This window comes from Crocinitomix catalasitica ATCC 23190 (assembly GCF_000621625.1).
Classification (GTDB): domain Bacteria; phylum Bacteroidota; class Bacteroidia; order Flavobacteriales_D; family Crocinitomicaceae; genus Crocinitomix; species Crocinitomix catalasitica.
Genome location: NZ_KK211318.1, coordinates 273578 through 331248, shown reverse-complemented (window position 1 = coordinate 331248; position 57671 = coordinate 273578). Strand labels below are relative to the sequence as shown.

Genomic DNA, 57671 nt, shown 5'->3' with positions numbered 1-57671 from the left:
GATCAGTAAATTCTGTGCGTTTAAGCTGCTATTAAGAAAAAAAGCCATTAAGCAAAAGGATAATATATATTTCATAATTAGATTGTTTTTGACAAATATATAAAACATATAGTACTTTGCTATACATAGTACTATATATTTTACAATCCAACTTACTATTTGCCTTCAAAAATTAAAAAATAAATGCTTCCCTACTAAATAAATATCATTCCCACACCTTACCCAACAACCTATCATACAATACATTGATAACCAAATTTGACAGAATAATTTGTATCCAGGCTTGGCCAAAACAAAAACGATGTCATCTAAAAATGGCTATATTTACTCAAACGTCGTCATCAATCTAAAACCATGAAAACAATTTTATTATTTCTTACTTTATTACATAGCTCTATTCTTTTATGCCAAAAAAACACACAAAACCTCACAATTGATAGTAAAATCCTTAGCGAGAAACGAGAACTTGTAATCTCGCTTCCTCATGACTACTCAAATCAAAAAAAATATCCTGTTTCTTATGTACTTGATGGAGAGACTTTATTTGAAGGTCATAAAGATGTGATAAATTATCTTTCAGGTAAGAATGTTATTCCCCAAATTATTATTGTTGGGATTAAGAACAACAATCGCAGTTTAGATTTGACGCATGTCGCTGATTCATCAAGTAATTTTAAGCCGAACGGAGGAGGACAAAAATTCGAAGACTTCATTATTGAAGAATTAATCCCACTTATTGATTCAAGTTATTCAACAGCTCCTTACAGAATTCTATGTGGCCACTCTATAAGTGGATTATTTGCAACAAAACTATTGTATACAACGAATGAATTTAACGCTTTCCTAATAATGGATCCCGCATTATGGTGGGCTGAAATGGAAGCTATCTCAAATACTGAGACTTTCTTGAAAAATCCAATACTAAAAGAAAAAAAAATATTCCTATCAATAGCAAATAGTTTACCTACATCAATTCAGTCCTTAGAGCATGCTCTAAAAGATACAACCAATGCCACACTTGGAATTCGATCTGCTTTCGAATTTGAAGAATTATTAAGTAAAAACACTTCAGAAAAAATAATTTGGAAAAGTCAATATTATGAAGTAGAGAGTCATGGCACAGTCCCGTTTATTAGTTCCTATGATGGTTTAAAGTTCATTTTTGATTTCTACAAAAAACCTTCGTTTCAAACTTTGACTGATAGTTCCCATATTGTTTTAGATGAGCATTATAAAATGTTATCAAAAAAATTAGGTTATACCATAATACCTTCTGCTTATGATTTAAGCGGGCTTGCTTGGAGGTGCCAAGAATTAGAAAATAATTCTGATCGTTCATACTCTTTTCTTGAATTATATATCAATTATTACCCAACAGATCCTATGTCATATATGCAAATGGGAAAATATTTTGATTTGAAAGGCAAGAAGAAGAAAGCTCAAGAGTATTATCAAAAAGGAGTAGAGCATGGTTTTGACCCCAATGGAAATTAAAACTGATGACAATAAAAAATAAAAATTACAGCGAAGCTGTTCAGCTGCAACCTACCACAAGTTTAAGGTTCACAAAGTAAATCCTTAATTTTACTCAAACGATACCAGTAAGCTAAAAAATACACGCAAACGAATTGAAAAATGAAAAAGAAAAATATAATTGGAATTTGTGGAAGTGCCAGTCGGAATTCTACAAATCTTTCAATTCTCAAATGGATATCGGAAACGGTTAAATTTGATTTTAATTTGGAAATTATAGATGATTTAAGCAAATTACCACATTTTAAAACGGAACTAACCGACAAAAATGTACCAGAGCAAGTTGATGCTTTTCGTGATAAAATTGAAAATTCAGATGGAATTATAATTTGTACACCTGAATATGTTTTCAGTATTCCGAGTGGTTTAAAAAATATGATTGAATGGTGTGTATCTACAACTGTTTTCTCGGACAAACCAATTGGATTGATAACTGCTTCGGCAAGTGGTGAAAAGGCACACGAGGAGCTGAAATTGATTATGGAAACTATCCAAGCGAAATTTTCGGAAGAAACAACTCTTTTAATACAAGGAGTAAAAGGAAAATTCGAAAAAAATGGTAAAATATCGGATAAGAACACAGAAATTGAATTGCAAAAATTCGTTGTATCATTTGATAAGTGGACAGAACAGACTGCAGGTAACAAAGATAAAAATAATGCGTAAGTTAGAATTGAATCAAAAGTTAGAGCAGTTTTACTAGCTTCTAATTTTCCTTCGGAAAATCCTCGTAAGCAAAACAGCACTATTCTTACACTCAAACGTTAGCAATTATACCCGATCGAAATGAACATAGCCTCTGGTCTAGCAGTTATAATAATATTTAGTTTAATCGCCAAATTGTTCCCCTACAAAGGGGAATCAAAATCTTCAAAAAGCTTTAAAGCACTAAAAATCGAATACAAAACGTGGGAATTGAAATTTGGATTGCTTCTTTTAATAATCACAGTGTTCTCAACTTTTTTAATAAAACCCATTTTGGAATTTATTTGTTTGCAATCGGGATCTCAAGATGACACTATATACTACATTGTACCTGAAGCGAATATTTGGTATGCTCCTGCTGGTATACTAGGGTTTGCAATAAGTATTTATCTAACAGCGTATTTTGGTCGATTAATTCTTAAGTCGAGGCTTCTTGAATATCATCATTACACGAATTTGAAGCATGGTTTTGACGGGAAAAAGATTGTAAAACCGCTGACTTGGGGTTTGCTTTTAATTGCCACTGCGGTGACTTGGGGCTACTCAAATAACTTTATTGCAATCCGAGAAAACGGGATAGTTTACCATCAATTGAGGACTTTAAATGAAAAAAGCTATTCATACAATGATATTGAACTTATTTATTTGATAGAAAATAAAAAATATGACAATAGTCTAGTTCCTAAACCTCATTATTATCTGAAATTTTCAGATGGTGCAGCTTGGAATACTTTGAGCGGGTTATCTAAAAAAGAACAAAATGAAGAGATCTTTAATTATATCAGTTTGAAGTCAGGACTTGAACTAAAAACAATCTCATACTTGAATAAATAAAAACCTAATGCCCTGCTATATTCAGTTCGACATTTTTTGCTAATCCTGTCCCGGTATAATATTCGTAAACCAATAAAATGTCTATTTTTACTTAATCAATAGCATTCATTCATATAAATGAAGAACTTAAATCATTCCAATACGCAAACAATAGTTAAAGGAGAGCTTCTGTCAAGTCCAGGTAAAATAGCTAAGAATGGTTATTTTGTAAAAACAGGATGCTTAAAGAGTTATATCATAGATAGCGAAGGCAAAGAACATATTATACAATTTGCACCTGAGCACTGGATGATTGGTGATTTAAATAGCTTTACTTTCGATGTCCCGTCAGAAATATACGTTGAAGCAATTGAAGATTCTGAAATTACATTAATATCAAAATCTGAATATCAAAACTTAGATCTGCTTGAAAAAGAAGAAGTGATTGAAATGTCGAATAAGTATAGGAATAATTTAATAGCATCAAATAAACGGGTAATAAGTTTACTCAGCTCAACCGCAGAGCAACGATACATTGACTTCACAGAAACATACCCTACCCTCGTTCAAAGACTCAGACTAAAACTTATTGCTTCATACATTGGCGTTACACCTGAATATCTAAGTGAAATTAGACGAAAACTAGTAAAAAAATAAGTAATCTCTCATTTCTTAAACTACCTTAATTTTTTTCTTCCCTCCTATCCCGAACTTTGTTAAAAGTTTTAGGGTTTTAAGTTTTCAATAATTTTTGAATCCAAAAAGACCCCATTCTAAATTAACTAAAAACAAGGTGCCATGAAACGAAAAAAATTTCTATTCAATATGATAGGCGCAGGAACATTATTAACAATGAATGGATTTTCTTCAATCGCTTCCGAACGCTCGGAAAACAACAAATTACAGCCCAAAACATCTGTAGAGATGGCAACTTTTGGAGCTATTCATTTAAACAACACTAACCTTATTAAATCAGTAGCATTCTGGACCACAATTGTTGGTATGAGGTTAAGGAAATTAACTTCAAATTTTGCCGAATTTGGCACCGAAAAGGTGACATTAGTTGTTGTGCATGAAGCGGCGACCAAGTCATATCAAAAAGGGTTTAGTGGTTTGTATCATTTTGCAATCCACCCACCTAATGAAGCGGAATTTGCCAGTATGCTTCACCGCCTTAATGTCAATAAGTATCCTTATTCTCCTGTTGATCATACCATGTCTAAATCAATCTATTTAGAAGACCCTGATGGAATCAATGTTGAATTTACACTTGAAACACCTGAACGGTTCAAAAGAGTTGTAACCGAAAAAGGAATTGCAATGGAAGGTACTGATGGGGTCATAAGACCTGCATCCGCTCGTCTTGATTTAGAAGAATCATTGCGTCACTTAAAGGACACTAATATTTTTAAAATGATTTCGGAAGAAACCAAAATTGGTCACTTCCATTTATACGCAAATAATGTGGAAGCCTCGAACACATTTTATAAAAATATAGGTTTTTCAAAATTTAATTACATGCCTGAATATCTGTATGCAGATGTTGGTGCAGGAGGTGACTATAAGCATAGAATTGCAATGAACGCTTGGCATGGAATTAATCGTCCGCTTGCACCTAAAGAGAACGCAGGCATGCGTCATTTTCAAATCATTTTTGAATCTGAACAGACTTTACAGAAAGGCATCCTTAATATTAAAAACACCACTCAGAAAGATGGAGGATATTGGATAAGCGATCCTTCTGGCAATAACATTTTACTAACAAGCAAATAAGACTTAAATGGACGAAAAGAATATAAAATGTGATGAGACAAGCGGTAAATTAAAACCAGTCATTAACCCGAACAGTTGCGGCGGAAAAGAAGACTGTATTCCCGTATGTCCATATGATGTTCTTGAGATGCGAACAATAACTGACGAGGATAAAAAGGATCTAAATCTTAAAGGAAAAATCAAAACCTTTTTTAATAACCAAAAAGCATATTTAAAAAACGAAGACCAGTGTCATGCTTGTGGCTTATGCGTCCAAGTTTGTCCAGAAAAAGCAATTAAACTAGTACGCAGATAACAAACAAATTTAAATACAAATCGATGACAGAAAGTCTCATCAAAATAAATTAATTCAAATGGAAATTAAAACATCAAATTCAACAGTAAATTTTACAATCAAAAAATTATTTTTTCTTACAGTAGAAGGAAAGCTACCAGGAGTTATAGGAACCGTCAATTGGAATGAAAATGACCTTTCAACTTCAAATGTAGAACTCCAAATTCCATTGGCTAATTTGGATACAAAAAATGCTAAACGAAATGAACACCTAAAGCAAAAAGACTTTTTTAATGTAGCCGAATATCCCAAAATAGTATTTTCAAGTAATGAAATAACAAAGGAAAACAATCAGTTTTGGGTTAATGGATTGCTAATGATTGCAGGGACTACAAATAATATTAAATTTCCCTTTCAACTAAAGGATGGCAATATTACTGGAAAATTGAGTCTTGATCGTAATGATTTTAAAGTTGGTAAAATCCCTTCATTTATAGCTTCAAACATTGTTAATATCACTTTCAATTGTTTAATCTCTTAGATTGGTTAAAAAAGTAGATCTCTTAGTCATTTCTTAAGGTACCTTAATTTTTATTCCCCTCATTACCCATAAATTTGTTCAAACATATAAATTAAAAAAATCATGAAAACAATTAATTATTTATTACTTACCGGAATAGTACTTACACTTTCCGCTTTTACAATCAACCAATCAATTAACTGGAATATTTCTGACAATCATTCCATAAAATTTTCAGGAACAGATGTTGAAGGAATCTTTAAGGAATTGGACGGAGATGTACAATTTGATGAAAACAATCTAGCTGGTTCAAAAGTCGTTTTTACCATTCCTGTAAATTCAATAAACACGGGAAACGGCACTAAAAATAAGCATGCAGTGAGCGATAAATGGTTCGATGCAGAAACTTATCCAAACATTAAGTATACTGCGCATAAGTTTATCAAAACCTCTAGTGGTTATGAAGCAGTTGGTAATATGGAAATTCACGGAGTTAAGAGTGAAATGACCATTCCGTTTACATTCAAAAACAATACTTTTAAATCTAACTTTTCAGTGAATAGATTAGCTTATAACGTTGGAACCATGAAAGGAATGTCGAAAAAGGTATCTGATGCTATCAAACTAGAAGTGATTATTCCAGTAACAAAATAATTTATACAATGAGATTAAATTTCCTTCACGGCATAATCGCCGGAACATTATCCGCAATTGCCGGTATTGTTTATCTTGAACTTTATCAAAACCTAAACTTCGTTGATTTCAGTTTAGTAATTAACATGGGAGCTATTGCAGGCTCATCAATAATTGGATGTATGCTAATGGCTTTAGGTTATGTATTTCTTGATCAAATAAAAAAATCAAACCTTAAAGGTATCTTGAATTTAGTAATCATGTTATTGTCTTTTTTAAGTATTCTTGGCCCAATTATGATGTCTCTTCCTTTGGACTTGGACTTTCCAGAATTGTTCCCTGGCCTTGTAATACCTATGCACTTTTTTCCAGCAATGATTTTCTTTGGTTTGGCACCATTCTTCAAACCTAAATTAGCGCTCAAAAAAAATTATTAATCTTGAAATAGCGATGGAACGAATAAAGCGGTTTGGGTATCTACTTAAACCGCTTTTTTTTTATAGAAATAATGTTGCAAGCTATAATCGCGTATCCGTTGCGTGTGCCTTTCTTAATTGCTTTGACAAACGGACTTGTTATTTTGTTATTTTTATTGTCATTTGTGGGCCGTAAAGCCAACTCATTCAAATAGTACCTAAAGTTTAAACAATAAACTTACTGTGCTAAAACTTTTTAAACCACTGAATAATACCAATATTGCAAAACAAGTTAATCGTATAATAAATGGATTTAGACCAAATTATAGATCATATATATCCCCTTCCAACGGCATCTAAAAACGCCATTAAGGAATCGATAATTGAAACTAAATATCCAAAAGGACATATTTTATTTAAGGTTAACAAAGTTGAAACAAGCATTTATTTCATTAAAAAAGGAATTGCAAGAGCCTATGCCTATTCGGATGATAACCAAATAACATTTTGGTTTGGGCAAGAGGGCGATCCTGTAGTTTCAATGAAGAGTTATGTTAACAATCAAAAAGGGTATGAAGATGTTGAGTTATTGGAAGATTGTGAACTTTATGAATTGAAAACTAACAAACTTCAAGCACTCTTTTTAGAAGATGTTCATATTGCCAATTGGGGCCGAAAATTTGTCGAATTCGAGCTCATAAAATCAGAAGAAAGACTTATTGCCTTGCAATTTAATACAGCAACAGAACGATATGCAACACTTCTTAAAAATTATCCGAGTATCATTCAACGGGTGCAATTAGCGCATATCGCGTCCTTTTTGGGTATCACTCAGGTTAGTTTAAGCAGAATAAGAGCGAAAATAAAATAAGGCTACTTTTTATCATTTGTTAAATGGTTTCTCTGAAAAGTTGATGAATTTTGTACCATAGAATTTTTTATCTCATGGATGTTGTATGGTTATTTCATCATTTGAAAAAAATCGAAACTATTAATTAAAAATAAAAAAAATAAAATGTCAAGTTCAACAAAAATCACAGCACTACTCTTCCTCTTCTCTTTTACTCTTCTTCTTTCAAGTTGCAATAGTAAAACCGAGGATGCAAAACCAACGACAAGTGCAGAAACAATAGAGAATAAAAATTTAAAAAAGATCTTATTCGTTGTTACCAGTCACAATGAAAAAGGAAATACTGGAGAAAAAACAGGTTATTACCTAGGAGAGGTTTCTCATCCTTGGAATGTTCTACACGCTGCTGGTTATGAAATAGATTTCGTAAGTCCCCAAGGGGGAAAGGCGCCAGTAGATGCTTTTGACATGAATGATTCGATCAATAAGAAATTTTGGGATAATGATATTTATCGCAATAAAATTGAGCATACTAAAAAACCGAATGAAGTCAATCCAGCTGAATATGTAGCGATTCATTATGCAGGTGGTCATGGTGCGATGTGGGACTTTGCTGAAAACACTGAAATTGCATCGATTGCAGCTAAGATTTATGAAAACAATGGAATAGTAAGTGCAGTTTGTCATGGTCCTGCTGGTCTTGTGAATATAAAATTAAGTGATGGATCATACCTTGTAGACGGTAAAAAAGTAAATGCTTTTACCAATGAAGAAGAGGTTAAAGTAAATTTAGAGGATGTGGTTCCTTTTTTATTAGAAGACAAATTAGCTGAGCGCGGTGCTATTTTTGAGAAGTCTGCCCCATTTACGCAACACGTTGTTACAGATCAAAGATTAATCACAGGTCAAAATCCACAATCAGCGCACAGTGTTGGAGAAGCGACTTTAAAAGAATTAGAAAGATTAGATAAATGAGTGGAGAAAAAAATTTAGCAGTCCTACTTCAATCAATGAAACCTAAGCAGCAAATAGGCGAATATGTATTTTGCAAAACAGAAAATTTGCAGTCAATCGACTTGAATCAAATCGTTATGTTTTTTAAAGAGGAAGAAAGTATTACGATTATTACTAAAAAGGAAGTCGCTGATCAACTCAATTTGAATTATTCATTTGTTGCATCATGGATCACACTTACCGTTCATTCTTCTCTAGAAGCTGTTGGTTTAACAGCTGCATTTTCTAAGGCATTATCCGATAATGGAATTAGTTGTAATGTCGTTGCAGCTTATCATCACGACCATATTTTTGTCGCAAAAAAAGATACGATAAAAGCAATGGAAATTTTGAATGCGTTTTCGAACTAAAATTCTTACCGAACAATATAAAATTAAATGAACTGGATATTATTAATACTCGCAGGACTTTTTGAAGTGGCTTTTGCAACTTGCCTCGGAAAAGCAAAAGAAGCAAATGGAATTGAATCAACCTATTGGTATATCGGATTCTTCGTCTGTTTAACTGTAAGCATGCTATTACTGATAAAAGTAACGCAACAATTACCAATTGGAACGGCTTATGCCATTTGGACAGGTATCGGTGCTGTTGGAACAGTATTAATGGGTTTTTTTTTATTTAACGAACCTGCGACCATGTGGAGATTATTCTTTTTAACAACTTTAATCACGTCAATTGTTGGCTTGAAGTTCGTTTCGAATTAAAAGGAATTAATAATTGACAAAAAGGTTATTCATATCGAAGAAAATTATAATTTTACTATAGCCATGAAATTTCAAGTGGCAAGTAAAAACCCAAATTAAAAAACGTCACAGATGAACAATTTCTTCAAATTAAACAACGGCATAAACATTCCTTCAATTGGATTTGGCACTTGGCAAACGCCAGATGGTGAAACTGCAATCAATGCAATAAAAGCAGCGATTGAAAGTGGTTATAGACATATCGATGCCGCCGCGGTTTACAAGAACGAAGTCGGCGTTGGTGAAGGAATTAAAGGTTGTGGAATTCCACGAGAAGAATTATTCGTGACGAGTAAACTGTGGAATACTGAACGTGGTTATGAATCGACTTTAAAGGCCTTTGAGCAAACTTTAAACGATTTGCAATTGGATTATCTAGATTTATATCTCATTCATTGGCCAGCCAATGCGCAACAATTCAGCAATTGGAAAGATCTCAATTCAGAAACATGGCGCGCAATGGAAAAACTACAAAGTGAAGGCAAGATTCGTTCGATAGGAACAAGTAATTTCTTACCACATCATTTGGAGGCTTTATTAGAAAAAGCGACGATCACGCCAGCGGTTAATCAAATAGAATATCACCCTGGTTTTACACAGGATGAATGTGTCGCTTTTTGCAAGAAAAATAATATTGTCGTTCAGGGATGGAGTCCACTTGGAAGAGGTGAAGTATTGGACAATGCAACGCTTATAACAATTGCAAATAAATACAATAAATCGGTCGCACAAATTTGCATTCGATGGGCCTTACAAAACGAGATTCTACCTTTGCCTAAATCGATCACGCCACATCGTATCAAAGAAAATTTTGAGGTCTTTGATTTCGAAATTTCTTCAGATGACATGACGACAATCAACCAATTAAAAAACATTGGAGAATCTGGATTAAACCCAGATACTGTGACATTCTGATAAAAACGATTGATGAAAATTTGCCTCGTTCAATCGAAGTCTAAAAGCGGAAATATTCAGGAGAATATAAAAAATCACTTGAACTTAATTAAGCGTGCGATCGAATTTAAGGCAGATTTAATCATCTTCCCTGAATTGTCTGTCACTGGATACGAACCTCCCCTAGCGAACGAATTAGCGAGCAATATGGACGATCGTATTTTTGTTCCATTCCAAACTTTAGCCAATGAAAATGGTATCAGTATTGGTGTTGGTATGCCTTTGAGAGATCCTAAAGGAATAAAAATAAGCGTGTTGATTTTTCAACCGAATCAGAAAATTCTTGTTTATTCAAAACAACAGCTTCATTCGGACGAAACGCCTTATTTTGTTAACGGTAATCATCAAACCATCTTAAATATTAAAGGGCTAAAAATTGGAATTGGTATCTGCTTTGAAACTTTACAGCGCAATCATTTTATAAATGCCCAGCAGCAAGGAATGGATATATATATTGCAAGTGTTGCCAAATCTCAAAAAGGAATAGATAAAGCCTATTCACACTTCCCTAATATTGCCAAGGAATTCAGTATCCCTATTTTAATGTCGAATTGTTATGGTTTTTGCGACAATTTTGAAACCGTTGGACAAAGTGCAGTATGGAATGAAAAGGGAATATTGATTGGTCAGCTTGATGACAAGCATACCGGACTAATCATTTATGATTCAGAATTGGCTAAAATCACAACTTATCAGCCAATTATTGAAAAGGGAAAAACGAATGATTTAGAAGCATTGTTGCAAATTTATTTAAATGCCAAATCCAAGTTAATAGAAAATGGAATTCATCAGTGGACAGATAATTATCCGACCAAAACGATTATTGAAAATGACTTAAAAGCTGGAGTTCTTTTTCAACTAAAAATTGACAATGAAATTATAGGCGCAATTAACCTGAGTGAAGAGCAAGAAACCGAATATCAAACTATTCCTTGGGAATTTGACGATGCCAAAGTTTTGGTGATTCATAGACTTGTGATTGACCCTAAATATCAAGGTAAAGGACATGCGCACTATCTAATGGATTTTGCTGAAAATTATGCCATATCATATGGTTATAAGGCTATACGACTAGATACTTATAGTCAGAACAAGCAGAATATCAAATTCTACCAAAAACGCAATTACATCGTTCGAGGAGATGTGTATTTTCCAGGAAGAGAATTTGCTTTTCATTGTTTGGAAAAAGAGATCTAAGCATCCACTTATAATCTTTACGAATGTAGCGTTTTACTAATGTTCAATATCGAATGAATACATGATAATTAATCTTATTATTGCAAAAAAAAATCAAATGACAAAATACTTCATCGCTTTCTTATTTATCACGTCAATTTTGCACATTAACGCGCAAGGCAATGAAAATGATTCTATAATTGTAGCTGATAATTTATCATCTGATGAATTTTATAGCATTCAAACAGCTGGATGGATAATTGTAGATTTCAATTCCGAAAAAAGTATCTGTAATTTTTCAAACGAAGACTATGTTCTCTACTTCAATATTAACTGTACAGACGCTAAGCTTAAACCTACCTATTTAATAGAGTACAGTAATAATTATAGAGACGGTAATTATGGAGGTCTTGATTTTACAAGCTCAAAAAAAGACACTGATTCAACAACAGTATACTTGATTGATGACATAGCATTCGACAACCCTTTTACTCCTTATGATGCTTATAAATTAGATGTTTTTTTGACAGCCTTAAAAACAGGAAAAGTACTCACGATGAGTTTTTATTATTACGAATATGATATCGTTTCAGATGCCGATGAATTAACCCTCAATCGAACGATTAGTTTTCAATTAAAAAACAATCATTTATTGAATACTGCGACAAATTGTAAATAGGATCTTAATAGAAAAGATCCTATTCTTTCGATTAAAACACTAATAGGCTGAGCAATTAACCGATATAAGATGAAGCGCTATTCATTCACGCTTTATTTCAAGTGAAATCATTAACTTTAGTGACACAGAGAACTAATTATAACGATTGAATTAAAACCATTGCGTCTGTATACAAATTTAAAACAAACACTTTCATTTTGCAGTGTTGAGAATGACAAGCCATATTTCCTTTCGTTGGCATCTACAGCAGCTGACTTAAATGAAAAGGCATTTCATATGGATTTCTATTCATTTGGTATCTGTACCGAAGGTAAAATGACAATGGAGGTTGATAATAATGATTATAAAATTGAAGCAAATAGCTTTCTAATTGCTGCACCATCAACCACTGTTCGATTCAAAGATGTCAGTCAAGACATTCAATTCAAATACCTTCTTTTTGAGAAAAATTTCTTACTCAAAAACCTGTCGAATCCTTTTATCATTGAGAAAACAGTTTTGTTTCAAAAGGGCACCTACGCTATTTCCAAAACAGATGATGGAACGAGTAAAAATTTACAAAACATTCTTAATTATTTGGAACTGAAGTCGAACCAAGCTGGTAAATTCACAGATGAAATCGTTCGAACCATTATAATTAATCTGATCCTTGAGGTTGCTGAAATCACCCATCAAATTATTCCGAAAATAAAAAATGAAGACAAAACAATATCAGACGTTTATTTAGCCTTTAGAAAACTGATCTTAGAAAACATACTCATCAATAAATCAGTACAGTATTACGCCGACAAATTGAATATTTCCAATAAATACCTCATTGAAATTGTAAAAAAGGCCAGTGATAGAACGCCACATGAAATCATTGACGAACTCTTATTAAAAGAGGCTTATGTTCTGCTTGGAGACACAACACTTACCATATCAGAAATAGCCTTTAAACTCCAATTTAATTCAATTTCAGCCTTTGGCCGATTCTTCAAAAAGAAAGCTTCTCTTTCCCCTTCTCAATATCGATTGAAAGAAAATCTACAACATTAAAAAATTAAGGATAGTATAACTGAATTTAAGGATATACTACACCTATATTATAGTCGTATCTTTGGTTTATAACATTAAAAATCAATAAAATGAACTATAAAAATATAACAATAGCAGGCAGTGGCGTTCTAGGATATCAAATCGCATTTCAAACTGCATTTCATGGATTTCAAGTAACTGTTTACGATATCAATGACGAAGTTTTAGAAAAAGCTAAAGCAAAATTCCTTCCGATGAGTGAGGCATTTAAAAAAGACTTAAACGCTACACAAGTTCAGTTAGACAAAACATTTGTGAATTTAAAGTACACATCCGATCTGAAAGAAGCTGTAAAAGATGCTGATTTAGTGATTGAATCTGTACCAGAAAACCCAACAATAAAAATTGGTTTCTACGAAAATTTGGCAAAGGTAGCGCCAGAAAAAACAATCTTCGCAACCAATTCATCGACAATGATACCAAGTCAATTTGCTGAGTCGACAGGCAGACCTTCTCACTTTTTAGCATTGCATTTTGCCAATAGTATCTGGAAACACAATACTGCTGAGATTATGGGACATGCTGGAACAGATCCTAAAGTTTTTGAGGACGTTGTTGCATTTGCAAAAGCAATAGGCATGTTGGCTTTACCGCTTAAAAAAGAGCAACCGGGCTATATCATCAATTCAATGTTGGTTCCGTTCTTTAATTCGGCTACAGATTTATTAATTAAAGAAATAGCTGATCCAGAAACAATTGATAAAACTTGGATGAAAGCAACAGGTTCTCCTACCGGTCCTTTCGCAATGCTTGATGTTGTTGGAATTACAACCTTGTATAATGTTGTTAAAATGGCTGCAGACAAGACAAATGATCCTGTTAAGATTAAAACAGTAGCATACCTTAAAGAAAACTTTATTGATAAAAATAAATTAGGATTATCAACTGGAGAAGGATTCTATAAATACCCGAATCCAGCATATAAGGAAGCAGACTTTTTAAAATAATCAACCTGAATACTTTTTAGAATACAATTAAACAAAAAGCGGCTTTGATGGAGTATCAAGGTCGCTTTTTTTGCGTAAGACGAGTAGCTATTTTTTAAGCGCTGCCCATAAAACCTCAACAGGGTGAATGGCTTTTCTTTCAGTTGCGTCTTTAATTTGATGTCTACAACTCGTTCCAGCTGCGACAACTTGCACATTCTTACTCGAATTATTAATAGCAGGAAAAAGTACCATCTCCCCTACTTGTTGACTCAATTCAAAATGTTCTTTTTCATAACCAAACGATCCTGCCATACCACAACATCCTGAAGGAATTAAAGTCACTAAATAGTTAGCAGGCAATGATAAAACACCAATACAATCGTTTATATCACCCAATGATTTTTGATGACAATGACCATGCAATAAAAGTTGTTTTTTATCCGCTGTAAAATCGGCTGCTGTGATCTTCCCTTTTTTCATTTCCATTGCCAAAAACTCGTCAATCATAAAAGTCGATTTACCAATTCTTTTAGCGGTATCTACCAAATTGGCATCTACCAGTCTTGGATATTCGTCTCGAAAACTTAGTATAGCAGAAGGTTCAACACCCAATAATGGCGTTTGCTCATCTATTAAATGTTTAAAAATCTCCACATTTTGATTCGCCATTTCTTTTGCTCTATTCAGTAATCCTTTTGAGATCGCCGCACGTCCACTTTCAGGATGTTCTACCAATTGAACATGGTATTTTAAAGCTTGTAACAATTGAATCGTTTTAATCCCAATCTCTGTATCATTCCAATTGGTGAATTCATCACAGAAAAGAATAACCGTTCCATTTTTCGCAGTTGATTGTTTATAGTTTTTTTGATACCATTTACGCAAACTAATTTTATGAATGGTTGGCAATGATCTTTCCGTTGCGACACCTAAAAATTTCTTTGCCGTTTTTGATAAAAGCGGATTCGTTAAGAAAAAATTATAAACCCGCGGAGCAATTCCCCCCAGATTATTAAATACATTAATATAAGCAAATGCTTTTGCCCTTAATGGCACACCATTCGTTTGATAATACTTATGTAAAAATTCAGCTTTTAAGGTTGACATATCCACATTTGAAGGACATTCAGATGTACATCCCTTACAAGACAAACACAGGTCCATTACTTCTTTAATTTCTTTGTGGTCGAATGGATTTTCTTTGTCACTTTGCGTTAAAAATTCACGCAATGTATTAGCCCTTGCTCGCGTCGTATCCTTTTCATTTCTTGTTGCTTGATAACTCGGACACATCGTTCCACCAGACAATGGTAATTTCCGGCAATCTCCAGAACCGTTACATTTTTCAGCCGATCGCAAGATGCCGCCATTCTCTTTAAAGTTAAAAACAGTTTTAATCTCTTTTGCCTTTACATCTGCTTCATACCTCAACGAAGTATTCATAGGTGGTGTATCCACAATTTTATTCGGATTGAATATGTTATTCGGATCCCATGTTGCTTTTATCCTTTTGAAGAGCTGATAATTCTCTTCCCCTACCATTATTGGAATAAATGCTCCTCTCAATCGACCGTCGCCATGTTCTCCACTCAAAGAGCCTTCGTATTTTTTTACCAATTTTGCTGAAGCTTCACCTATTTGGTAGAACTGTTCAACATCTTTCCCGTCTTTTAAATTCAAGATTGGTCGAATGTGTAACTCCCCTGCTCCAGCATGCGCATAAACAACTTGTTTTTGACCAAATCCATCTAACATATCGCCAACCTCACCAATATAATCTGCTAAATCTTCTAAAGCAACAGCAGTATCTTCTATACATGCCACAGCTTTCTTTTCACCAGGGATATTTGCCAATAAGCCCAAACCTGCTTTACGCAAGTCTCTAATTTTCTCTGTATGCGCTGGCGGAATGATAGGAAAAGCATAACCCATTTCATGCGCTTTTAGATCTGCGACCAATGTTTCCGCCTTAAACATTGCCTCTGCTATCGTATCTTCTCTAAATTCAATCATTAACAAAGCCTCAGGATCGCCTTCAATAAACCAACGGTTCTTATTCTGGTTGATATTCTCTTTTGTACAATCTAGAATGATTTTATCAATTAATTCACATTGTGTTGGCGTATGTTTCATCGCCAATTGAGTTGCGCGCAGACTTTCTGCCACTTGCGAAAAGTGAATACAAACCATGACATCTTGCGGCTTTTGAACAGCATCTAGGTGTAATTTAATTTCTGTAGTAAAGGCCAAAGTACCTTCACTACCGGTAAGTAATTTACAGAAATCGAAAGGTGTATTGGTTGCTGAAAAAACAGCCGTCTCTAAAAGGTAATCCAAAGCATAACCTGTATTTCTTCTATGGATACTCTTCTTTGGAAAATGCGTTCTTATATTCTCTTGATTTTTAGTTTGATCAAGTTCTAATTTTATTTGTTGGTAGATCGTTCCTTCAAGCGAATCTAGTTTTGTTTTTTTGTCGAATTCATCAGCATTGAGTGCTTTAAAAGTCACTTCTTCTCCATTCGACAAAAGCGTATTTAATGATAAGACATGATCTCTTGTTGAACCGTAAATGATAGATGTGGCGCCAGAAGAATTGTTTCCAACCATTCCCCCCATCATTGCACGATTAGCGGTGGAAGTTATTGGACTAAAGAATAAGTTGTAAGGCGCTAGAAAATCATTCAATTCATCTCTTACAACACCAGGTTGAACTTTTACCCATTTTTCAGCGGCATTAAATTCTAGAATTTGGTTAAAATGTTTAGAAATATCTACAACAATTCCATTCCCTACTATCTGCCCTGCCAATGATGTTCCTGCTGCACGTGGAATTAATGAAGTATGATATTCGTTCGCAAAACTGATGAGTTTTTTAAGGTCATCAATATTCATTGGAAGTGCTACAGCCAAAGGCATCTCTCTATAAACAGAGGCATCCGTTGCATAAATCACCCGCATCATATCACTATAGTGAAATTCCCCTTCTAAGTCTTGCGCCAACTTCTCTAAAACCAAATTGCTGATCCCTGAATCTATCATGTTTATTATAATGCCATTGTAAAGAAACACCAATTTAGTGTTTCAAATATTTATTTAATCAAAAAAGGAGAGAAATGTCGAACATTCTCTCCTGATAACAAATTCAAATTATTAGTTATTCGTAACCTTTTCCTTCTAAAACCAATTCATCTTTTCCATTCACAACATTAATAAATTCTTTGCTGCTCATTGGTTGACTGAACATTGGAAAATCTTTTTCGATTGCATTGTTATGCTCTTCGATACTTAAACCTGCACAACAATCATTTAACGTCACAACATTAAATCCATTTTCATAGGCAGTTCGCATAGTAGACTCCACACAACAGTTCGTTAAAAACCCACCAATTGCAACATTTTTGATTCCTTTACTTCTCAAAATGAAATCTAAATTCGTACTGTGAAATCCACATAATCCACGTTTCCCTTCAATCACAATATCATCTTTTTCTGGAGATAATACATCAACGATTTCAACGCCCCAAGTCGATTTTTTAAATGCATTATTATCAACAATACCTTTTAAAATACCATAAGGTTTATTGGTCAATTCTTTATAATTATCAGCAAATGAAATTGGAATATGAATGATTTGTAAACCTTGTTCTCTTGCTTCTTTAACAAGTGCGACGGTATTTGCTAACATATTGGTTTCATCCATTACCGTTTTAACGCCTCCATGAAAGATTCCACCTTCCGTTGTAAAATCATTCTGAAATTCGATTAAAATAATTGCCGTTTCATTCTTGTTCATATTTTTTAGTTTAAGTGAAAATAAATTAAGAAAATAGTAAACTCCACTATTTAATATTTGCTCTAAATTACCCTACCTTTAGTGAGAATCATGTCACAATTGTGGCAATCAATAGCACATTCTTCCCGAAGCAGTCAGATTTGAATTTCAAAAACATCAGTATAAGCAAGAATTCGAGCGACAATCTTTAGGCAAATAAAAAGGAGCAAAAATGTTAACCACTTTTGCTCCTTTTTAATTATAATTAAATAATATGCGAATCAATTATCCTTCACAACTCGCACATTCTTTCTTTTGTTTGAATTTCTGTGCAGCATTCATACTGTGCTGATAATAAAGTGATTTCAATCCCATTTGCCAAGCCGTGATATGAATCTTATTGATTTCTTTCACAGGCATTTCTGGGTGAATAATCAAGTTCAATGATTGACCTTGATCAATATGATTTTGTCTATTTGCTGCTTGATATACGATATCCATTTGATCGATTTCAGGATATGTTTTAAAAACAGCCTTTTCATGATCCGTTAAAAAATCTAAATGCTGAACAGATCCATCTCTATCTCTAATATCTCTCCAAACATCTGGCGTATCCATTCCTTTTTCTTTTAACAATTCAGTTAAAAAAGGATTCTTAATCGTTGTTTTAATCTTAGCAATATCCTTCACATAAACATTAGACCAAATTGGCTCAATTCCTTGAGAAACTTGTCCTAAAATAAACGCTGAAGATGTTGTTGGTGCAACCGCATTCAAGGTAGCATTTCTTCTTCCATATCCTTTTAAAACTTCTGGCTCTCCAAATAATCCCGCTAATTGTTCAGAAGCTGAATAAGAACGCTCTTTAATTGTTTTAAAAATTTCACTGTTCAAGTTGAACGCTTCTTGACTATCAAAAGGTAATTTTTTAGATTGCAATAATGAATGCCATCCTAAAACACCAAGACCTAAAGCTCTATTTGATTTAGCAAAGTTATATGCACGCTCCATAAATAAAAACGTCTGTCTATCTTCTCTTTTATCAGAATCTCTATAAGCTTCTAGTTTTTCAAGGAATTCAGTAATAACGGCATCCAAAAAGTAAACCATTGTTTCTACAGCATCTGTATCTTTCCATTTGTCATAATGCAAAAGGTTAACGCTAGAAAGTACACAAACAAATGACCATTCATCATTTGAAGGCAGCATTATTTCCGTACATAAATTACTTGCGTATATAGGATGATCTTTCTCTTTATAAACATCAGCCGCGCCATTATTTGCATTGTCTGTGAAAAAGATATAAGGATATCCCATTTCACCTCTACGCTGCAATACTTTAGCCCAGATTACTCTGTTCTCCTCATTACCGTCAATCATATCCTGCATCCATTTATTGGTTACAGTTACACCATGCGTTAATTCTTGGATTGGGTTACCTTCAGTTCCGATATCTAAAAATTCAGAAATATCTTTGTGCTCTACAGGCAGGTATGGAGAGAATCTTCCTCTTCTCATCGACCCTTGACTGACAACATCAACCATTGATTCGAATAATTGCATCACATGCACAGAACCAGAAGCTTGACCGTTATTCTTCACTTTCGCCCCACGTGGTCTTATTTTACCGAAATAACCTGAAGTTCCACCGCCTAATTTGGACATCATTCCAACTTCTGACTGTGTATATAGGATATTCCCCATATCATCATCCACATGTGATCCAAAACAACTAATCGGTAAACCTCTATCTTTACCAAAGTTAGACCATACTGGTGAAGAAAGCGAATAAAAACCTTGAGACATATACTTAAAGAACTTATCACTAAATCCTTTAATATTCAAAATTTTCTCTGCTCTATCAGCAATTTCTTTAATTCTATTTTCAGGTGTTATTCCTTCTCCTAAATAACCTGATTCTAAAAATTTACGGCTATGTTCTGTAATCCAGCTAAAAGGTTGATCTTCTACTTTTGAAAATCTATCTCTAGATTCTTTTCTTGCATTTAATAAAACTTCGGCAGTATTTGTTACTTGGTCTAATGTAAGGGTATCGTTTGTATTATTTTTCATATATATTATTAGAAGAGGTCTTTGCTTGTTATACTTTGGGTTCTTTTACTATAATTAATTGATCTTTTGACGAAAAAATCACCGTGTTTTGTTCCTATAATTTCGTCATCAAACCATTCTGTTTTGGCCAATAATTTATCATCAGTCTCAAATATTTTGTCGATGCCAATACTTACTAATGATTTATTGAAACGGTCTTTGATGAATTCGTTAACCACATCTTTTGGTAAAAATTCAAGTTCACCTTCTTCAAAAATCCAATCAACTACAGCACTTTCAGCTTCGAATGATTTTAAACACATGGTTTTTATTTGCTGCTGAAATTCTGCATCAAACCAAGTTGGATTTTCATTTTTGACGATTTTGATAATATCAATACCAAAGTCACCGTGAATTTGTTCTTCTTTTGAAGTTGCTTCAACCACATTAGAAATTCCCTTCAACATATTTTTATGTTTATTGAAGGCCATGATAATCAAGAATTGAGAAAATAAAGACACGTGCTCTATAAACAACGAAAAGAGTAGAATTGACTCCGTGTAAGCTTTATTATCACTACTCTTAGCATTAACCAACGACTGTTCAAGATACTGAACACGTTGCATGATTACAGGTTTCTTTTTAAGCTTATTAAATTCTCCATTTAAACCAAGAATCTCTAATAGATGAGAATAAGCATCCGTATGACGCACTTCACTTTCTGCGAAAGTCGCACCTACCGAACCTATTTCAGGTTTTGGCATTCTGTGATAAATATCTCCCCAAAAACTTTTTACTGAGACCTCAATTTGAGAGATAGCAAGCATCGTATTTTTGATGGCATTTTGCTCAACACTTGTTAAATTGGTCTTAAAATCTTGAATATCACTCGTGAAATTAAACTCTGAATGTATCCAATATGAATGTCTGATTGCAGGCACATATTCGTACAATTCAGGATATTCGTAAGGTTTTAAATTGATTCGTTTCTCAAATATATTTGATTTACGTTTGTTCGCTTGCTCGTTTCTGTATAGGATATATGCTTTCGCGACATTGAACAAGTTCGCTTCCATTAGCTTTTGTTCAACTAAATCCTGAATCTCTTCCACAGTAGGAATGTAGTTCTCAATTCCTTTTGCTCTTTCAAGTAGAACAACGTATATATTTTCAGAAATAGAAGCTGCAAGTTCAAGATCTCCTTGTTTTGCTGCCTCCATCGATTTATATACCGCATTCGTAACTTTTTCAAGTTGAAATGGCTTGGTAGTAGAGTTCCTTTTTATCAGTTTTGTAATGGACATATTCTTTTTAAAATAATTCTAGGTTACAAAGGTAAACGCAAACCTCTTTTACACGACTTTCAATATTATGAGCTTATTAACAATTTGTGTTAACAAAAAAATGTTAACACCTATATCTCTTGCTATCACTACGAAAAGGATCGGTATTTATTTTTTAATAATCTTAATAGTTTGGTAATTCACCTTTTTTGTGGTATTAAAATATTAATTCTTCTATTTCAAATTTTCATGTGTTTATTATTCCTATTTTTAGTTAATATTCACACATTATTTACTCTGAATTTGGAACAAGATTATTATTTCACTAATTTTCCATTATGCATAAATTAACAGCTCTTCCTTTAATACCTGATCTACTCGTAAATGAATTAGTAGAACAACGGAGAGGCTTTAATCTCAATATGTGTGAATTAAATATTTATGAAACGCGAAAAGAGGTAATGGATTTCCCGCTTAGTTTTGATGGTTTTACAATTACATCAATGCTTAGAGGAACAAAACAGGTGCGTTTTCAAGATTTGGTATCCCGAAAATATATACCTGGGAATACGATTATTGCACCTTCCTCAGCTATGTTAAATATTGACTTCCCGAAGGCCTCCTTCGAGAATCCTACTCAATGTTCCGCCCTAACACTTGATAATAGTTTTGTAAATAATCAAATTGATGAGTTTAATGAAATTCTTGATGATGGTGCTTTTATTAAAAACTGGAAAGTGTTGGATGGCTCTATATTGCTTTATAACAATGAAGAATTAGTCAATATTCATAAGAAGATAACACGAATCGCAGCTTCCTCAGATCCATTTAAAGAATTACATGTAAAGTTATTATTGAAAGAACTTGTTTTGTGTGTTTTAAAGATGCAAAATGTAAACATCTTAAAAGAGGATGCGCAGTATAACTCGAATAATACACCATTCGCTGCAATAATTAATTTCATTCGCCAAAACATTAATAATGAAATCAATATTGATGATTTATTAAAGATTTCGTCAATGAGTAAATCATCATTCTATCGCGCATTTGTAGATGAATTGGGTATATCTCCCTACCAATTGATTATCGATGAAAGACTGAAAATTTCTAAAAAATTATTGCTCGAAGAAAATCTATCAATAAAAGAAACAGCTTATGCATCTGGATTTTCAAGCGCTAATTATTTTATTCGTCTATTTAAAAAACATGAAGGAATGACTCCGAAGCAATTTGTATCTGACAAATTAAATCAGTCGCCCCACTAATTGTCCATTAATTTGTATCATTTCATCCCTCATTTTACTAAAAATTGTTGGTTTATTTTTAAACCTCATCAAAGTCTATCCACAAAACCAATCAATTGCGTTAATTATTTAACACTAATTTGGTTTTTTGTTTATTTTCAACCTAATAATTCTCGATCCTAAAAACTTCAATAAACCCATCTTTTAAACTCATTAACAGATCTTTAAGACTGAAAAGTTGAACCTTTACTCTAGTATAGTTATTTCTACTTAGAAAATCTCAAATCACTTGTAAATCAAATCACTAAAAACAATTCGATTTAGGTTGCACATTCAAAATTTAAAAAAATCAATTTTTTAGGGGCTTGGCGCACTAAAAATTGAATACTTTTTTTCCTTTTATATTCCAAAAAATCAGCCTTCCTAATTCTACGCATAAAAACGTAAAAAATAAATGATCATGACGTATACTATTGAATACTAATCTGTTCTAAAAAATAAATTTGGAATCAGGAATTATTTAAATTAACATTGCTTCAGAATTTTTTATTAATCCAATTAAATTTTTAATTATGAAAAAGAGTTATTTATTAGTGGCAGCTGCTGCTATGTTAATCTTTGCGGCATGTCAAAAAGAGAACGTGCTTGACAGTGAAAAAAGTACGAATACCTCGTATGAACTGGACGATTATTACAAAGACAATCGAGCAAAGAGTCTTCAAACTTTTACTGTAGATGCAAGTTCAGCAATTGAATTGACAGGAGAACAAGGAACTACGATTTCCATACCTGCCAATAACTTCCGAGATGTGAACGGGAGGTTGATCACTGGAAACGTTGAAGTAAAACTGATGGAAGTTTACACCAAATTGGAGATGTTTAAAACAGATGTGACCACAATTACAGCTGATGGTAGAATGTTAATTTCAGGTGGAGAATTCTTCATTGACGTAACTTTACCTGGAAGTGACAAAGGATTAGATTTTGTGGATGGTATTCGAGTAGTTGTACCGGCAGAATCTGAAGATCCTAATATGAAATTTTGGATTGACCGAGGTGATGGTTGGGAGTTAGCTCCAGATAAAAATGCGGGTGATAGAGATGGCGTTGTTGCTGCACCAGGCGATGAAGATGGTGGTGACGGACATATGGATCCTTGGGATGAAGGATATGTTGCTGACATAGTATCAGGTGGTTGGTTTAATTTTGATTGGACACCTGAAGGAGAATTTTGTGAATTCTGTATTCGAGTACCAAGAGGTTCTGATGTAGCAACTACTGATGTATTTATTTCTGTTGATGGTCAATTAACGATGGTACATGTACCTGACGCTGCATTCAACGGTGGAGATTTATATTGTACAAGTGGTCCTGTAGGAACGGTTGTTTCAATTATCGTAATTCAAATGGATCCTGCAACTGGCGCAAACATGTATAATATTGTACAATCAGTTCCAATTGAATGTGATATGGTTATTGAAGCAGCAGATTTACATTATGGTTCTATAGATGATATGAATGATGAAATCATGCATTTACCATAAATAATTAAACAATTTAAAGGAAGAACCTACTCAGATAATCTTTGAGTGGGTTCTTTTTATTTGAAATAGATGATAACTTGAGTTCGATTGAAATAAATGCACGCAGGTTTATAATAATACCCCACCTTTTTCACCACTCCCAGGTCCAAGTCTTATCTCAGCATTTGCAGCATCAACCAATGTACTATTGTGTTCAATAAATATGACTGTATCCCCGCGATCAACTATAGCTTGAAAAACATCAATGAGCTTTAAAACATCAAAATAATGCAGACCTGTACTTGGTTCATCAAAAAGATACAACGTTTCTCCTTTTCTTTTTGCAAGCAGCGCTGTTGCTAATTTTAATCGTTGTGCTTCTCCACCAGACAAAGTATTACCCGCTTGTCCTAAAAGTAGATGACCGACTCCTACACCTTGCAGTACCTTTAAATTATCAACAATAATACCGGTTTGAAAGAATGTTATTCCTTCATTTACAGTCATTGCTAGAACATCACCAATCGATCGTCCATTCAACATACAAGCCAAAATGGTATCATTATAACGCATTCCTTTGCAAGCATCACACTTCAACCAAATATCACTCATGAAGTCCATACTTGTTTTAATTTTTCCATGACCGTTACAGGTAGCGCACTTTCCGTTTTTACTTTGATAAGAAAAATCAGCTCTCTTCAACCCTATCTCTTGTGCTTGAACTGTTTTTGAAAATAAAGTTTTTAATTGTTCGATAATCCCCGTGTAGGTTACTGGCGAACTTAATCTAGTTTCGGCTAGCGCTTCTTGATCAATGAGTAAAACAGCTTCAAATTGATCCAAACCATTGATTGAAACACAACCAACGGGACGTTTCTTTTGCCATGATCGGTATAAAACATCTTTCATTAAAGTCGACTTACCGCTACCCGACACACCTGTAATGGCAGTAATTTGATGGGTATAAAAAACTACATCAATATCTTTTAGATTATTCGCATCAGCGCCCATTACATTGAAGGCTGTCCCTTGTTTATTTTGAGTTTTTTCTAATTTTTCATCTTGCTCGTTTAACAGCTTATAGGTGACGGATGTCTTCATTTTATCAACCTCTTCAACCTGCCCTTGGTAAATAACTTCTCCCCCTTCGTTACCAGCTCCTGGTCCCATCTCTATTAAATAATCTGCCATTCGAATAAAAGTAGGATCATGTTCAACAACAACTACCGTATTTCCATTGGCTACAATACCTTTTAATGCAGCTGATAAAACCTTAACTTGACCTATATCTAGCCCGATTGTTGGTTCATCTAATACATAAGTGACGCCGAAAAGATGTGTTGACAATTGACCAGCCAATGTAACTCTTTGTCTTTCTCCGCCTGATAATGTTCGCACCGCTCTATCTAAATTTAAATAACCTAAACCGAGATCACGCATTGTCTTTAACGATTTTATTATACCTGGTAAAACAACTTTACTCAAGGCAGCGATAACCTCATCTCCATTATTATTTACATCTTCAAGCAATTCTAAACAAGTGCTAATATCTAATTGAGACAATTCGTGAATATGCTTACCCAAGAACTTTATTTTTAATAATGCTGGTTTTAGTCGACTTCCATGGCAAGTCGGACAGGCTACTTCGTGTAATAATTCAGCTATTGCTTTGGTGTTTTTATTGTGTAATGTTCTTTGGTATTCGTCATCGATATAATTACAAAAGCCGAGCCATTTCACTTTCAACGCCTGGGTTCCTATTCTAGTTTTTGTTGTATATTCCCAAGTAACATCGTAAATATTTTCACCAGTACCATACAAGATAACTTGCTGCATTTCTGGATCTAAGTCCTTCCATGGGCGTTCAATATTCCAGCCTTTCTGTTTTGCCACCTCTTTTAATGTTGCCATGAATTGTCCATTCATATCTGCATAATAACCAATTATTTTATTCTTAGAAATAGCACCTTCAAAGACTGACTTCTCTGGTGAGACGATTAGTTCTTCAGGATCGCATTTAAGCTGAAAACCGAGACCTTCACAAACAGGACAAGCCCCCAAATGGTGATTAAACGAAAAATGTTGGGCTGTAAATACCTCTCCTTCGTGTTGTGCTATTCTCGAATACAATAATCTAAAAGCTTCGAAAGTCCCCGACAATGTTCCCACTGTTGAACGTTTTGATGTTGCTCCTCCTTTTCTATTGATCCCTATTGCTGGTCCTAATCCAGAAAATGATGCGATTTTGGCTTCGCTATTTTCTTGTAAAAAGCTTCTATTATAAGTCGACAAGGATTCTGTAAATCTTGCATTTGTTTCGGCAAATAAGGTATCATACACCAATGAAGATTTTCCACTGCCTGAGATTCCTGTGACTACAGTCAATTGATTTTTAGGAATTCGAACATCAATATTCTTCAATCCATGTGTGGTAACACCATTCAATATAATTTCATTGTGGATATGCGAATTGGCATCTTTCTCTACTTTTTTAATGGTTTTACTTGTTTGATTTTCTAATGGTATCCCTTGATAAAGAATCGTTCCTCCATTTTTACCACTTTCTGGACCCAATTCGATATGCCAATCACTACAACCTAGAATCACCTCGTCTTGTTCGATACAAACAATGGTATTCCCTTTTTGTTTAATCCTATCAAACAGTTGAAGTAAAGAGGAGATATCATCGTGGTGGAGACCTATACTCGGCTCAATAACTACGTACAAGGTATCACCTGTATCCTTTTTCTGTAATTGATTCGCAATTTTAATTCGTTGAGCTTCCCCTCCAGATAATGTTGTTGAGGATTGGCCGAGTGTTAAATATCCAAGTCCAATTTCTTGTAATATTTTAAGTCCTGCTAAAATTTTCTTCTGATCTGCAAAAAAAGTAACCGCTTCATTCACTGATAATTTATAGCATGCTGCAATGGACAGGCCATTGTATTTTACCTTAAGGGTGTCTTTATTAAAACGATCTCCATTACAGGTTCCGCATACCAAATCTATATTCCCCAAAAAGTGCATTCCAATTTGCGTTTTACCTGCACCTTGACAGTTTTCGCATCGTCCTCCTTTATTATTGAATGAAAAGCGAGACTTGGTAAATCCTTTTGATTTTGAATCAGGTAGACCGGCAAACAAGTCACGGATATAGTCTGAAATACCTAAATAAGTCGCAGGATTGCTTCGTGGTGTTTTTCCAATAGGCGAATGATCAATAAAAATGAGTTTATTGATTGCATCAATATTTTCTGCGCTACTTAGCTTTGCTGGCATCTCATTACTTATTCCCAAATGGTTTTCTATAACTTTCAATAAGGTTCCTTTAACCAGACTCGATTTGCCAACACCGGATTTGCCACTTACGATATTAAGTTTTCCAAGCTGGAAGTCTACATCAATATTTTTTAGATTTCTTTCGTGGCATCCATTCAAACGAATCGCTTTATTTGGGTAATGCTCGATTTCTTTCGATTTAACCTCTTTTTGATGTAATGCCCGATAGGTTGGACTGATCTCTCTTAATTCTTCAGCTTTTGAAAACGCAAGCAGCGAACCATTAAAAATAAGTTCCCCACCATTTACTCCTGCTTTTGGACCAATTTCAATGATATGATCAGCTGTATTTATGGTATCAAGATCATGTTCAACAACAATCACTGTATTCCCTTTTTTTACCAATTCTTTAAAATGATAAATCAATCGTTTATTTTCTTCTGGATGCAAACCAATTGAAGGTTCGTCAAAAACATACAAGACATCACTTAAAGGAACTAAGATTTGATTGGCTACACGAATTCTTTGAATTTCACTTGCGCGTAGTGATTTTGCTCCTCTATTTAAAGTCAAATGCCCCAATCCTAAATCCTCCAACAATTCGACTTGCGCTAATATTTTATTTACAATTTCTTGTGCAACTGTACTCCATTCATTCGACTGAATCCATGTTCTTAATTCATTTAACTCCATGGTTGTAACCGCGGCGATTGATTGACCATGAACAATGACACTTAAAGCGTCTGTATTCAACCTAGTTCCTTCGCATGACTTACATGTAATCGCATGCACATATTTTAGAATGTTTGGATTTCTATCCCTGAGAAGAATGTCAGACATGATCGGAATCATTCCTTTATAAAAACCTTCCTCACGGGGTTTAGCTTTTATCCCTGTCCACTTCAATCTCGATTCGAGACTATGTTTGCCAAAGGGAACTTTTATTTTCTCACTGCCATATAAAACTATCGCTTGTTGTTCGGCAGTTAAATCATTCCATGGAATGTCTACGTTAAAACCTTCAGCTTCACAAACTTCATTTAACACATCAATTGTTACTTGCGAGTACATGATATATCCATTCGGTAAAGTTGGCGCCAATGCACCGTCACGAATCGATTTTTCAGGTGCATGAACAAGTCTATTAATATCTATTTGTTCGGCCTTACCTATCCCATTACATTGTTTACATTTCCCGACTTCAGAATTGAATGAAAATAATGCACGTGATAGTGCAATATCATTCGTCGTTGTTCCTGTTCTTGCAAATAATAATCGCAAAAAATCATAGATATCGGTCATCGTTCCAACGGTAGATCGCGCATGTGCTCCGGAAGTTTGTTGACCGATAGCAATAACGGGAGAAAGTCCTTCAATTTCATCAACATCCGGTCGGTTTAACTTCCCCATAAACTGTCGTGCAAAAGAAGGAAGTGTTTCAAAATATCTCCGTTGCCCCTCTTTAGCGATAATTTCAAAAACTAGACTCGATTTACCAGAACCTGAGATCCCTGTAACCACAATCATTTTATTGTGCGGAATACGTAATGAAATATTCTTCAGATTATTAGTTCTGGCTCCTTTTATAACGATTTCTGGAGGTGTTTTTGAGGTCATGTCGTGAAATTAGTGAAATATGTTTTGACGGACTAAGTGTTCGTTTAAATTTTATTACGTGAAGCCTTTCACACCTCTAATATTAATCCCAATATGAGCATCTTATCCAAGATAATTATTATTTTTATATTCATAATCCAACTTATGTCTATTCAATTTCAATCGAGCTCCCCATGAAAGTTTTTCTATTTTTCGCGTGCTTTTGCACATGCGTTTTCACTTATAGTCAAAATCAAAACTTATCGCGCGGGTTCGTATTTGATGGGGAACCTTATTTATCGATTAATCCGAACAATACACAGCATTTAATTGTGGGTTGGATGAGTTGGATTGATTTTACGGATCAATTTAAAATTAAGTTAAAAGCCAGCTTTGATGGTGGTTTAACGTGGAGTGAAGCCTCTACTGTTGTGCATGTTGAAGAAGGTTATACTTCAGCCGATCCTTCCATTAGTTTTAATGCAGCTGGAGATGTTTTTGTTTGTTTTATTGACTTTACAGGAACAGAACCACCGGTTACTGGAGGAGTTTATGTGAGTAAATCGACTGATGGAGGTTTGAGTTGGGGATTGCCATCCGAAGTAATAACCACGAGTTATGACGGTTCTAAATGGCCAATAGATCGTCCTTGGATTGAAATAGATAAATCAGGCGGAATATATGATGGAACGATATATATATCTTCTATGAATTTGAACAGGGACAATCCTCCTTTTCGTCCTTATTTATCGGTCTCTAATGATGGAGGCAGTACTTTTACAACAACCTATCTTGACACTGAAGATTGGTATGCCGGTAGTATCAACCCTTTACCACTTTGTTCGCCTACATTAAATAGCAATGGTGATTTTTATGGTTCTTACCCTTCATATGTCATTACGCAAAGTCCTTATGCGCAAGTATTTTTAGCTAAATCAACCACTGCTGGAGCAGATTTCAGTCATCAGAAAATTATTACACATACGGATCCTACAAATCTTTCAGATTATCCTTCCGCTAAAAAGGCGAGTCTTTTACGCTCTGATCCTTCAGACCCCATGCACCTTGCTTTCCTTTACCTTAGTGCCACTAGTGGTGACTTAGATATATACTTAACAGAGAGCTATGATGAAGGAGAAAACTGGACAGCTGCAGTAAGGATAAATGACGACCCTTTAGGGAATGATAAAATGCAAGACTTATTATGGGCTGATTTTGATGAGGATGGTGATTTAATCGTTAGTTGGAGAGATAGACGTAATGGTAGAAGTGGGACTTATGAAACATCTTCAGAAATATGGGCTGCTTTTAGAGATAAAGACGCTTTAGCATTTTCTCCTAATTTTCAAATCACGAATACCTCTGTGGTATATGACACGATTCTAGCAAGTGCTGGAAATGACTTTATGTGCATCAAAATTCAAAATGACACCATTAATGCAACCTGGGGAGATACAAGAGATGGAAGATTAAATATTTGGTTCCAAAGTATGCGGACAGATGGCACTGTTTTATCCGTTCAAAAAATTGCTTCGGATCAAATTCCAAAAATTGTAGTTTATCCCAATCCTACCAACAGCATCATAAATATAGGTTGTGAACAACTCAATAAAATCCATATTTTCGATACCAAAGGCACTTTGATTTTAGTAAAAGAGAATACCAAAGGCACAAAGATCATGCAAGTCGACCTCTCCTCCTATCCGGCAGGAAATTATATCATTGAAGCAGAAACATCGAACGAAATATTTACAGAAAAGATCGTCAAGTATTAATAGACATGGCCTTCCAGCACATTTTTGGATTACCTTCTCTTCTCCTGCACTTTTGCCAAGAATTCTGGCGTGACAATATCTACACCTTCCTCTATTGCAGCCTCGTTAATTTTGGTAAGAATCATTTTTAAAAAAACACGTGGCACTTTCGCCAACTGTTTATAAGAATCAGGATGCCATTTTATATTGGTTTCCATCCGCTCGACTTGGTATTTTACAGCATCTGTATCTACGCCTTTAGCTTTAGGAATGGGTTCTGAATAAGGATGAGAATGTTTACTGAACCAAAATTGTTTGCTGTCTCTGAAACCAAAATCAACTGGCAACGTTGGAAAACCTTCTCCTTTTTTCAGGTAATCCGCATATCTTTCTTGCATTATTATTTTATCAATTCGCAATAAAAAGTGCGATTCGATCTCAGGTCCATCATATTTAAAAACATCAGATTCCTCAAGTGTACATTCAAAAATTTGTACAGATTCTTTGATTATTTCAGGATATTCTAATTCATCTAACTCCCCTTCCTTTTCTCTTGTTGAAGGAATTAAAGTAAAGATGCTTTCTGCTAATTTATCTTCGGTTGATTCGCCTGGATAACCTAATTCTACCGCATTTTTTAAATACGTTTTATCATAAGGAATAAAATTTAGCGCTATTTTTTTCCGTTCTCTGATGTTTTCTGCAGTATTAGAAGTACTTCTGCTGATTAACATCATATAATGGTTTTTAGAAATTCCGAATGGAAAACATAAGGAATAGGAACCAATATTTGTCAATCCATTCTCAGATTTTGTCGTACACAGCACAACTGGCATTGGGTAAAAGGAAGATGTCTGGTAGAAGTTATCCAATACTTTAACATTCACAAAATCTGTTTTATCATTCTCAAACCACCACATATTATTTATTTTTCAACGTTAGCACTTCGTTTAGCCATAATTTTATTGTTGTGACATCCTCATCAACCTTATTTAGTTCGGATGCTCCAGTAATTCCATCTACCCCTTCAATAGCATTTCCACCTGAAGCAGATGTAGAAACAACAAACATCTTATTCGCGTCATAATTTTCAGCAATGAACTTTTCGGCTTGCTCTTGAGGTTCAAATATTTCCCAAGTATGCAATAGCACAAAAGCATCCCATTCATCCGGATTAATCCCTTCCACAGTCGTTACATCAATAACTTTAAAATATACGGCTTCAAATAATTCATCTGCTAGCAAACCAGAAACCACCTTGCCTTTATATTCACTCCCTTGACTGACAATCAAAACTTTTGTATTGTTCTCAATATTCCCTTGCTCAAACGTTTCAATGATTTCCATTGAATAAGTCGCTTTGAACCAGACCAAGAAAAGGAAGAACAAAACTAGTACTGAAATAATACCTACAATTATTTTTTTTTTCATTTCCTTATTTTGAATTAAAGGTAATCAGGAGCAAGACTAAATAAGCTGATTAAAGTCAGCTTTGATAGCTACATCAATCAACTTCAAAAAATTAGCACCGATAAAATAATGAATTATGCCTTCAACGAAATAACAGAATAAGCTCTTTTTAGAAATAAAAGCACGACTCCTTTCAAGATTATAAACGATAATCACAATTAAGGTATTAAATTGCAACAATATTGCTAATCCATAATAAATTCGAACCTTCATGTCTTTAAAAAAACAAGTCAATCCTTCAGCATCGCAACAAAAAAAAACTTTTGATAAACCAGTAAAAAAACAAAGCGATTCACCGAAGGAAAAAACAAGACTTCATCCTCGAAATAAAAACCGAGAACAATATAATTTGGGGGCATTAACTAAATCGAACCCTGAATTGAAAAAATTCATCAAGCCGAACAAATATGGAGCAGAATCAATTGATTTTTCAGATCCTCGAGCAGTCAAATTATTAAATACAGCCATTTTAAATCATTATTACGGCATTAAATATTGGGAATTCCCTGATGAGAATTTATGTCCTCCTATTCCGGGTAGAGCAGACTATATCCATCATGTAGCCGATTTACTAGGAGAAAACAATGCGAAGCGAATTCCTATTGGCGATAAAATCACTTGCCTGGATATTGGCATTGGTGCAAGTAGTATCTATCCAATCATTGGTATTTCAGCATATGACTGGAATTTTACAGGAACAGATATTGATCCAAAATCAATTTCATCAGCACAACAAATTGTCAATAAAAACCCTTCATTAAAAGGCAAAGTAAACTGTCGACTTCAAAAAAATCCGAAAGCTATTTTTCAAGGTTTGATTGCTAAAGCAGATAAATTCGAATTGGTAATTTGCAATCCTCCCTTTCATAGTTCACTGGAGGAGGCGCAAAAAGGAACAAGGCGAAAAGTAAAGAATTTATCAGGTAAAAATGTTAAAACACCAGCATTGAATTTCGGTGGAAATAACAATGAACTTGTTTGTGAAGGAGGAGAATATAAATTCATTCACAATATGATCAGTGAGAGTAAACAATATGCTAAAAACTGCTATTGGTTTTCTACATTAGTATCAAAAGAATCTAACCTTAAAGGGCTTTATAAATTATTAGAAAAAGTTGCACCCAAACAAATTAAAACCATTCCATTGGGTACAGGTAATAAAACAAGCAGAATTCTAGCTTGGACATTCCTCACAAAAGAAGAGCAAAAAGAATGGAGCAAAACCAATTGGAAAACATTTTTGTAGTATTATAAATGGAAAATCTCAAGCAATATATCGCGTCACGCATCAGTTTAACCCAGGCAGAAACGGACATCATTGAACGCTTTTTTAAACCAGAGTTAATTAAAGCGAAAACCAGTTTTTTGGAGGCAGGAAAAACCGCAAAGTATATTTATTTTTTAAGCAGCGGGATCGTTAAGGGATATCAAATTATCAATGGAAAAATAATTGTCGAACATTTGGTAGACGAACAGAACTTCTTTGCTTCTATAGAGAGTTTTATGAATGAAATTCCTGCTCAGGATTATTTTGAAACGATTACAGATTGTGAATTATTAAAAATCACCAAGTCCGATTTAGATGCTTTAAGGAATTACTCAGGTAAATGGAATGCCGTAATTGAAGGAATATTAAACGAACATTTAAATTGTAAAATGGAAAGAGTTCGTGATTTTCAGACACTAACAGCTAAAGAACGATATTTAAAATTCACCAATGAAACACCCAATTTGGCTTTGAATGTTTCAATAGAGAATATTGCTTCTTATTTGGGAATGGAACCACAATCACTCAGTCGCATTCGGAAAGAAATCATTTTCTAACAAATGTTATTTTTCGTCGGATAGAAAAACTTGAAATTTGCCCAAACAAAATTCAAGTATGCAAGAAGAAATATCATTGGTGACTGGAGCGAATGGCCACCTCGGGAATAATTTAGTTAGGTTATTACTTTCTAAAAATCATAAAGTAAGAGCATCTGTCAGAAACATTAAAAATCAAGCACCTTTTGAAGGCCTCGATTGTGAAGTAGTACACGCAGATATTACATCATTAGCGTCACTCAGAAAAGCTTTTAAAAACGTAACACATTTATACGCTGTTGGAGCGAATTTCAATATGTGGGCAAAAAACCCAAAAGAAGAAATTTATGACAATAATGTACAAGGAACTCAAAATGTATTTGATATTGCCTGTGAATGCGGAATCAAAAACATTGTTTTTGTCAGTTCAGTTGCCTCATTAGACTTTACGAAACTACCTGCCCGAGTTGAGAATGGATATAATCAAGACAGAAGGAATTGGTACTATAACTCGAAGAACGATTCAGACAAACTCGCATTAAAATTAGGTGAGAAATATGGCATTAGAACAGTAATCGTTTTACCTTCAGCAATGATCGGCAGTGAGGCGTTTAAATTAAGTTATTCAAACAAGTTAGTAAAGCAAATAATTGACGGAGAAATTCCAGTGGATACCAATATTACACTCAATTGGATAGATGTAAAAGATGTTGCTTTGGGTGCATACAATGCCATGCTAAAAGGGAAAGATGCAGAACGATATATTCTTGCCAATCCAGAACATACCTCAATGCAAGAAAGTGTTAAAATCGCCGCAGCAGAATTTCCAGCGTTAAAATTGAAAACACCAAGTAAAGTCCCTAAATTTGTACTCTATATTGCAGCAGGACTAATGGAATTCGTTAGTAAAATCACAGGAAAAGAACCGCTATTACAAAGACAATATGTTGATATGTTTTATGGATTAAAACAAGATTATGACATTTCGAAATCAAGAATTGATCTTGATTTTAATCCAACTTCGTCAAAACTAGCGCTAATTGCTGCGATGCATTATTTGAAAACTGACTGGAAACAAAACTAAAACACAAAAAATGAAACAATTATTATTATTCGCCATATTCATTTTAAGTCTTACTGCAAATGCTCAAAGTATAATTGGAAAATGGGTCACTTATGACGATGAAACCAATGAGAAAAAGGGGCTGGTTGAGATCTACCAAAAGAATCAGAAATATTACGCCAAAATAATTAAAACCTATCAAGGAGAAAAAGGTGCTGTATGTGAAGCTTGTGAAGGAGATAAAAAAAACCAACCAATTATTGGACTAGTTGTGATTGAAGGACTGGTCAAAGATGGAGCTGAATACAACGACGGAACAGTCCTTGATCCAGAGTCTGGTGACGTTTATAGTTGTTATTTGGAGCTTGTAAATAAAAATAAATTGAAGGTAAGAGGCTATCTCGGATTTTCACTTTTTGGTAGAACACAATATTGGCGAAGAGCTGCTTAGGCTATTTTGTCGAAAAACAGGTGTTTAAACACTTCACTTTAGTTAATTTAATACAAAAACGTACGCAATGGTTGTTATTAGAATACTATTTGTAATGCTGGGCTCTTTTTTTAATGTTCAAGCTGGATTAATTGTGGCAGATAAAACAACTGTTATAATTAATCCTTCTCAGCAAACCGTTGAGATCATCCAAGAAAATTTATTCGGTTTTGTTCAAACAAAAGAAGAAAAAATATTGATTCAAGAGCGTTGGGATAAATTGTATTATTGGAAAGAAAAAGGTACGACCTGGGTTGAACTATTAGACAATTTTCCGAATAAAGACCTGTATTTTCAGGAATCAGATCATTCTATTCAAGCAACCATAAAATTAAAATACAAAGACGAGAAAGATCTGGAAGTATTAGGGATCTGGTACAATGATGAACTTAAAAAATTCTCCATCAATAATAAGACGGATGATAATATCGTTGCACCTAAGGGGACGATTAAAGACCAGTACATTTATTTTGAAGCCGACAGCACATTTAGTTTCTCACTTACTCCTTTTATCAATCTACCAAAAGATTATCAAAAACATAAAATTCCATTAGAAGAAATTCTTGAGAATTAAGTTTTCAGACTTAGATTTAATTCAACCAAACACTTCCTCACTTTCATCAATAATTTAGCTGTTGTTAGTTTGAATAAAGCGCGATATTGCGAAAGAAAACCGTTAACTTTAGTCTTATTTAATAAGCTAAAATGACACATATATATCATATACATGGAATGACCTGTAACGGTTGTGCAAATCATGTAAAAAATACACTTTTAACGGTTGAAGGCGTTTCAACAGTTACCATCGATTTAGAAAAAGCAGCAGCGACAATTGAAATGGAATCACATATTCCAATAGAAAAATTGCAAGCAGCCCTAAAAAATGATGGAGGAAGATACAGCATCCATACTTCTGCTGATCATCAGCCTGCTGAACTTCAAAAAAAAGAAATACCAAAAGGTAAAGGAACAGGTAGTTTTTATTGTCCGATGCATTGTGAGGGAGAAAAAACCTATGACAAAATGGGTGATTGTCCTGTTTGCGGAATGGATTTGGTTGAAGAACAAAATCTATTAAGTACAACTGCTGAACAATGGACCTGTCCTATGCACCCAGAAGTTGTGAAGGACGCAGCTGGTGCTTGCCCAATTTGCGGAATGGACTTAGTCCCCTTACAACCGGATATTTCTGCTGAAGAAAAAACTTATAATAAACTCTTAAGCAAATTCAAATTGGCGGTACTTTTCACTTTGCCCATTTTCTTGATTGCAATGAGTGAAATGATACCCAATAATCCATTGTATGATATAATGGAACAAAAATATTGGAATTGGATTCAATTTGGGCTCTCTATTCCTGTTGTATTTTACGCAACTTGGATGTTTTTCGTCCGTGCTTATAAGAGTATTAAAACATGGAATCTCAATATGTTTACCCTTATTGGTATAGGATCGGGAGTGGCTTGGTTATTCAGTGTTTTCGGGATGTTCTTTCCTGATTTTTTTCCAGCCCAATTTAAAACAGCCTCCGGTGCAGTTCATGTTTATTTTGAAGCGGCAACAGTAATTCTAACACTCGTTTTATTAGGGCAACTGTTAGAAGCACGCGCACATAGCAAAACCAATTCGGCAGTTAAAGAACTATTGAAATTAGCTCCAAATAAAGCTGTTAAAATAGTAGATGGAGAAGAAATTGAAGTCAGTATTGATAAGATTGAATTGAATGATATTCTAAAAGTCAAACCAGGAGAAAAAATTCCAGTAGACGGAGAAATAACTGAAGGCGACACCAGTATTGATGAATCAATGATTACGGGAGAACCAATTCCAGTGAGTAAATCAGTTGGAGATTCAGTGAGTAGTGGAACGATCAATGGGAATCAGGCCTTTTTATTTCAAGCTAAAAAAGTTGGCAGTGACACCTTATTATCTCAAATCATTCAAATGGTGAATGATGCCAGTCGCAGTCGTGCTCCAATTCAGAATTTAGCAGATAAAATATCGGGTTACTTTGTTCCTGTTGTTGTCATTATTTCGGCCATCACATTTGCTGTTTGGGCAATATGGGGTCCCGATCCAGTATATGTTTTTGCTTTTGTCAATGCAATTGCAGTATTGATTATCGCTTGCCCATGTGCTTTAGGGTTGGCAACACCAATGTCTGTTATGGTAGGCGTTGGAAAAGGTGCTCAGAATGGTATTCTAATTAAAAATGCGGAAGCACTTGAGAAAATGGACAAAGTCGACACGCTGATAGTTGATAAAACGGGAACAATAACTGAAGGTAAACCAACTGTAGAAAAAATCGGCTCATTTATTACTCATTTTAGGGAAAGTAAAGTACTTGCTTATATCGTTGCTTTAAATAACAATAGCGAACATCCTTTAGCGGCTGCAACTGTGAAATATGGTAAAGAACAAAATATAAATTCGGCTGTAAAAGAACTAAAAGTTTCAGATTTTATTGCTGTCAATGGCAAAGGAGTTGAAGCAATAATTAATGGAGAAAAAGTCGCTTTAGGGAATCCTAAAATGATGGCAGAGGCAAATGCTACCATTACCGATCAGATAAAGAATGAAGCCCTAGTATTTCAAAAACAAGGCAAAACAGTTTCTTATTTATCAGTTGGAACAGCTGTTGTGGGTTATGTGGTACTTAGCGACAAAATAAAAGCGACCAGTGCTAAAGCGATTAAAGAATTACAAACGATTGGAATTGCAGTCATCATGTTAACAGGCGACAACCATGACACAGCACAAGCTGTAGCTGCAGCATTGAACCTAGCAGATTTTAAAGCGAATATGTTACCGGCGGACAAACTTAAAGAAGTTGAAAAACTACAAGCCAATGGTAAAGTAGTTGCGATGGCTGGAGATGGTATTAATGATGCGCCTGCATTAGCCAAAAGTGATGTTGGAATTGCGATGGGAACAGGAACTGATGTTGCCATTGAAAGTGCTACAATTACATTGGTGAAGGGGGATTTACACGGCATAGTAAAAGCTAAAAAATTAAGTAATGAAGTGATGAAAAACATCAAACAGAACCTATTTTTCGCACTATTCTACAATACCTTAGGTGTTCCTATTGCAGCGGGTGTTTTGTTCCCGCTATTTGGAATTCTCCTCTCCCCTATGATTGCAGCATTGGCGATGAGTTTTAGTTCGGTATCCGTTATTGTGAGTGCCTTAAGATTGAGAAAACTCTCACTTTAAAGCTAAACCGATGACGTTTTTCTTTTCCAAAAAAATGTATATTTGATGTCTTAATAGTATCTAAAAGCGCTTAAAAATGCTAAAAAAAATCATTAGTTATGTTTACCCTTTAACTAAAAAAGTACAGTCGCAATTCAGTGGGAAGTTAGAATTAACAGTGATGAATGGCCGAAAAGTATTGGATACTTTAAACACCAATTATTCTTATGGTTCGTTACAACGAGTTTTAAAATATTCAATCGACCAATTGGATTTAAAGGAAACTAAAAATGTATTGATACTTGGCTTGGGTGGAGGATCAGTTGTTGAAACATTGCGAAAGGACAATCATTTTAATGGAAAAATAACAGCTGTTGAAATTGATCAGGTTATAATTGACATTGCTGATAAAGAATTCAATATTAAATCTAATAATAATACCGATATTATTTGTGCGGATGCTATGGATTTTGTGAATAACGACAAAGAAAAGTATGACCTCATTATTGTCGATTTATTCATTGACAATAAGGTTCCTAATAAGTTTCTTAAAGTCGAATTCTGGAAAAGTGTTTTAGATTTATTAGACGATGACGGTGACGTTATCTTTAATACCTTATGTCATCCGAAAACAGATTTAACCTTATTAAAAGAAAAGTTAAACCGCAGAGAGATCAATTTTGAAATTCACCGTTATGTTGAAAAAACGAATAAAGTTTTGATCGCGCACTATCATCACGTGGCCTAATTCTATATTTTAATTCGACTTAAGAAATGATTCCTATTCACATAATTGTAAATTTGCCTGTGCATACATGAAGGCACACTGCTTTTAAAAAGCCAAATTATCAGTTTATCGACATATTCTGAACAATTTGAAATACTGAATTTAAGTTTTAGCCTATGTTTAGACATCAAGGTAAAAGCAGAACATTAAAACACAATTTACGCATCGCTATTGTACTTTCATTTGTAGCGGGTATTGTAAATGTGACTGGATTTTTGGCTTTTAAACAATTGACCACTAATGTAACCGGTCATTTCGCGCTATTCATAAACGATTTTGCTGACTTAAAATTTTGGCGGGGCACAATTTATTTCCTTTATATTTTTTCATTTCTTTTTGGATCTTTCTTGTCTAGTTTTCTCATTGAAAAATACCGGGAGAATAAACAACTCAATATTTTTGTTTTACCAACTATTATGGTCTGTTTGGTATTAACATCGATTGGTGTGGTGAGCAATTTTACAGCATTCAATTTTCCAGACATCATTATATGTTTACTTCTTTTTGCGATGGGATTACAAAACTCATTCGTTACAAAAATTTCTAATGCTGTTGTTCGAACAACTCATTTAACAGGATTATTTACAGATTTAGGGATTGATATTTCCCAATTATTTTTTAAAAAATCATATCCTCATCAGGAAAAGATAAAAGCAAATATCAAGTTAAGACTATATATTATTTCATTCTTCTTTGCTGGTGGCCTTATCGGTGGATTTTTATATTCGAAACTCAATTTGAAATTAAATACCTTAATTATTGGCGCTGCCATTCTAATTGCAAGTTTATTCTATGATGATTTAAGATATAAATTAATCAAAACAAGACGAAAACTACACCAACGGAAAGTTTCCAAATAAAACTATCGTCACGTATAATCTGAATCAAAACATTAATTATTTGAAACATATTCTTTATATTTCTAAAAAAATAAAAACATGAAAAGAATTCTACTTTGTTGCTTTGCAATTGTTTTAACCTCAAATATTGGACGCAGTCAAACTGAGGTAACTTTTTACACCTCTATGGGTGATTTTGTGGTTGAAACCTACGATACATTACAACCTATAACTGCTGGTAATTTTATTGATTTAGTCAATACTAAATATTATGATGAAATTATTTTTCACCGCGTAGTTGAAGATTTTGTAGTACAAGGTGGTGATCCATTAGGAACTGGATTTGGAGGACCGGGCTATTCAATTCCGGATGAATTTGATCCCGAGACAAGTAATACGCAAAGAACTGTTGCTATGGCAAATTCAGGACCCGATACTGGTGGTAGTCAATTTTTCTTTAACCTTGTAAACAATTCGTTTTTAGATGATGATCATCCAGTTTTTGGTGAAGTTATTTCTGGTTGGGAGATTGTACAAGACATCGGAATGGTGCCAACGGTTGATAATAAGCCCGTAACAGATGTGGTAATGGATAGTGTAAGAGTTACTTTTACGGGACCCTACGTTGGCATTGCTGACAATGGCATGTCTGAGCTTAGTTTAAGCATTTTCCCGAATCCTACGAAAGAAAAAATAACAATTGATTTGGGTGAAGATTTTACAATTGATGGTAATTATTCAGTCAAAATTACAAATGTTCTGGGTGAAACTATTTATAATGGACTAATGACTCAAAACCAATCAATCATTGATGTTTCAAGTATATGTCCAGCTGGAATTTACTTTGTGAATGTTACGACTGATGAATTGAGTTCGTCAGCGACAAGAGCAATTGTAGTTGAGTAGTAAATTGAATCATTAAAAAAATAATATCAACAGAATGAAATACTTGACTTCTCTTTTTCTAATGTTTTTCGTTATCACTGGATTTTCGCAAGAAGAAACCTGGGTTAAAACAGAAGCAGAGATCACAGAAATAACGCAAAGCAGAGGTAAAAGAATTCGAGAAAGAGCTGTTGTTAAATTCGAACTTGAAGATGGAACTGAACAGTTCGGTAGTGCCGAACTGTTCAGAATTCCTTTTATTGGCAGTATGTATGATATTGGTGATAACATCACAATCAATTATAATGCGAACAATCCAGCGATTGTAGAAACAGTACTTGGAAAGTTTATATCTAGTTATGGTATGTACATTCTAATTCTCTTAGGAATTATCTTCTCGATAAAACCATTGTTAAAATTGAGGAAAGGCAAATCAAAAACATAGTTTTTTATGTCCTTCCCTGTAAAACAACTTTAAAACACGAATCATTCATTGTTAATAGTTATTTTCGTCCCAATTCTAACCTTACCTATGAAAAATTTTATTCTTTTATCAATCTTTTTGTTTAGCACTCCCCTTTTTTCACAAGACACATTAATTTCTTATTTAGATTGGTATAAAGAAGTTTGTGATCAAGATACTGCTGATTTTAAACGGAAATGTTATAAAGCAGACACAATTTGGTTATGCCAAGTGTATTTTAAGTCTGGAGAATTAAATGCAACAGGTGCATTTCTTAATGATTCACTTACCATTAAAACAGGCGAATGGATTTCCTATCATAAATCTGGAAATCTAGAAGATAAATCGATCTATATAGACGGTAAACTGGAGGGTCTTTCAAGATCATGGTATGATAATAAAGTCTTAAAATTTGAAGGTTCATTTGTAGCTGATTCTGCACATGGCGATTGGCATTGGTATTTAGAAAACGGAAAAAAATGTGCTTATGAAAATTATAATAATGGAGACGAATTAGGTATTGTTTTCTGGGATAAAAAAGGTCGAATCCAAGATAATCCACAAATTGAACTAGAACCAGAGTACCCGGGAGGTGAACAGGAGTTCTACCGATTTTTAAGTAAAAAATTGAAATATCCTTACGATGCCTATGAAGAAAAAATTGAAGGTATCGTTAGGGTTTCATTTGTCGTTAATTCCGACGGTAATATTGAACTCATAAAAATCGTCGAATCAGTCGATCCAAGATTGGATGCCGCAGCAATGAAAGCCGTTAAAAAAATGCCAAACTGGCAACCTGGCAAACAACACAATATTCCAGTGAGAGTGCGGTACACAATTCCTATTAATTTTAAATTAAAATAATTCCATCAACAAACTTAAATAGTATAACATTCCGCTGTTAGGGATACCATAATAAGGTGGCAGTTTTTAATTCTTCTGTCATTCGGTCAATTCCTTTTAAGGTGCTGTGAATTGATTAAGTTTGTATACGTGAAATACAGCTGATTTTAATTGATTAAAGAATAAGAAAAAATGGAACACTTCAAAAAAATATTAAACGTTTCACAGATTAGATCAGCAGATCAATATTCGATTCAAAACAAATGGCAAACATCCATTGCATTAATGGAAAATGCGGCAATTGCACTTGTAAAAGCATTAGAAAAACGTGATATAGCAGCAAAAAACATCGTTATTATTTGTGGTACTGGAAATAACGGAGGTGATGGTTTTGCTGTTTGCCGATTACTTAGAAATAGAGGGATTGCCGCCAAAGCAATTCTTGTACAATTCAGCGACAAGCTTTCAAAAGATTGCGAAATAAATAAAAACAAACTAAAGGATGTAATCGTGATTGATTCAACTTCACAGCTTCCTGATTTATCCCATTACGACGTAATTATTGACGCTATTTTCGGATCTGGCCTGAATAAGCCAATTCGAGGTTTAGCAGCAACAATCATTGAAACCATCAATAATTCGGGTAAGACAATATATTCAATCGACGTACCATCAGGAGTTTTATGTGATGAGATATCGACAGGTGAACACATCATAAAATCTAGTCATGTTACCAGTTTTCAACGACCAAAAAGATCATTTTTCTTCCCTGAAAACGCGCCATATATTAAGACTTGGGAAGTCGTTGATATCGGATTAATTGAATCATTTATTCAATCACAAAATTCCACAGCATACATACTAGACCAACACATTCTCACTTATGTACAATCACGACCACGACAATCCCATAAAGGAACCTATGGTCACGCATTATTGATGGCTGGAGCCTATGGTAAAATGGGAGCTGCTGTTTTATCAGCCAAAGCATGCTTGCGAAGTGGTGTTGGATTGTTGACCACATTCAATCCAAAATGTGGGTATAATATTATGCAAATTTCTGTTCCAGAATCCATGTGTATAACTGATGAAAACGAAGCGTATTTATCTAGTTTACCGGAAATTGAAAATTATAGTGCTGTCGGAATTGGCCCAGGCATTGGTCAAGAAGAATCGACACAAAAACTGTTTAAAAAACTTCTTAAAAAAAGTAAACAGCCCATAGTCATTGATGCGGATGCGATCAATATTATGGCTACCAATAACGACCTTATTCCACTTCTACCCCATAATACAATTCTAACACCCCACATCAAAGAGTTTGATCGTCTTGTTGGGAATTCAATTGATAGCATTGAGCGCCATAAAAAACAGCAAGAATTTTCTATTAAAAATAAGTGTATCGTCGTCCTAAAAGATGCGAATACTTGTATTTCTTCTCCAACAGGCGACCTTTATTATAATACTTCAGGAAATCAAGGAATGGCGACTGGTGGCAGCGGAGATGTTTTAACGGGAATCATTACGGGACTTTTGGCACAACATTACGCACCGCTCCATGCGGCTTTAATTGGTGTGTACTTCCATGGAAAGGCGGGGGATTCAGCCGTAAAAACAAAAGGATACAATGCACTGATTGCCTCTGATATTATTGCTCATCTTAAGATTGAAAATCTAGAAGATAGGATTTGATATTAAAGATTCAGAAAATAAATTTCTTTCGTGGTGTTGATTTTATTCAAGTTTCCCCACCAACCTATTCCTCGTCAGACACGTGATTATAAGCAGTAGTTTGAACGATACTAAACCCTTGTATTAATTTAAAATTGTTGATTTAAACATCAAAGCAATAAATATGGGAAAAGTCATACTAGCCATTCTTTTTGTGCTCATCATCATCGCATCAGCTTACGTATTTTACGCCATTCTAACAAAGTTCATCGCTCCAGGTGATGAGGATTAATGTTATCGCAAAATATATAAAATTCGATTGACACAATAAAAACAGATTTAGTCAATAAAGATTAAGCGACCGAATCTTTTTAAAATTATTGATTAATTTTAAAAAAACCTAACTTGATTAAATCGGCAAAATGAATGAATTTTCACTTTTTAAAACGTTCAGCGATATAGATGCTGCTAATGACTTGATCCAACTCTTAGAAGAAAGAAAAATCAAGTTTAGCATCATAAATGATGCATTTGAAGTCGATATAACTTTTACTGGAAATAAACAGTCAAATATTCAGATTCTAATACAACAAGATGATTTCAACAAAGTTCAAGGATATTTAGAAGCTGAGGCTGAAAACGAAATCATAGAAGTAGATCAATCCCATTATCTCTATAAATTTACAAACTCAGAACTTTTTGAGATCTTAGAAAAGAAGGATGAATGGAGCATGTATGATTATGTTTTAGCAAAAAAACTGTTAATAGATCGTGGTGTCAATGTAGATTCTGCAGTTCTAGAAAAATTAAATATTAAACGTGACAGTGAACTTTCGGCACCTGAAAAAGGTCCTAGTTTTACTGTTCTTGCTGGGTATTTTTTCGGAATTGCTGGAGGTCTACTTGGTATTTTAATCGGATGGAGCTTATGGAAATCAAAAAAAACACTGTCAAATGGTGAAAAGGTTTATGTCTATGTGGAAGAGCAAAGGGCGAATGGAAAAATTATTTTTTACATGAGCTTTTTCGTTTTGATTACTTTCCTAACCTTCCGTTTCGGTCATTAAATAGAACTAACACGATGGATATTCTGGAAAAATTCACCCAAAAAAACATATATATATTAAGGCGGATAGGTATTGTTCTTGCACCAGCTTATCTTGATCTTTTCACCGTCGGTAAAAAAACGAATAAAGTAAATTCCATTGCCTACAATGAAATCCAAGAAATTGAAATACGTAAAGGCCATAGTAAAGATTACGGAAGTGTAAAGTGGTATGAATTTAAATTTAGCATTTTTTATTTTGGCCCGCAACCAAATGCTTCTCAATGTTATAATTTGGTTATACATCTAAAAATTGGTAAAAAAGTAGTCGCCGAGATTATTGATTTCGATTTGATTATAACAACCAAACTCATTGCAAAACTAAATGAGTCGATTAAATTGTATGCCGATAAAACAAAATAGTCGTTCAAATAAGTGTTCTCATTCATGCATGAGCATTGGATAATAAATCTTCTTCAGCGACCATTTCTCTTAAGTTATAGACGAATTAAGCGTGATTGAACAGTGTAGAATCGTACAGTTATGGTTTTCGGCTTAATTATAAGCCCGATACATTTGTTTCGAATAACAAAGATTCATTTATGCAAGTTAAAATTATCGGAACAGGCAGTTTTATTCCAACTGTCGTTAAAAAAAATGAAAGTTTTGAAGAACATCTATTCCTTAATGATGACGGCACTCCTATTCCTTCTTCCAATATTGAAATTATTGAAAAATTTAAAGCAATAACTGGAATTTCTGAACGCCGTTATGCTGAATCGAATCGAACAGCTTCCGATTTAGGCGTATTAACAGCTGAATTAGCGATTAAAGATGCGGGTATTGATCAAGAAACCATTGATTATATCATTGTAGCACATAATTTTGGAGATGTCAAAATCAATACCTTACAATCGGATATCTTGCCATGTTTGGCAGCTCGAATTAAACAAAAAATAGGAATAAAAAACCCAAAAACAGTTGCATACGATCTATTGTTTGGTTGTCCCGGCTGGATCGAAGGAATGATTCAAGGGAATGCATTTATCAAAGCTGGAATAGCTAAAACTTGTTTGGTTATTGGTGCTGAAACTTTATCGAGAGTCGTGGACAAACACGATAGAGATTCGATGATATTCTCAGATGGCGCTGGAGCAGCAATCATCCAATCAACCAACAATTCAGGTGGAATTTTAGCACACGAATCAGCCAGTTATACTTTTGATGAAGCCTTTTATCTTTATTATGGAAGCTCAAGTAATCAATCCATTTCATCGGATACAAAGTTCATTAAAATGGATGGTCGTAAAATTTACGAATTTGCATTGAAACATGTGCCTAGTGCAATGAAGGCCTGTTTGGATAAAAGTGGATATGGAATAGAAGACGTAAATAAAATCTTAATTCATCAAGCCAATGAAAAAATGGATGAAGCAATCGTTAAACGATTTTATAAATTATATGGAGTTGCAATGCCATTAGGAATTATGCCGATGAGTATTGCAAAACTTGGCAATAGTTCTGTTGCGACTGTTCCTACCCTCCTCGATTTAATTCGAGCTGGCAAAATAAAAGATCATGAGATTAATGAAGGTGATATTGTCCTTTTTGCAAGTGTGGGTGCCGGCATGCATATCAATGCCATTGTATATCAGTTTTAATTCGTAAATTTAAAATTCATCAACCTAAACGATCATAATTTGAATGCATAAACGCTTCCTCTTTTTATTTATTTTAAATGCTTTTATGGGTTTATCCCAGACGGATGACAAAATATTCTACGAAGAGCGTGTTGAATGTTATTTTGACAATACAACGACAGATTCCTTAATTATTTATAATGGAATTGACGGTGACTTCATTACAAAATTAAAAATCAAACCAGGGCATGAAAGACTGCGATGGTATAAAATTGCAATTGCTGAGGTAAAGGATGGCTGGGTTAAAATAGAAAATATCAGAAGAGTCCCAGGACCTGATGACACAATCAATATTTCACTAAATGCAATCAAGGATAAATGGATTAAAATAGACCATCTCAAAATCAATATCGCTGATATGTCCCTTCCAGACTCCTTAGGTGTTCCCTTTTATTCGGAACCCAACGTAAATTCCAAATTGATTTGTAAATCTGGAAAATTTTTAAGTTTAAACTTATTAGCCACTTCCGGACTTTGGGCCAAGGTTTCATTCATGCATAATGGCACCAACTATATTGCCTGGATTCAAAGAAAATACCAATGTGCCTATCCTTGGACCACGTGTCCCTATAATCCATAGAAATAAAAGTATTTGCCCACCGTTTAATAAATTACGTGGCCGAACAGAATTATACTGGAATAATATTTTAATTTTGAAATATGCATGCAACTAAATCTTTTATATCAATAGCCTTAACTTGCCTAATATTTAGTTGTAAAAAGGATGCTGCTGAAATAGAAAAAGCTCCTTTACAAGACATCAATTTTGGATTCGAAACAGTTTTAGAAGATTGGGTTGCTTATGGCGGTGGTGGTGAGAGAAATGATCCTGATGATGTCATGATTAGCACGGATACAAAAATAGAAGGTGAACAGTCATGTAAATTTACAATCTCACCAGAGAGCATTGTTGCTGGCGGCAATCGGGCAGAATTAACATTCGACCAAAAAGCTATTGAAGGAGATGATACTTGGTATGAATACAGTTTTTATATCCCTGTAGATTATGAAGATGTAGATTTAAGAGATGCTGAAGATCGCGTCAATTGGCAAGTCCTCGGTCAATGGCACCACCAACCTGTATTTGATGATGGTGAGGATTGGATTGATTACACAGGAAAGAATGCCTCCCCTCCTATTGGAATTTATTATAATCATTTCGACACGACAGATATTCATTACAAAAATATATTAAGTGATCCTGAGGCGACCAGTGTTTATGGATTCAATCCTGACTGGCATGATGTTTCAACTATAAGCATTGTATATGGCGGTAAATCAATTGCGATCCGTGAAATCACAAAAGGAGAATGGCATCGTTTAAAATTCAATATTCTTTGGGCTGAAAACAATAGCGGAACCATTCAGGTATGGTTAGACGGAACGGCATTAACCGATGGTAAAGTTTCTGGTAAGAATATGCTCAATAGCTCATCTCATTATTTTAAATTTGGTATCTATCGCAATCCCACTATTCCATATGTGAATCATCTTTATTATGATGATGTTAAGATTTGGCATGAGTAAGATTTAACTACGCCAATACAACCATTTGATCTTGGCAAACATCATTATATAAAAGTTTTATGATGAAGCATCTCTTACCACTACTCATTTTTTATTCAATGACCTTGACAGGTTGTTATAAATCTAAAATCGCTGACGATACTCCAAAATGTATGGAGAAAGTGATTAAACAATTGAACAAAAGAGAGGGTTGTGCAATTGCTGGTGAGAGTGGTGTCTTAGAATATCTATTTCAAAATGAAACTGTTTATGTTGTTTATGGGGACGATTGTTTTATGGAAGGAAAACAAACCATATACGACCAAGAATGTAATATTATTGGGCAAATATTGACCCAATATGGAGGTGACCCGCTCGTACGAGGTGAAGGCTTTTCAAATGCAATTTTTGTGAGGGAAGTTTGGGAAAAATAGACTTCAATAATATTTTAGTTCACTTCAGCATTTAAAATAAAAGGATTCATTTTAAAGCTTACGTTTTAGACATCCCAAAGGGGCTAAATAGAATTATTGCTACCGTTCTAATCCTTTCGAACGGTAGCTTAAGTTTAAAGTGGTTTTAAAATCACTATACCATCTAAAAGTCCTATTCCTCCGCAATAATCAACAGCACTACTATATTTATATTCTTCTGGCTTACTGACAAAACCAGCTTTTACGGGGTTATTGTGGGTATAATTAATCTTTTGTAAAATAAACCAATTACTCCAACCTTCTTTTGGCCTATTGTCATTTTGCCAGAATTTATGATGCTTAACCGTGGCAATTTTGTTGGCAGCATCTTTGAATCTTGATAAAAAAAAATCTTTTCGCTCTTCTTCTGGGTTTTCTTGAATAGCTTTTACTAAAGCATTACTAGTATAACGTTTAAAATCACCTAATAAGTATCCAGCATCTTGTTTTCCAACACTTTTAAAAACTAAATGCATATGATTAGGCATTATACACCAAGCATATATTTCCATACCTTTTTCCCTATGACAGAAACGCAAACAATCCAATAAAATATTGATGTATTGATCTTTGACAAAAACATCGAGCCAATCAACGACAGAAAAACTTACAAAATAAATTCCTTCTGGATTACGAAACTTATAACCACCGATCATGATTGTAAGATAATATATTTTTTATTAGAATTTTAGTTCGCTCCAGCACTTAAAATGAAAGGATTCATTTTAAAGCTACGTTTTAGACATCTCAAAAGGGCTAAATAGAATTATTGCTACCGTTCGAATCCTTTCGAACGGTTGATTAAGTTTAAAGTGGTTTTAAAAAATAAGTTTATTTTTGATGAACCTAATTGTTCACTGAAATGAAAATTATTCCCTATTTTATTTTATTCCTTCTATTTTTCCCAACGAGTTGTAAGAGTGCAAAAAATGGTGAAAAATTTTTAACACCTGAAGATTTATCTGAATATCTAGCTGAAGCTATTCTAAAAAATGATTTCGAGCAGTTCACAGTCGGAACAATGAATTTAGAAGATTTGGAATATACCATTGAGAATAATTTCTACGGTGACAAAGAATTAACAGCAACCATCAACGAGAATAAGATGTTGCGCTTGGATTTCTTTCAAAAAGAAAATAAGACTTCATTCGAAAGGGTAAGAACTGAAGCCCAAGGTTACACTTTCAAGAATGTAGCATACGAAATAACTGAAGACGAGAACGGGGTAAACTTTATTCGAAATCTCAAAATGAATCTAACAAAAGCGGACAAGCATATTTCCTTAATCTTTGAGAGCTTATTAAAGGTTCAGCGGGGTTGGATTACTATAGGTGAATTTTGGGTTGAAAATAACGAAGATGATTTTGAACAAGCGTGCCGCATCTGTTTAATTGAAGAAGGTGTTTTGGACTACAAAAAAGAAATAACCAATGCATTCGCAACCAAAATGCCACAAAAACTTATTGATTCATTAAAAAAAGGTAGAGAGGATTTAGAAAATAAATATGATGCTGAAATCGCATCCTTTCAAGAAAATAGGAGATTAAAATCTACTTTTTTCGCAAAGGATTCCGCGAGAAGTTGGTGCATGAATAGTTTTAGTTTTGGTGCTGATTTAGAAGCATCCGTTAGAGATTCAATACTTGTTTTTTTATATGAAGAAATTCTTCAATGTAAATCGGGCTTTTATATAAACGAACGTCAGGAAATATTAGATCGCCAACCAAAATATAACGATCAGGGTCAACTTTACATTTGGGATTCTACAAGCCGTTCTAAAAAAATAATTTCGGATTGGGAAGAATGGAAGAAGGAAGAGTTAATAAAATTTGATAATTGGTCTTTACTTATCGATCAATACTTGGTAGCTCTTCACAATAAAAAGTATAAGGAATTTGAGGAAATTGAAAAAATTGCTCTTGACTATCATTTAAGTTCGCTGCAAAAAAACTAATTTCATATTGATGATAAAAAATTTAAAATTCTTCGTTAAACGGATGAATTCACTATCAGTTTGTAGGTTTTAATAATATTTTAGTTCACTTCAGCATTTAAAATGAAAGGATTCATTTTAAAGCTTACGTTTTACACATCCCAAAAGGGCTAAATAGAATTACTGCTACCGTTCTAATCCTTTCGAACGGTAGTTTAAGTTTAAAGTGGTTTTAAAATCACTATACCTTCTAAAAGTCCTTTACTTCCGCAATAAATTAGAACGTTGCCCAAATTGATGATGTTTGACTGAGGTGTATTTAATAGCAGCCATCAATAAGTCCGAGAAAAAAGTAGTTTCAATTGTAAGAAATGCATTTAAAGTTCAAAAATCTGTTTAAATAATCGTTTCTTATCGTTTATCGTTTCTTCTAGACTGATCATACTTTCTGTTCTAACGACCCCTGAAACATCATTAATCTTGTAAATCACATTTTTTGCGTGCGATGTGTCTCTGCATCTTATTTTACATAAGGCCCCAAATTGACCGGAGGTAATATTAGCAACCGTTACTTCCGGAATCTTCGTGAGATTCGTCATTATCTTGTCCGAATCACTAGATCTTCCTATAATTATTCCAACGTAAGCAGTAAATGAATAGCCCATCACTTCGTAATTAACTACGAGGGAAGCGCCTTGAATAAGACCTCTTTTTTCAAGCTTCTTAACCCTAACATGCACCGTTCCAGCTGAAACGCCTATATTCTTCGCTATTTCCGTATAAGGCATCCGCGCATCTGCAATTAAAAAATCTAGAATTTGTAAATCAACTTTATCAATATTTCTAATCATACCTCAATATTAGCATCAATTTTACATTATTCATAACAAAACAGTTTAAAAATTATCAATTCGTTAAATATTCAATCATTTATATGAATTTACTTTAATAAACGAGCGCTAAAAACTAATTTTAAGCATTAATTAATAATTATTTAAACCATAATTAGAATATGTCTGAAGTTATTGCTGCCGATATTGCCTGGATGCTAACTGCCACATGTCTCGTTTTTTTCATGACCCCTGGACTATCGTTTTTTTACGGTGGAATGGTTAGTAAAAAAAATATTATAAGTACAATGCTACAATCTTTTGTGGCATTAGGAGTAGTAAGCATCTGGTGGGTATTAATTGGTTTCAGCTTATGTTTTGGCGAAAGTAACGGGGGAATTATTGGAAATCCTTTGACCTATTTTGCATTCGACAATGTAGGCGTCGCACCCAACGCATTATTATCGCCCAACATACCATTCGTATTATTCGCCATGTTCCAATTGAAATTCGCCGTTATAACGCCCGCGTTGATCACTGGAAGTTTTGCTGAACGTATTAATTTTAAGGGTTACTTATTTTTCATTCTACTTTTCTCCACTTTTATATATGCTCCTCTTTGCCATATGACATGGCATCCTGAGGGGCTTTTAAAATTAGCAGGTGTATTAGATTATGCGGGCGGTACAGTTGTACATATGTCTGCAGGAGTGACAGCATTGACAGGCGCACTGGTTTTAGGTAAGCGGATTAACAAATCACATCAACCAGTCAACATACCATTCGTTCTATTAGGTACGGGGATGTTGTGGTTTGGCTGGTTCGGCTTCAATGCTGGCTCTTCATTTAGTGCAAATGGTGAAGCTGCGATGAGTTTCGCAACAACTAATTGCGCGAGTGCAGCTGCCATGGTTACCTGGATATTAATCGATTTAATAAGAGGTAAAAAAATATCTGCGATAGGTACATGTATTGGTGCAGTTGTGGGATTAGTGGCCATTACACCTGCTGCTGGATTTGTAACAATTGGCCAAAGTCTCCTTATTGGAACACTAGGCGCCTGCCTGAGTTATATCGCAATTGAGATCAAAAACAAAACAAAATTAGACGATACTTTGGATGTATTTCCATCACATGGTGTTGCTGGAATGTTCGGCATGATTGCTACTGCCATTTTTGCAAAAGATGTAGGACTTGTTAATGGTGAAACATCGACATTTATAGTACATATTATCGCACTTGTTGCTGTTTTCGCCTATGTCTTTATGATTTCGATGATACTTTATAAAGTAAGTAATAAACTCATACCGATGCGGGTAAACAAAGATTTAGAATCAGATGGTTTAGACCAAAGTCAACATAATGAACAGTATTAACCAAAAAATATAATATGAATAATATCAAAAATGATCTCGGAGAATTCATTAGTACAGTACACAATCCTGAATGCGTAGTTGAAGTATATTTGGATAGGGACAAAGATGAAATCAATGAATTAAAGTGCCTCAATCAAAATCGGTATAAAGTTTACAATTACAGCATTACCGAGTATGCCGAACATATTAGAAGATACAATTTAGTAATTCCTTCTTTAAGTTAATCAAGAATCAATTCCATTTGTCTGAACAATACCAAAGCATCAGACATTTAACTCAAAACCGCTAAAAAAATCCTACAAATATATTTTGTGGGATTTTTTTGGTTTACGCTTAACCACAATCGAACCTAAATTCTACCCTAAAGCTTTCAAACTCTCGACTCTATTTCTTACCAAGAATTCATCAATAGATTCGAAATGTTCGATGACACGCTTGTCTTTAAATTCGAAGACTTTTTGTGACAATCCTTTTAAGAAATCACGATCGTGAGAAACCAAAATTAACGTCCCCTCAAAAGCCAATAAAGCTTCTTTTAAAACCTCTTTCGATTTGATATCAAGGTGATTCGTAGGTTCATCGAGAATTAAAACATTCACCGGTTCGAGCAATAATTTCACCATCGCCAAACGGGTGCGCTCTCCACCTGATAAAAAGCCAACCTTTTTATCAATATTCTCACCGCTGAACATAAAACGACCAAGAATACTTTTAATTTGCGTTCGAATGTCACCTTCAGCGACCATGTCTACAGTTTGGAAAACCGTTAGTTCAGGATCCATTAACGCCGCTTGATTCTGTGCAAAATATCCAACCTTCGCATTGTGTCCTAATTCACATTTCCCTTCGAAATCAATCTCACCCATAATGGCCTTAATCATGGTCGACTTCCCTTCCCCATTTCTTCCAACAAATGAAACCTTTTCACCTCTAGAAATAGACATATTGGCGCCTTTAAAAACAATATGGTCATCATACGACTTGGTCAAATCTAAAGCTGTTACAGGATAATCACCCGAACGTGGTGCCGGAGGGAAAGTCAATCGTATTGAAGAAGTATCCATTTCATCAATCTCAATAATGGTCATCTTTTCCAACATACGTTCTCTCGAATTCACTTGGTTGGTTTTAGAATAAGTACCTTTAAATCGATCAATAAAATCCTGTATATCCTTGATTACTTTTTGCTGCTCGTTGTATTGTTTTATTTGCTGCTCACGTCTTTCTTCACGTAAAGTTAAATAGTGCGAATAATTGGCTTTATAATCATAAATCTTGCCCATTGTTACCTCAATCGTTCGATTGGTAATGGTGTCAATAAATGCTTTGTCATGCGAAATCACCAATACAGCTTTTGCTTTATTGATTAAGAAATCCTCCAACCAAACAACAGATTCTATATCCAAGTGATTAGTCGGCTCATCCAAAAGAATCAAATCAGGTTTTTTCAATAGAATTTTTGCCAATTCGATTCTCATTCTCCAACCTCCAGAAAACTCACTGGTCAACTTGGTAAAATCTTCTCTTTTGAATCCTAACCCTTTTAAAGCTAACTCTACCTCAGCATCAAAATTCACCTCCTCAATCGCATAGAATTTCTCACCCAATTCAGTCACCTTTTCAATGATCTTCATATAAGCTTCAGACTCATAATCAGTTCTTGTTTCCAATTCCTTATTCAAGGCATCCATTTCCTTTTGCATATCAAAAATATGTCCAAAAGCTTTTGACGCCTCCTCAAATACGGTCGAATCATCATCCGTTAATAAATGCTGTGGTAAATATGCAATTACCGTGTCTTCGGGCGAACGAACGGCACCTCGAGTAGGCTTGGTTTCACCTGCAATAATTTTCATCATTGTCGACTTACCCGCACCATTCTTACCCATTAAGGCAATTTTATCTGTCGGATTAATTACAAAAGAAACCTCACTAAACAAAGTTGAACCATTAAATTCAACTGCCAAATTATCAACGGAAATCATAAATCTAAATTAAAAAATGTACCCGATAGGCACTTATAGAAATGCAAAGCTATAAAATCTTTAGGAATTATGATTGATAAAATGAGCTGTAACAATCACTGAATTAGTCACAGTTTAAAGTTTATATAATAAAAAGCCACAATAATCCGTTAACGTTGATTCATGCAACATTTCAACCCTACTATTTTACTTGTCCTTTGCGCTTTTACATCCGCCTCTCTTAATGCACAAGAAATTGAATTCGATTATGATTTAAAATATTATCAGAGATTGAATAAAGAAGCAGCTGAGCAAGGCCTCAAAACGGTCACTTTAATATCTACAATTGACAAAAAGCAAAAGAAACAAATCATATATAAAGCAACATACAATGAGCAAGGAAATATAACAGCATTAATCGACCATAATTTTGATAAACTTAAAGACTATCAAACGGTTGAGTTTAGCTATGATTCGCTGTTAAGAATTGATGCGTATACAGTCCAGTATTCTTCTAGAAAAAAACAGCATGAGATATTTAAATTCAATTATGATTTAAATGATCGTGTGAGAATGATGGAAACCCAATTTTATCATAAAAATGAATATGCTTATAGCCGCAAATATTATAAAGGTGAGATCAGCGGAACAAATGTAACATGGACAAGTACGGATAAAGATACGATATATACTTTCCGTAATAAAAACGACTCAATTATTGGCAAATCGAATCGAATTAGTGATCAATTTACTGACAATCGACTTTATAACGATCTCGGCTGTCTTCTTGGTATTCAATCAAGTTTCGAAACCCGTAGGATTGAAATTAGAGATTCGAATTGCCGCCTTTTAGGTTATCAAGATGAAAAATTACACACAGGCGTTTGGGTTCCGATTCGAAAACAACAATTGATCTATGCGGAGGATGTTATTGTAGGTAGACATGAATATGAAAGTAATTATTATAAAAAAAAAGAGCCCGAAGAAGTTGAATTATTGTTGATTTGGAAGATGTATTTTGAATATGACCATAATGGATTAATTCAGCGGCTTATTGAAACTGATCACAAAGGAAATACTTTTATTAATGCCTGTTACCATTATGAATATTACGAATAAGTTTACGCAAAGATTAGATTCAAAAGAAATATATTGAATAAAAGTAAGTAAATCAACTTACCAATGGCATTAATCAAGTGAAATTAATTTATCTTATTTTTACAAGCGAATTATTCAGATCAATATACTATTTAAAAATATGCATCTCATATTAGAAAATCAAAAGCCTCAAGAGGCCTAACTAAAACATGCCTTTAATTAAATCAATACTATTAGTAATTATTTGGCTTTATTGGTGTCTATTTTTACTTCCCTTTTTTATGCCAGTAATATTATTCGATTGGTTCACTTTAATTGACACTAACTTTTTCAAAATATTTAATTTGATCTTCACGATCTCATCAATATGGTTTCTCGTTTCAATTGTTCACCAAAATAAGCGTATTTCGAAAGCAGATAAAAAAGGTTGGTATTTCTATCTCATCTGTTTACCAATCATTTCAATCTTGATATTCCTATATAAATATGGGACCAAAAGGAGTGTTTAGTTTGTTAATAAATACCTCAACAACCTATTATTTCTCAACCTTCACGTTAAAACTCGGTGCCTTATAATCTTTATCTAAATAATCAGCAGGAATGGTTGTTGCATTTCCATCTCTACCGGCACGATAATGTGGTGACAGGATTTCGATTCCATTTTCAAAACATACATCTTGAATATTTTGATGTAAATCTGAATAAATACGCGCTTGCATATTCGGTACTTTTGTATAACCATTGATCTCATACGACACATAGAAATCATCTAAACTAGTTTGTAAAACGAATGGTTCTGGCGTATCCAAAATAAGTTCTGTTCTTTTAGCAGCCTCTAGTAGCGTTTCATGCATCTTTTTCCATGGCACATCATAACCAATTGTTACAGTTGAATGGATAATAAGACCCTTAGCTGGTGCATCACTGCTATAATTAATGGTATGACTACTCATCACATTTGAGTTTGGAATAGAGATAATCTCATTTTTAGTTGTTCGAACTCTTGTAACCAATAAAGACTTTTCTACAACATCACCAAATACCTCACCAATTTTAACCCGATCACCAATCGTAAATAATCGCATATAAGTCAGTACGACTCCGGCTACAATATTCGACAGCGAACCTGCAGAACCGAATGTCAAAAGGAATCCAAGCAATACAGATACACCTTGAAAAACCGGTGAATCACTTCCAGGTAAATATGGGAAAATCACCACAATCATAAAGGCAAATAGCAATACACGAATAATTTGATAAGTTGGATTCGCCCAATCAGGATAGAATCCTGCAAGCACCAGATTTCCATTTTCAACTTCTGACTTTAAAAATGAGATTCCTTTAATGACATATCTAAATATGAAGATGATGACAATGATGGTGATTAAGTTGGGTAAATAATTAAAAAAGCCCATCCCAATATTCTTGATAGGATTGAGGATATAGCCGAATAATGTCTCAGCAAAATCTCTTGTCCAAGGGAAGATGCCGAATAAAATTGGAATCGCGATATACAATAAAACGATATAAAAGAGCCATTTTACAATCTTATTAACGAATAAAACGGCATTCACCTCCCTTTTCGCATCAAAAAACGTATAATTCTTAATTTTAATTCCTTTTAATTTTTTGCCTTCCTCTG

The 57671-nt window shown here is 34.2% G+C and carries 55 protein-coding genes and 1 pseudogene (2 of these 56 running past the window's edge); 43 read left to right on the top strand and 13 right to left on the bottom strand.

From position 1 onward, the window contains the following. Positions 1-75 carry the start of an alpha/beta hydrolase family protein gene (locus tag T367_RS23345; RefSeq protein ID WP_169736092.1) on the bottom strand. It extends 873 nt beyond the left edge of the window, so the window shows 75 of its 948 coding nt (coding positions 1-75); its start codon is at positions 73-75; its stop codon lies off the left edge, out of view. A gap of 279 nt (positions 76-354) precedes the next feature. Between T367_RS23345 and T367_RS0119965 the strand changes: the two genes are divergently transcribed. The 18 genes from T367_RS0119965 (at position 355) to T367_RS0119880 (ending at position 14107) form a co-directional block, all read left to right on the top strand. Then, a complete protein-coding gene (locus tag T367_RS0119965) occupies positions 355-1494 on the top strand; it encodes an alpha/beta hydrolase (protein ID WP_027421409.1) in 1140 nt (379 codons plus the stop codon). A 141-nt stretch (positions 1495-1635) separates the two neighbouring features. Then, the gene (locus T367_RS0119960) at positions 1636-2199 is read left to right on the top strand and encodes an NADPH-dependent FMN reductase (RefSeq protein WP_027421408.1); all 564 of its coding nucleotides are present in this window, start codon (positions 1636-1638) and stop codon (positions 2197-2199) included. A 312-nt stretch (positions 2200-2511) separates the two neighbouring features. Continuing rightward, entirely contained in the window at positions 2512-3072 is a 561-nt protein-coding gene (locus T367_RS0119955) for a hypothetical protein (protein ID WP_157454331.1), read from the top strand. 117 nt (positions 3073-3189) lie between these two features. Then, positions 3190-3708 (top strand): Crp/Fnr family transcriptional regulator, encoded by a 519-nt coding sequence (locus tag T367_RS23340; protein ID WP_051568699.1) that lies wholly within the window; start codon positions 3190-3192, stop codon positions 3706-3708. A gap of 141 nt (positions 3709-3849) precedes the next feature. Beyond that, positions 3850-4824 carry a VOC family protein gene (locus T367_RS0119945; protein ID WP_027421406.1) on the top strand — a complete coding sequence of 325 codons (975 nt, stop codon included), beginning with the start codon at positions 3850-3852 and terminating at the stop codon, positions 4822-4824. A 7-nt stretch (positions 4825-4831) separates the two neighbouring features. Next, positions 4832-5119 (top strand): ATP-binding protein, encoded by a 288-nt coding sequence (locus T367_RS0119940; protein ID WP_035846528.1) that lies wholly within the window; start codon positions 4832-4834, stop codon positions 5117-5119. A gap of 58 nt (positions 5120-5177) precedes the next feature. After that, positions 5178-5639: a YceI family protein gene (locus T367_RS0119935; protein WP_027421404.1), complete on the top strand. Its 462-nt coding sequence runs from the start codon at positions 5178-5180 to the stop codon at positions 5637-5639. Positions 5640-5741: 102 nt separating this feature from the next. Then, the gene (locus T367_RS0119930; protein WP_027421403.1) at positions 5742-6272 is read left to right on the top strand and encodes a YceI family protein; all 531 of its coding nucleotides are present in this window, start codon (positions 5742-5744) and stop codon (positions 6270-6272) included. 8 nt (positions 6273-6280) lie between these two features. Continuing rightward, on the top strand, positions 6281-6688 hold the full coding sequence (locus T367_RS0119925; protein WP_027421402.1) for a hypothetical protein: 408 nt from the start codon (positions 6281-6283) through the stop codon (positions 6686-6688). A 286-nt stretch (positions 6689-6974) separates the two neighbouring features. Further along, on the top strand, positions 6975-7538 hold the full coding sequence (locus tag T367_RS0119920) for a Crp/Fnr family transcriptional regulator (protein ID WP_027421401.1): 564 nt from the start codon (positions 6975-6977) through the stop codon (positions 7536-7538). Between the two features lie 144 nt (positions 7539-7682). Next, positions 7683-8492, top strand: coding sequence for a type 1 glutamine amidotransferase domain-containing protein (locus T367_RS0119915; RefSeq protein ID WP_084274498.1), 810 nt, complete (start codon positions 7683-7685; stop codon positions 8490-8492). Continuing rightward, on the top strand, positions 8489-8881 hold the full coding sequence (locus tag T367_RS0119910) for an ACT domain-containing protein (RefSeq protein ID WP_027421399.1): 393 nt from the start codon (positions 8489-8491) through the stop codon (positions 8879-8881). The genes T367_RS0119915 and T367_RS0119910 overlap by 4 nt, the downstream gene beginning before the upstream one ends. Positions 8882-8908: 27 nt before the next feature. Next, a complete protein-coding gene (locus T367_RS0119905) occupies positions 8909-9235 on the top strand; it encodes a DMT family transporter (protein WP_027421398.1) in 327 nt (108 codons plus the stop codon). A gap of 111 nt (positions 9236-9346) precedes the next feature. Beyond that, on the top strand, positions 9347-10189 hold the full coding sequence (locus tag T367_RS0119900) for an aldo/keto reductase (protein WP_027421397.1): 843 nt from the start codon (positions 9347-9349) through the stop codon (positions 10187-10189). 12 nt (positions 10190-10201) lie between these two features. Next, positions 10202-11425, top strand: a complete 1224-nt coding sequence (locus T367_RS24605) for a GNAT family N-acetyltransferase (protein ID WP_072032234.1) — start codon at positions 10202-10204, stop codon at positions 11423-11425. Between the two features lie 97 nt (positions 11426-11522). After that, the gene (locus tag T367_RS0119890) at positions 11523-12083 is read left to right on the top strand and encodes a hypothetical protein (protein ID WP_157454330.1); all 561 of its coding nucleotides are present in this window, start codon (positions 11523-11525) and stop codon (positions 12081-12083) included. 159 nt (positions 12084-12242) lie between these two features. Continuing rightward, positions 12243-13121, top strand: coding sequence for a helix-turn-helix domain-containing protein (locus T367_RS0119885; protein WP_027421395.1), 879 nt, complete (start codon positions 12243-12245; stop codon positions 13119-13121). 89 nt (positions 13122-13210) lie between these two features. Continuing rightward, on the top strand, positions 13211-14107 hold the full coding sequence (locus T367_RS0119880) for a 3-hydroxyacyl-CoA dehydrogenase (protein ID WP_027421394.1): 897 nt from the start codon (positions 13211-13213) through the stop codon (positions 14105-14107). An 87-nt stretch (positions 14108-14194) separates the two neighbouring features. Here T367_RS0119880 and T367_RS0119875 read toward each other — a convergent pair whose 3' ends face one another. The 4 genes from T367_RS0119875 to T367_RS0119860 all read right to left on the bottom strand — a co-directional run bounded on the left by T367_RS0119875 (position 14195) and on the right by T367_RS0119860 (position 21220). Then, positions 14195-17131: an FAD-binding and (Fe-S)-binding domain-containing protein gene (locus T367_RS0119875; RefSeq protein WP_027421393.1), complete on the bottom strand. Its 2937-nt coding sequence runs from the start codon at positions 17129-17131 to the stop codon at positions 14195-14197. A 115-nt stretch (positions 17132-17246) separates the two neighbouring features. Next, entirely contained in the window at positions 17247-17885 is a 639-nt protein-coding gene (locus T367_RS23330) for a cysteine hydrolase (protein ID WP_035846509.1), read from the bottom strand. Between the two features lie 264 nt (positions 17886-18149). Next, entirely contained in the window at positions 18150-19937 is a 1788-nt protein-coding gene (locus T367_RS0119865; RefSeq protein WP_027421392.1) for a ribonucleoside-diphosphate reductase subunit alpha, read from the bottom strand. Between the two features lie 8 nt (positions 19938-19945). Next, a complete protein-coding gene (locus tag T367_RS0119860) occupies positions 19946-21220 on the bottom strand; it encodes a ribonucleotide-diphosphate reductase subunit beta (RefSeq protein ID WP_027421391.1) in 1275 nt (424 codons plus the stop codon). Between the two features lie 317 nt (positions 21221-21537). On the opposite strand from T367_RS0119860, the gene T367_RS0119855 reads away from it, so the two are divergent. Beyond that, positions 21538-22464 carry a helix-turn-helix transcriptional regulator gene (locus tag T367_RS0119855; RefSeq protein ID WP_051568698.1) on the top strand — a complete coding sequence of 309 codons (927 nt, stop codon included), beginning with the start codon at positions 21538-21540 and terminating at the stop codon, positions 22462-22464. 551 nt (positions 22465-23015) lie between these two features. Next, a complete protein-coding gene (locus T367_RS0119850; protein WP_027421389.1) occupies positions 23016-23987 on the top strand; it encodes a hypothetical protein in 972 nt (323 codons plus the stop codon). 108 nt (positions 23988-24095) lie between these two features. On the opposite strand, the gene T367_RS0119845 is transcribed toward T367_RS0119850, so the two are convergent. After that, complete coding sequence (locus T367_RS0119845) at positions 24096-28526, bottom strand: ATP-binding cassette domain-containing protein (protein WP_394331581.1); 4431 nt, start codon at positions 28524-28526, stop codon at positions 24096-24098. Further along, a pseudogene (locus T367_RS25650) lies at positions 28506-28862 on the bottom strand (excinuclease ABC subunit UvrA); the annotation flags it as partial. The pseudogene T367_RS25650 and the gene T367_RS0119845, both read right to left, overlap by 21 nt. A gap of 320 nt (positions 28863-29182) precedes the next feature. Between T367_RS25650 and T367_RS23325 the strand changes: the two are divergent. Next, positions 29183-30616 carry a T9SS type A sorting domain-containing protein gene (locus tag T367_RS23325; RefSeq protein ID WP_245593081.1) on the top strand — a complete coding sequence of 478 codons (1434 nt, stop codon included), beginning with the start codon at positions 29183-29185 and terminating at the stop codon, positions 30614-30616. A 29-nt stretch (positions 30617-30645) separates the two neighbouring features. On the opposite strand, the gene T367_RS0119835 is transcribed toward T367_RS23325, so the two are convergent. Together T367_RS0119835 and T367_RS0119830 are read right to left on the bottom strand one after the other, a co-directional pair. Then, complete coding sequence (locus T367_RS0119835) at positions 30646-31515, bottom strand: hypothetical protein (RefSeq protein WP_027421387.1); 870 nt, start codon at positions 31513-31515, stop codon at positions 30646-30648. A gap of 1 nt (position 31516) precedes the next feature. Continuing rightward, the gene (locus tag T367_RS0119830) at positions 31517-32026 is read right to left on the bottom strand and encodes a hypothetical protein (RefSeq protein ID WP_027421386.1); all 510 of its coding nucleotides are present in this window, start codon (positions 32024-32026) and stop codon (positions 31517-31519) included. 250 nt (positions 32027-32276) lie between these two features. Between T367_RS0119830 and rlmF the strand changes: the two genes are divergently transcribed. The 18 genes from rlmF (at position 32277) to T367_RS0119735 (ending at position 48789) form a co-directional block, all read left to right on the top strand. Continuing rightward, positions 32277-33311 (top strand): 23S rRNA (adenine(1618)-N(6))-methyltransferase RlmF, encoded by a 1035-nt coding sequence (gene rlmF, locus T367_RS23320; protein WP_051568696.1) that lies wholly within the window; start codon positions 32277-32279, stop codon positions 33309-33311. Positions 33312-33319: 8 nt separating this feature from the next. Further along, positions 33320-33889, top strand: coding sequence for a Crp/Fnr family transcriptional regulator (locus T367_RS0119815; protein ID WP_027421384.1), 570 nt, complete (start codon positions 33320-33322; stop codon positions 33887-33889). Positions 33890-33947: 58 nt separating this feature from the next. Beyond that, positions 33948-34952: an NAD-dependent epimerase/dehydratase family protein gene (locus T367_RS23315; protein ID WP_035846487.1), complete on the top strand. Its 1005-nt coding sequence runs from the start codon at positions 33948-33950 to the stop codon at positions 34950-34952. Positions 34953-34962: 10 nt separating this feature from the next. Continuing rightward, positions 34963-35382, top strand: coding sequence for a DUF2147 domain-containing protein (locus T367_RS0119805; RefSeq protein WP_027421383.1), 420 nt, complete (start codon positions 34963-34965; stop codon positions 35380-35382). Positions 35383-35449: 67 nt separating this feature from the next. Continuing rightward, positions 35450-35995, top strand: coding sequence for a hypothetical protein (locus tag T367_RS0119800; protein ID WP_157454329.1), 546 nt, complete (start codon positions 35450-35452; stop codon positions 35993-35995). A 131-nt stretch (positions 35996-36126) separates the two neighbouring features. Continuing rightward, positions 36127-38637 carry a heavy metal translocating P-type ATPase gene (locus tag T367_RS0119795; RefSeq protein WP_027421381.1) on the top strand — a complete coding sequence of 837 codons (2511 nt, stop codon included), beginning with the start codon at positions 36127-36129 and terminating at the stop codon, positions 38635-38637. Between the two features lie 76 nt (positions 38638-38713). Further along, the gene (locus T367_RS0119790) at positions 38714-39364 is read left to right on the top strand and encodes a spermidine synthase (RefSeq protein ID WP_027421380.1); all 651 of its coding nucleotides are present in this window, start codon (positions 38714-38716) and stop codon (positions 39362-39364) included. 155 nt (positions 39365-39519) lie between these two features. Then, positions 39520-40263, top strand: a complete 744-nt coding sequence (locus tag T367_RS0119785; RefSeq protein WP_027421379.1) for a YoaK family protein — start codon at positions 39520-39522, stop codon at positions 40261-40263. 78 nt (positions 40264-40341) lie between these two features. Continuing rightward, positions 40342-41148: a peptidylprolyl isomerase gene (locus tag T367_RS24600; RefSeq protein WP_072032233.1), complete on the top strand. Its 807-nt coding sequence runs from the start codon at positions 40342-40344 to the stop codon at positions 41146-41148. A 34-nt stretch (positions 41149-41182) separates the two neighbouring features. Continuing rightward, a complete protein-coding gene (locus T367_RS0119775) occupies positions 41183-41572 on the top strand; it encodes a DUF3592 domain-containing protein (RefSeq protein WP_157454328.1) in 390 nt (129 codons plus the stop codon). Between the two features lie 87 nt (positions 41573-41659). Continuing rightward, a complete protein-coding gene (locus T367_RS24370) occupies positions 41660-42454 on the top strand; it encodes an energy transducer TonB (protein WP_051568695.1) in 795 nt (264 codons plus the stop codon). Between the two features lie 171 nt (positions 42455-42625). Then, on the top strand, positions 42626-44125 hold the full coding sequence (locus T367_RS0119765) for a bifunctional ADP-dependent NAD(P)H-hydrate dehydratase/NAD(P)H-hydrate epimerase (protein WP_027421377.1): 1500 nt from the start codon (positions 42626-42628) through the stop codon (positions 44123-44125). 401 nt (positions 44126-44526) lie between these two features. After that, positions 44527-45171, top strand: a complete 645-nt coding sequence (locus tag T367_RS23300; protein WP_051568694.1) for a hypothetical protein — start codon at positions 44527-44529, stop codon at positions 45169-45171. A gap of 14 nt (positions 45172-45185) precedes the next feature. Beyond that, positions 45186-45572: a hypothetical protein gene (locus T367_RS0119755; RefSeq protein ID WP_027421376.1), complete on the top strand. Its 387-nt coding sequence runs from the start codon at positions 45186-45188 to the stop codon at positions 45570-45572. Between the two features lie 179 nt (positions 45573-45751). Next, a complete protein-coding gene (locus T367_RS0119750) occupies positions 45752-46810 on the top strand; it encodes a 3-oxoacyl-ACP synthase III family protein (protein ID WP_027421375.1) in 1059 nt (352 codons plus the stop codon). An 85-nt stretch (positions 46811-46895) separates the two neighbouring features. Continuing rightward, on the top strand, positions 46896-47429 hold the full coding sequence (locus T367_RS0119745) for a hypothetical protein (RefSeq protein WP_157454327.1): 534 nt from the start codon (positions 46896-46898) through the stop codon (positions 47427-47429). Positions 47430-47509: 80 nt separating this feature from the next. Further along, the gene (locus tag T367_RS0119740) at positions 47510-48376 is read left to right on the top strand and encodes a heparin lyase I family protein (RefSeq protein ID WP_027421373.1); all 867 of its coding nucleotides are present in this window, start codon (positions 47510-47512) and stop codon (positions 48374-48376) included. A gap of 62 nt (positions 48377-48438) precedes the next feature. After that, on the top strand, positions 48439-48789 hold the full coding sequence (locus T367_RS0119735) for a hypothetical protein (RefSeq protein ID WP_157454326.1): 351 nt from the start codon (positions 48439-48441) through the stop codon (positions 48787-48789). 134 nt (positions 48790-48923) lie between these two features. Here T367_RS0119735 and T367_RS0119730 read toward each other — a convergent pair whose 3' ends face one another. Beyond that, positions 48924-49484, bottom strand: coding sequence for an REP-associated tyrosine transposase (locus T367_RS0119730; RefSeq protein WP_027421371.1), 561 nt, complete (start codon positions 49482-49484; stop codon positions 48924-48926). 206 nt (positions 49485-49690) lie between these two features. Here T367_RS0119730 and T367_RS0119725 point away from each other — a divergent pair, with 206 nt between their 5' ends. Then, positions 49691-50782 carry a hypothetical protein gene (locus T367_RS0119725; protein ID WP_027421370.1) on the top strand — a complete coding sequence of 364 codons (1092 nt, stop codon included), beginning with the start codon at positions 49691-49693 and terminating at the stop codon, positions 50780-50782. 356 nt (positions 50783-51138) lie between these two features. On the opposite strand, the gene T367_RS0119720 is transcribed toward T367_RS0119725, so the two are convergent. Next, positions 51139-51612 (bottom strand): Lrp/AsnC family transcriptional regulator, encoded by a 474-nt coding sequence (locus T367_RS0119720; protein WP_027421369.1) that lies wholly within the window; start codon positions 51610-51612, stop codon positions 51139-51141. Between the two features lie 161 nt (positions 51613-51773). On the opposite strand from T367_RS0119720, the gene T367_RS23295 reads away from it, so the two are divergent. Further along, a complete protein-coding gene (locus T367_RS23295) occupies positions 51774-52967 on the top strand; it encodes an ammonium transporter (RefSeq protein WP_051568693.1) in 1194 nt (397 codons plus the stop codon). Between the two features lie 14 nt (positions 52968-52981). Beyond that, positions 52982-53191: a hypothetical protein gene (locus T367_RS24990; protein WP_157454325.1), complete on the top strand. Its 210-nt coding sequence runs from the start codon at positions 52982-52984 to the stop codon at positions 53189-53191. 132 nt (positions 53192-53323) lie between these two features. Here T367_RS24990 and T367_RS0119710 read toward each other — a convergent pair whose 3' ends face one another. Beyond that, entirely contained in the window at positions 53324-54952 is a 1629-nt protein-coding gene (locus T367_RS0119710; protein ID WP_027421368.1) for an ABC-F family ATP-binding cassette domain-containing protein, read from the bottom strand. A gap of 162 nt (positions 54953-55114) precedes the next feature. Between T367_RS0119710 and T367_RS0119705 the strand changes: the two genes are divergently transcribed. Next, entirely contained in the window at positions 55115-56050 is a 936-nt protein-coding gene (locus tag T367_RS0119705) for a hypothetical protein (protein ID WP_027421367.1), read from the top strand. 515 nt (positions 56051-56565) lie between these two features. Here the strand turns inward: T367_RS0119705 and T367_RS0119700 are convergent. After that, positions 56566-57671, bottom strand: the 3' portion of a protein-coding gene (locus tag T367_RS0119700) for a mechanosensitive ion channel family protein (RefSeq protein WP_027421366.1). The gene runs 772 nt beyond the window's last position; 1106 of the gene's 1878 nt are visible here — the last part of the coding sequence; its start codon lies off the right edge, out of view; it ends in the stop codon at positions 56566-56568.

Excerpts from the sequence above, each read along its gene's own strand:
- T367_RS0119965 (WP_027421409.1), top strand. The coding sequence starts at position 355 with ATGAAAACAATTTTATTATTTCTTACTTTATTACATAGCTCTATTCTT.
- T367_RS0119960 (WP_027421408.1), top strand. The coding sequence starts at position 1,636 with ATGAAAAAGAAAAATATAATTGGAATTTGTGGAAGTGCCAGTCGGAAT.
- T367_RS23340 (WP_051568699.1), top strand. The coding sequence starts at position 3,190 with ATGAAGAACTTAAATCATTCCAATACGCAAACAATAGTTAAAGGAGAG.
- T367_RS0119945 (WP_027421406.1), top strand. The coding sequence starts at position 3,850 with ATGAAACGAAAAAAATTTCTATTCAATATGATAGGCGCAGGAACATTA.
- T367_RS0119940 (WP_035846528.1), top strand. The coding sequence starts at position 4,832 with ATGGACGAAAAGAATATAAAATGTGATGAGACAAGCGGTAAATTAAAA.
- T367_RS0119935 (WP_027421404.1), top strand. The coding sequence starts at position 5,178 with ATGGAAATTAAAACATCAAATTCAACAGTAAATTTTACAATCAAAAAA.
- T367_RS0119930 (WP_027421403.1), top strand. The coding sequence starts at position 5,742 with ATGAAAACAATTAATTATTTATTACTTACCGGAATAGTACTTACACTT.
- T367_RS0119925 (WP_027421402.1), top strand. The coding sequence starts at position 6,281 with ATGAGATTAAATTTCCTTCACGGCATAATCGCCGGAACATTATCCGCA.
- T367_RS0119920 (WP_027421401.1), top strand. The coding sequence starts at position 6,975 with ATGGATTTAGACCAAATTATAGATCATATATATCCCCTTCCAACGGCA.
- T367_RS0119915 (WP_084274498.1), top strand. The coding sequence starts at position 7,683 with ATGTCAAGTTCAACAAAAATCACAGCACTACTCTTCCTCTTCTCTTTT.
- T367_RS0119910 (WP_027421399.1), top strand. The coding sequence starts at position 8,489 with ATGAGTGGAGAAAAAAATTTAGCAGTCCTACTTCAATCAATGAAACCT.
- T367_RS0119905 (WP_027421398.1), top strand. The coding sequence starts at position 8,909 with ATGAACTGGATATTATTAATACTCGCAGGACTTTTTGAAGTGGCTTTT.
- T367_RS0119900 (WP_027421397.1), top strand. The coding sequence starts at position 9,347 with ATGAACAATTTCTTCAAATTAAACAACGGCATAAACATTCCTTCAATT.
- T367_RS24605 (WP_072032234.1), top strand. The coding sequence starts at position 10,202 with ATGAAAATTTGCCTCGTTCAATCGAAGTCTAAAAGCGGAAATATTCAG.
- T367_RS0119890 (WP_157454330.1), top strand. The coding sequence starts at position 11,523 with ATGACAAAATACTTCATCGCTTTCTTATTTATCACGTCAATTTTGCAC.
- T367_RS0119880 (WP_027421394.1), top strand. The coding sequence starts at position 13,211 with ATGAACTATAAAAATATAACAATAGCAGGCAGTGGCGTTCTAGGATAT.
- T367_RS0119875 (WP_027421393.1), bottom strand. The coding sequence starts at position 17,131 with ATGATAGATTCAGGGATCAGCAATTTGGTTTTAGAGAAGTTGGCGCAA.
- T367_RS23330 (WP_035846509.1), bottom strand. The coding sequence starts at position 17,885 with ATGAACAAGAATGAAACGGCAATTATTTTAATCGAATTTCAGAATGAT.
- T367_RS0119865 (WP_027421392.1), bottom strand. The coding sequence starts at position 19,937 with ATGAAAAATAATACAAACGATACCCTTACATTAGACCAAGTAACAAAT.
- T367_RS0119860 (WP_027421391.1), bottom strand. The coding sequence starts at position 21,220 with ATGTCCATTACAAAACTGATAAAAAGGAACTCTACTACCAAGCCATTT.
- T367_RS0119855 (WP_051568698.1), top strand. The coding sequence starts at position 21,538 with ATGCATAAATTAACAGCTCTTCCTTTAATACCTGATCTACTCGTAAAT.
- T367_RS0119850 (WP_027421389.1), top strand. The coding sequence starts at position 23,016 with ATGAAAAAGAGTTATTTATTAGTGGCAGCTGCTGCTATGTTAATCTTT.
- T367_RS23325 (WP_245593081.1), top strand. The coding sequence starts at position 29,183 with ATGAGTTGGATTGATTTTACGGATCAATTTAAAATTAAGTTAAAAGCC.
- T367_RS0119835 (WP_027421387.1), bottom strand. The coding sequence starts at position 31,515 with ATGTGGTGGTTTGAGAATGATAAAACAGATTTTGTGAATGTTAAAGTA.
- T367_RS0119830 (WP_027421386.1), bottom strand. The coding sequence starts at position 32,026 with ATGAAAAAAAAAATAATTGTAGGTATTATTTCAGTACTAGTTTTGTTC.
- rlmF (WP_051568696.1), top strand. The coding sequence starts at position 32,277 with ATGTCTTTAAAAAAACAAGTCAATCCTTCAGCATCGCAACAAAAAAAA.
- T367_RS0119815 (WP_027421384.1), top strand. The coding sequence starts at position 33,320 with ATGGAAAATCTCAAGCAATATATCGCGTCACGCATCAGTTTAACCCAG.
- T367_RS23315 (WP_035846487.1), top strand. The coding sequence starts at position 33,948 with ATGCAAGAAGAAATATCATTGGTGACTGGAGCGAATGGCCACCTCGGG.
- T367_RS0119805 (WP_027421383.1), top strand. The coding sequence starts at position 34,963 with ATGAAACAATTATTATTATTCGCCATATTCATTTTAAGTCTTACTGCA.
- T367_RS0119800 (WP_157454329.1), top strand. The coding sequence starts at position 35,450 with ATGGTTGTTATTAGAATACTATTTGTAATGCTGGGCTCTTTTTTTAAT.
- T367_RS0119795 (WP_027421381.1), top strand. The coding sequence starts at position 36,127 with ATGACACATATATATCATATACATGGAATGACCTGTAACGGTTGTGCA.
- T367_RS0119790 (WP_027421380.1), top strand. The coding sequence starts at position 38,714 with ATGCTAAAAAAAATCATTAGTTATGTTTACCCTTTAACTAAAAAAGTA.
- T367_RS0119785 (WP_027421379.1), top strand. The coding sequence starts at position 39,520 with ATGTTTAGACATCAAGGTAAAAGCAGAACATTAAAACACAATTTACGC.
- T367_RS24600 (WP_072032233.1), top strand. The coding sequence starts at position 40,342 with ATGAAAAGAATTCTACTTTGTTGCTTTGCAATTGTTTTAACCTCAAAT.
- T367_RS0119775 (WP_157454328.1), top strand. The coding sequence starts at position 41,183 with ATGAAATACTTGACTTCTCTTTTTCTAATGTTTTTCGTTATCACTGGA.
- T367_RS24370 (WP_051568695.1), top strand. The coding sequence starts at position 41,660 with ATGAAAAATTTTATTCTTTTATCAATCTTTTTGTTTAGCACTCCCCTT.
- T367_RS0119765 (WP_027421377.1), top strand. The coding sequence starts at position 42,626 with ATGGAACACTTCAAAAAAATATTAAACGTTTCACAGATTAGATCAGCA.
- T367_RS23300 (WP_051568694.1), top strand. The coding sequence starts at position 44,527 with ATGAATGAATTTTCACTTTTTAAAACGTTCAGCGATATAGATGCTGCT.
- T367_RS0119755 (WP_027421376.1), top strand. The coding sequence starts at position 45,186 with ATGGATATTCTGGAAAAATTCACCCAAAAAAACATATATATATTAAGG.
- T367_RS0119750 (WP_027421375.1), top strand. The coding sequence starts at position 45,752 with ATGCAAGTTAAAATTATCGGAACAGGCAGTTTTATTCCAACTGTCGTT.
- T367_RS0119745 (WP_157454327.1), top strand. The coding sequence starts at position 46,896 with ATGGGTTTATCCCAGACGGATGACAAAATATTCTACGAAGAGCGTGTT.
- T367_RS0119740 (WP_027421373.1), top strand. The coding sequence starts at position 47,510 with ATGCATGCAACTAAATCTTTTATATCAATAGCCTTAACTTGCCTAATA.
- T367_RS0119735 (WP_157454326.1), top strand. The coding sequence starts at position 48,439 with ATGAAGCATCTCTTACCACTACTCATTTTTTATTCAATGACCTTGACA.
- T367_RS0119730 (WP_027421371.1), bottom strand. The coding sequence starts at position 49,484 with ATGATCGGTGGTTATAAGTTTCGTAATCCAGAAGGAATTTATTTTGTA.
- T367_RS0119725 (WP_027421370.1), top strand. The coding sequence starts at position 49,691 with ATGAAAATTATTCCCTATTTTATTTTATTCCTTCTATTTTTCCCAACG.
- T367_RS0119720 (WP_027421369.1), bottom strand. The coding sequence starts at position 51,612 with ATGATTAGAAATATTGATAAAGTTGATTTACAAATTCTAGATTTTTTA.
- T367_RS23295 (WP_051568693.1), top strand. The coding sequence starts at position 51,774 with ATGTCTGAAGTTATTGCTGCCGATATTGCCTGGATGCTAACTGCCACA.
- T367_RS24990 (WP_157454325.1), top strand. The coding sequence starts at position 52,982 with ATGAATAATATCAAAAATGATCTCGGAGAATTCATTAGTACAGTACAC.
- T367_RS0119710 (WP_027421368.1), bottom strand. The coding sequence starts at position 54,952 with ATGATTTCCGTTGATAATTTGGCAGTTGAATTTAATGGTTCAACTTTG.
- T367_RS0119705 (WP_027421367.1), top strand. The coding sequence starts at position 55,115 with ATGCAACATTTCAACCCTACTATTTTACTTGTCCTTTGCGCTTTTACA.